Genomic DNA, 56,905 nt, shown 5'->3' on the forward strand with positions numbered 1-56,905 from the left:
CGCAGCGACCAGGAATGGGTCCAACACTCACTCCTGCTCACTGAATAGGAACGGTCTGAGAGGCTGGAGGCATGCGCGAAGTTCAAGCCCGTGCGGGCACGGGACAGGTCATCGTCATCGGGGCGGGTATCGCGGGCCTGGCCGCCGCGCACCGGCTGCTGGAGCACGGGGCGCGGGTGACCGTGCTGGAGGCCTCCGACCGGGTCGGCGGCAAGCTGCTGCCCGGGGAGATCGCGGGCGCGCGCGTGGACCTCGGCGCCGAGTCGATGCTGGCCCGCCGCCCCGAGGCGGTGGCGCTCGCGCGCGAGGTGGGCCTCACCGACCGCCTCCAGCCCCCGGCCACCGCCACGGCCTTGATCTGGACCCGGGGCGCACTGCGCCCGATGCCCAAGGGACATGTGATGGGCGTCCCCGGCACCGCCGCCGCCCTGTCCGGCCTGCTGTCCGACGAGGGCCTGGCCCGCATCGAGCGCGACGCCGAGCTGCCCCGCACCGAGGTCGGCGACGACGTGGCGGTCGGGGAGTACGTGGCGGAGCGCCTGGGCCGCGAGGTCGTCGACCGCCTGGTGGAGCCCCTGCTGGGCGGCGTGTACGCGGGCGACGCCTACCGCATCTCGATGCGCTCGGCCGTCCCCCAGCTCTTCCAGGCCGCCCGCGCCCACACCTCCCTGACGGAGGGGGTCCGCGAGATCCAGGCGAAGGCGGCCGCCGACCGGCAGACCGGCCCGGTGTTCATGGGCCTTCAGGGCGGTGTGGGCACCCTGCCCCTCGCGGTGGCCGAGTCGGTCCGGGCCCGCGGGGGCGAGATCCTGACGGGGACGCCGGTGACGGAGCTGCGCCGCACCCCGGCGGACGGCGGGTGGCGGGTCGTCTCCGGTGTGCACGTGTGGCACGCGGACGCGGTGGTCGTCGCCGTCCCCGCCCCGGCCGCCGCCGCCCTGCTGCGCGCCGACAGCCCCGGGGCCGCCGCCGAGCTCGGCGCCGTCGAGTACGCCTCCATGGCCCTGATCACCCTCGCCTACCGCCGTGCCGAGGCGGCCCTGCCCGAGGGCAGCGGCTTCCTGGTGCCGCCGGTCGACGGGCGCACCATCAAGGCCTCCACCTTCGCCTCGCGGAAATGGGGCTGGATCGCCGAGGAGAACCCCGGCCTGCTCGTCCTGCGCACCTCCGTCGGGCGGTACGGCGAGACGGAGATCCTCGACCGCGACGACACCGACCTCGTGGAGGTCTCCCGGCGCGACCTGAAGGCGGCGACCGGACTGGACGCCACACCCGTCGCCACCCGCGTCACCCGCTGGGACGACGGCCTGCCTCAGTACCCGGTCGGGCACCACGCGCGCGTGGCCCGCGTCCGCGAGCACCTCGCCGGACTGCCCGGGCTCGCCGTGTGCGGCGCCCCGTACGACGGCGTCGGCATCCCGGCCTGCATCGCGAGCGCGTATGCCGCCGTCGACCAGATCCAGGGGGACCTGCGGGGTGTGGAGGAGCTCACCGCCCACCCGGTGCAGAGCCTGCACGGCGGAGCAGGAGAATGAGGACATGAGCAACGACGCCTCCACCCCCGAGACCGGCAGGATCCCGAACAAGGGCAAGCTGGCCAAGGACCTCAACGAGGTCATCCGCTACACGCTCTGGTCCGTCTTCAAGCTGAAGGACGTCCTCCCCGAGGACCGCGCCGGGTACGCCGACGAGGTCCAGGAGCTGTTCGACCAGCTCGCCGCGAAGGACGTGACGGTCCGCGGCACGTACGACGTCTCGGGCCTGCGCGCCGACGCCGACCTCATGATCTGGTGGCACGCGGAGACCAGCGACGCGCTGCAGGAGGCGTACAACCTCTTCCGCCGCACGAAGCTGGGCCGGGCGCTCACACCGGTGTGGTCGAACATGGCGCTGCACCGCCCCGCCGAGTTCAACCGCTCGCACATCCCGGCGTTCCTCGCCGACGAGACGCCCCGGAACTACGTGAGCGTATACCCCTTCGTGCGCTCCTACGACTGGTACCTGCTGCCCGACGAGGACCGCCGCCGCATGCTCGCCGACCACGGCAAGATGGCCCGCGGCTACCCGGACGTGCGCGCCAACACCGTCGCCTCGTTCTCCCTCGGCGACTACGAGTGGCTCCTCGCCTTCGAGGCCGACGAGCTCTACCGCATCGTCGACCTCATGCGTCACCTGCGCGCCTCCGAGGCCCGTATGCACGTCCGCGAGGAGGTCCCGTTCTTCACGGGCCGCCGCAAGGACGTGGCCGAACTGGTCGCCGGTCTGGCCTGATCAGCGCAGCCGTCGCTCGGCCCCGGGCTTCTCCGGGGCCGTCGACCGCGGCTCGGGCTCGGCGTGCGGTGCGCACTGCGCGCGCCGCCCCGGCAGCCGGCCCTCCAGCAGATACGCCTCCAGGTGGCCGTTGACGCAGGCGTTCGGACCGCCCGCCAGGCCGTGCGCGCCCGCGTTCCGCTCCGTCACCAGGACCGAGCCCGCGAGCCGGCGCCGGAGTTCCAGGGCCCCGTCGTACGGAGTGGCCGCGTCCCGCTCGGCGGCCAGGATCAGCGTCGGCGGCAGCTCGCCCGGCGCGGTGCCGACGTCGAGCGGCCGTTGCCGCGGCCCCCGCCAGTAGGCGCACGGCAGGTTCGTCCACACGTTGTCCCAGGTCTCGAACGGCGCCACCCGCGCGAGCCGGGTGTTGTCCCGGTCCCACACCCGCCAGTCCGTCGGCCAGGGGGCGTCGTTGCACTCGACGGCCAGGTACACCGCGCGGGTGTTCTCCGCCTCGGCGGCCGCTTCCGGATACCGGCTCGCCTGCTCCACCAGCGGCTTGGGATCGCCCTTGAGGTACGCCGAGAGCGCGTGCGCGAGGAGCGGCCACTGGTCGTCGTAGTACCCGGCCTGCAGGAACGCCTCCTGCAACTGCCCCGGCCCGACCTTCCCGCCGGCCGGCTCGGCCGCCAGCCGCGCGTTCGCCCGCGCGTAGCCTCGCTGCACCTCCCGTGCGGTCCTGCCCAGCCCGTACACGCCGTGGTGCCGGGCGATCCAGCTCCGGAAGTCGCGCCAGCGGCCTTCGAACGCCGCTGACTGGGCGAGGTTGTTGCGGTACCAGATCTCCGCCGGGTCGGGATCGACCACCGAGTCGAACACCATCCGCCGTACGTGCGAGGGGAACAGCGTCGCGTACACGGCCCCGAAGTAGGTGCCGTACGACGAGCCCAGGAACGTCAGCCGCGTCTCGCCGAGCGCGGCGCGCAGCACGTCGAGGTCGCGGGCGTTGTTCAGCGAGTGGTAGTGCCGCAGTGCGCTGCCGGCCCGCTCGGCGCAGCCGTGCGCGTATGCCTTCGCCTCCGCGACGCGCTCCCTCTTGAATGCCGCAGAGGGGTACGTCTGCGCCTGGGTGGGCGCCTTGAAGAACTGCCCGGGGTCCTGGCAGGACAGCGGCGCGGAACGGCCGACGCCGCGCGGGGCGTAGCCGACGAGGTCGTAGGCGGCCGCGATGCGCTTCCACTCGGGGAGCATTCCGACGACCGGGAAGTACAGGCCGGTGGCCCCGGGCCCGCCGGGGTTGTAGACCAGGGCGCCCTGCCGGGGGACCTTGCGCTTGCTGTTGTTCGGGTCCTTCTGGGTGGCCCGGGTCCGGCTGACGGCGAGCCGGATCTGCCGGCCGTTCGGCCGGGCGTAGTCCAGTGGGACGGTCACCGTGCCGCACCGCATGCCGCCCGGCAGGTCCTGCGCGTCGGCGCACGGGCCGAACCGGACACCGGACGCCTTCGCGCGCGCGGCGGCCACCGCGGTGCCGTACGGCTCGGGCGCGGCGGACCGGCCCTCGATGTCCGGGGCCGCGGTCAGGGCGCTCAACAGCAAGGACCCCGCTGCCGAGTAGAGGAGGGCGGCGGCTCTCATCGGATATCCCTTCGGTGCACGGTGGCGACAAAAGGGATGTTTGGTGCGGAGGTTGTGGAAGGCAAGCACCGTCCGCCGGTGTCGGCGTCAATGCTCCCGTGCGCCCCCGGCCCGTCCGCCGTGTGCCTCGCGGTGCGCGAAAGCGGCGCGCAGATCGGGTTCGCCTATCGCGCTCACTCCGCGTACGGCCACGGAGGTGAGGTACGTACGGTCGTCGGCGGTGCCGTCCGCATTCCGGGTCAGCGCGCCGAGCAGCCGCTGACCGGCCGGGGAGGCCCAGCGCGAGTACGGGTGGATCTCGACGCGCGCGACGGCGAGGCAGCTCAGGGTCAGGGTGAGCGGCAGGGCGAACCACAGGGCGATCAGATGGCGCGGCATGTCCGGCGGGGCGGGCGCCAGCAGTGCGGCGGCGCCGAGCCCGAGCACGGCGAGTGCCGCCACGCGCACCTGCCGGACCCCCGCCGCGACCGTGGTCCGGGCGCTGTCGGGCACCGCGAGGCCCGCGCGCACCAGCCCGTCGGCGATCCCGCGCACCGCGTCCGCCGTGGCGGCGGTGGCCCGCACCGGGGCGAGCCGGGACTGGCCCTCGGGGCCGATGGCCCCTATCACCGACCGCTCCATCGCGTCCCGGCCGCGCGGATCGACGACGGTCGCCCAGCCCGTGTGGGCCAGCAGCAGGCGCCGCTGACGCGCCATGGCGACGAGGGTCACGTCGGCGACCCGCCGGGGCCCGCCGGAGAGGAACGCGGCCTCGTACAGCGTGAGTTCATGGACCTGGCCGGTGTCCGTGTCGCCGGCCGCGGCGCGCACCGCGGCCAGGCACAGCCGTGTGCACGCCGTGCCCGCCACGGCCCAGGCCGTCAGCAGGAAAAGAACCCAGAGCATATGTTGTTTGTATGTGACACGGTCCCGAAAGCACCATGCCTCATCCACAATCCGGACGGAGTGTTGTCGGTATGTGACGTTCCGCTTCACTGTCCCGGCGGTGGGCGGAAGGCGGGCGGCGGGAGCGTCTGCGACGGGGCCGGGGTCGGGGCGGAGGCCGGGGGAGTGCTGCCGGCGGCCATGTCGCGGGCCACGGCGTCGTAGTCGACGTCGCCCGTCGCCTCCAGGGCCTTGATGTGGTCGAGGACGGTCATGGTGGCGTCGTCGGCGAGGTCGCGCACCAGGGAGTTGCGGGTGCTCGCGCGGACCTGGGCGGCGACCGGGAACAACTGGCCCTGCGCCAGCCGCAGCACGGTGGCGAACCGCCGGTCGTACTCCGCGCCCCGTGCCTCGTCCAGGGTGGCCAGCCACTGCCTCTGCTGGTCGTCGGGCGTGTCCGGCAGGGTGACGTTCAGCTGGGCGGCGGCGCCGCGGACCCGCTCGTCCAGGAACCGGTGCCCCTCGACCAGATGACGGCCTGCCTCCCGCACGTCCGGGGTGGTCCCCTTGGTCCGCGCCTGCCGCCCCGCGGACGGCTCCCACAGCCCGGCCAGCCGGGCCTTGACGAGGAACTCCTGGTCGAGTGAGGACAGCGGGCCGTAGCTCGTCCGCAACGTCTGCGCGCTCAGCGCGTCCGGCGCCGTCCCCGGCCGGTCGTACGGCCAGAGCGAGAAGACCAGCGCGGCGAGCGTCGCCGCGAGGCACATGACGATGAGCCCTGTGCCGCTGACGATGCCTCGGCCCTTGACGGGGGGTCGGGGTCGCATGGTGGTGCCTCCTGGTACGGCACCGCACGCTAGTGCGCTTCGGGTGCGGAATCGCCATGATACGGCGGGGTCTACGTCAACTGCCGTACACGGGCAAATGGTTGCATCGGGGCAGGACAGGGCGATCGGACGAGCCGCGTCCGGGTGCCTATAGATACAAACAGGCCTATATCGGCCCGCGGATTCCGGCGGACACGACCCCGGTGTTAGTCCCGGCACACTCGGGCGCGCAGCCGCGGGGCCGGGCGACTAGCCCACCCGGGTCCTCTGGGCCGCCCGGACGCCGTCGCGGCGGTGTGCCCCGTGGCCGCCGACCTCCCGATGGGCCATGTTGCTGACCGTCGAGCCGATCGGGCTCCGGCCGGACGCGAAGGAGGCCCCGCGGTGGGTGAGCTGTACATCGACGGCGAGTGGACACAGGCCACGGCCGGTGGACGGCGGGAGGTGGTCAACCCCTACGACGCCTCCGTCGTCACCACCGTCGACGAGGCCGACGCCGCCGACGTGGACCGCGCCGTACGCGCCGCCCGGCGTGCCTTCGCCGAGGAGGACTGGGCGAACGCCCCCACCCGCCGCCGCGCCGACCTGCTGCTGCGCGTCCACGACCTGCTGCTGCGCGACCAGGAGGAGATCGCCCGCACTGAGACCCTCGACACCGGCAAGACGCTGGCCGAGGCCCGCATCGACGTGGAGGACGTGGCCAACGCCTTCCGCTACTTCGCCGAACTCGCGGGCAAGGACGGCGGCCGGGTCGTCGACGTCGGCCCCGACGTCCTCAGCCGCGTCGTCTACCAGCCGATCGGCGTGTGCGCGCTCATCGCCCCCTGGAACTACCCGCTGCTCCAGGCCTCCTGGAAGGTGGCTCCGGCGCTGGCCGCCGGAAACACCTTCGTCCTCAAGCCCAGCGAGATCACACCGCTCACCACCATCGCCATGGTCCGGCTCATCGAGGAGGCCGGCGCCCCGCCCGGCGTCGCCAACCTGGTGCTGGGTTCCGGGGCGACCGTCGGCGCGGCCCTGACCAGCCACCCCGACGTGGACATGGTGTCCTTCACCGGCGGCCTCAACACCGGACGGTCCATCATGTCCAGCGCCGCCGAGGGGCCGCGGAACATCGCCCTGGAACTGGGCGGCAAGAACCCCAACATCGTCTTCGCGGACGCCGACTTCGACGCAGCCGTCGACTACGCGCTGGACGCCGCCTTCCTGCACTCCGGGCAGGTCTGCTCGGCCGGTTCGCGCCTGCTCGTCCAGGACTCCCTGCACGACAGATTCGTCGACGCCTACGCCGACCGCGCCCGGGCGATCCGGCTCGGCAACGGCCTGGAGGAGGGCACCGAGAGCGGCCCGCTCAGCTCCGCCGAGCACCGTGAGAAGGTCGAGGGCTACATCGCCATCGGCAAGGAGGAGGGCGCCCGGCTGGTCACCGGCGGCGTCCGCCCCGACGACCCCGCCCTGAGCCGTGGCTTCTTCCTGCTGCCGACGATCTTCGCCGACTGCGACCGGTCCATGCGCATCGTCCAGGAGGAGATCTTCGGCCCGGTCGTCACCGTCGAGCGCTTCCGCACCGAGGACGAGGCGGTGGAACTCGCCAACGACACCCGCTACGGCCTGGCAGGTGGCGTGTGGACCTCCGACGTGAGCCGCGCCCAGCGCGTCGCGCAGCGGCTGCGGCACGGCACCGTGTGGATCAACGACTTCCACCCCTATGTGCCGCAGGCCGAGTGGGGCGGCTTCGGCCGCTCCGGCGTCGGTCGCGAGCTGGGCCCCACCGGGCTGCGCGAGTACCAGGAGGCCAAGCACATCTACCAGAACCTCGCCCCCGCCCCCTCCGGCTGGTTCAAGGGCTGACCCTCCGGCAGCAACCGCCCGCCCGTGGCGCACCGAACGACAAAGAAAGCAGGGCACCGCATGGCCCCCACACCCGCGCACGGCGCCGAGTCCGCCTACGACTACGTCATCGTCGGCGGCGGCACCGCCGGCTGCGTGCTCGCCGCCCGGCTGAGCGAGGACCCCGACTGCCGCGTCTGCGTCATCGAGGGCGGCCCCAGCGATGTCGGCGACGAGCGCATCCTGCGCCTGCGCAACTGGATCAACCTGCTCGGCTCGGAGTTCGACTACGGCTACACCACCGTCGAACAGCCCCGCGGCAACTCGCACATCCTGCACTCACGGGCCCGTGTGCTCGGCGGCTGCTCCTCCCACAACACGCTGATCAGCTTCCTGCCGCTGCCGCAGGACCTCGACGACTGGGTGGCCCGCGGCTGCCCCGGCTGGGACCCGGCGACGATCCTCCCCTACCGGGACCGGCTGCGCACCCACATCGTCCCGGTGGCCGAGGGCGACCGCAATCCCATCGCCAAGGACTTCGTCACCGCGGCCACCCGCGCCCTCGGCGTCCCCGTCGTAGACGACTTCAACGCCGAACCCTTCGCCGAAGGCACCGGCTTCTTCTCGCTGGCCTACGAGCCGGAGGGCAATCTGCGCTCCTCCGCCTCCGTGGCCTATGTGCACCCGGTCATGGACCGGCCCAACCTCACGCTCCTCCTGGAGACCTGGGCACACCGGCTGCTCACCGACGAGTCGGGACGGCTGACCCGGGTCGCCGTCCGCAGCGCCGACGGGGAGCCCGCCACCGTGCGCGCCGAACGCGAACTCCTGCTGTGCGCCGGAGCCGTCGACACCCCGCGTCTGCTGATGCTCTCCGGCATCGGCCCGGCCGACGACCTGCGCAAGCTGGGCATCGACGTACGGGCCGACCTGCCCGGCGTCGGCGAGAACCTGCTGGACCACCCCGAGTCCGTGATCGTCTGGGAGACCGACGGCCCGCTGCCGCCCAACTCCGCGATGGACTCCGACGCCGGCCTGTTCCTGCGCCGCGACAAGGGCCAGCCGCGCCCCGACCTGATGTTCCACTTCTACCAGGTGCCGTTCACCGTCAACACCGAACGCCTGGGCTACCCGGCGCCGCAGCACGGGGTGTGCATGACGCCGAACGTGCCGCGTGCCCGGTCCACCGGCCGCATGTGGCTGCGCAGCGCCGACCCCGCCGAGCATCCCGCCCTGGACTTCCGGTACTTCACCGACCCGGAGGGGCACGACGAGCGCACCATCGTGGACGGTCTGAAGATCGCCCGCGAGGTCGCCGCCACCGCCCCGCTGCGCGACTGGCTCGTCCGCGAGGTCGCCCCCGGCCCGGACGTCGTCTCCGACGCCGACCTGTCGGAGTACGGCCGCCGCGTGGCACACACCGTCTACCACCCCGCGGGCACCTGCCGCATGGGCGCCCCGGACGATCCGCTGGCCGTCTGCGACCCCGAGCTGAGACTGCTCGGCGTCGAGGGCGTGCGGATCATCGACGCGTCGATCTTCCCGACCATGCCCACGATCAACCCCATGGTGACCGTCCTGCTCACCGCCGAACGCGCCGCCGACCTGATCAGCGGCCGCACCCCGGCCGCGGAACGGAGGGCCGGACAGTGAGCGCCGCACAGCCTCCCGCACCGGCCGCCGGCACCCCCGGAGGGGAGCCCGGCTCGGAGTTCCGCAAGGACATGAGCCCCTGGGCCAACTTCGCCCTCGGCTTCACCTACCTCTCCCCGGTGGTGGGCACCTACACCCTCTTCGGCATCGCGATCGCCGACGGCGGACCGCCGATGATCTGGGCGTTCCTGATCGCTGGCTGCGGCCAGTTCCTCGTCGCGCTGATCTTCGGCGAGATCGTCGCCCAGTACCCGATCGCGGGCGGTGTCTACCCCTGGGCCCGGCGGCTGTGGGGCAAGCGCTGGGCATGGATGACCGGCTGGGTGTACATGTGGGCGCTGCTGGTGACCATCACCTCCGTCGCCTACGGCGCCGGCCCCTACATCGCCATCCTCTTCGGCTTCAGAGCCACCGTGCACACCACCGTGCTGTGCACCGCCGTGCTCATCGTCGTCGCCATCCTCATCAACTACATGGGCACCAAGGCACTGTCGACGGCGGCGCTCATCGGTTTCGCCGGCGAACTCATCGGCGCCCTCGTCGTCGGCGTCTACCTGCTGGCCACCCACCGCCACCACGGCCTCGGCGTCATCTTCGACACCTACGGCGTCGAGGGAGACGGCTCCTACCTGCCGGCGTTCCTGGCAGCCGGCATCATCGGCCTCTACCAGTACTACGGCTTCGAGGCGTGCGGCGACACCGCCGAGGAGGTCGCCCACCCGGGCCGGGTCATCCCCCGCGCGATGCGACGCACCATCTACATCGGCGGCTCGGCGGCCACGTTCACCTGCATGTCGCTGCTGCTGTCGGTCACGGACTTCAACGCGATCATCTCGGGAGAGCAGGCCGACCCGGTGGTGGACGTGCTGTTCGACGCGATGGGCGAGACCGGGGCGCGGATGGTGATGGCCGTGGTCCTGATCTCCTTCCTGTCCTGCACGATCAGCCTCCAGGCCGCGGCCGGGCGGCTCATCTACTCCTACGCCCGTGACGAGATGATCGTCGGGCACCGGCTGCTGCGGCAGTTCGTCCACGCCCGTGCGGTGCCGAGCTGGGCGCTGTTCGTGTCCGCGGCGGTGCCGCTGATCATCGCCTTCGCCTCACTGCTCTCCGAGGATGCCCTCACCAACATCGTCTCGTTCGCGATCCTCGGCATCTACGGCTCGTTCCAGATGGTGGTCCTCGCCGCGCTGCGCGCCCGGCTCAAGGGCTGGCGCCCGGCGGGCGAGTTCACCCTGGGCCGCTGGGGCCTCACGGTGAACATCGCGGCGCTGGTCTACGGCATCCTCGCCATCATCAACATCTGCTGGGCCCGCTCCCCGGAGAAGTCCTGGTGGGAGAACTGGATCGTCCTGCTGTGCGGCGGCGTGGTGCTGGGGACGGGCCTGCTCTACATGTTCACGACGCACCACTACGGCCGGGGCGACGCTCCGGCAGGCGACGCGGTACCGGAGAAGCAGCTCTAGGGGTTCCTTTCTTGGAGTGGGGCTCCCTCAACGCCGCAGCAGGACCCTGCGGGTGGCGCGAGCGAGTCGCTGGGCCGGGCGCCGGGAGCGCGGAGCCGGGCCCGACCGCTCCAGCCACCACTCCCGCAGTTCCCGCCGCGCCTGCGCGTCCCCGGGCCGCCCGGCGGACAGCAGGTGCTCGGCGAAGGTGAGGGCGTCGCGTCGGTAGCCGTCGGTCATCGGGTGGGTCTGGGCGTACCCGAGGAAGGCGGTGCGGTAGTCCTCCCCGAGGATCACCGGCAGCTCGGGCGCGACCTTCCCCACGACATCCGCCCGCTTGGCGGCGAGCGCCCGCGCCTGTACGCCGACCCGTACCCGGTCGAACCCCTCGGGCACGGGCGTCCCCGCGACCAGCGCGGACAACAGCGCGGCCTGCGCGAGCCCCACCCGCTCCCGTGCACCGGGGTGGGGCAGGTCGAAGGCGCCCCGTGTCGCCCCGACCGCCCCGGTCTCTCGGCCCCGCTTCCCGGCGCTGCCACCGCCGAGCAGCTCGCCTTGTGCGCCCGCGGCCCCATCGCCCCACCGCCCGGCCCTGGCGCCCTCGAGCTGCTCGGCTTCGGCGCCCGCATGCGGCTCGCCGCCGGCGTCCCGGGCCGCTTGGGCCCGCTGCCCGGCGTTGCCACCCGCGAGTGGTTCGCCCTGGGCGTTCCGGGTCTCGCTGCCCCGTCGCCGGGCGTCGGCCCCCGGCGGCGGCTCGGCTTCGGTGCCCCCGGCCCCCTCCCGTCGCGCAGCCACGTCACCCGCCGTGCGGAGTTCCGTCTTCACGCGCTCGACGGCACCCGTCTCCAACGCCCGCCGGATCGCGCCCAGCTCCCGCTCCAGTTCCGCCGGTTCCGGGAAGTTCTCGTCACGTTCCAGGAGGACGCCCGGTGGGCAGACGCGGGAGGCGAGGTCGGTCAGGATGTCGAGGACCGGCCGGGGGACGGGGTGGGCGTGGCTGTCGTGCCAGACGCCGTCGCGTTCGAAGCCGCCCGCGACATGGACGTAGGCGATGGCCTCGAGGGGCAGCTCGGCGAGGGCCTTGGCGGGGTCCTCGCCGCGGTTGACGTGGTTGGTGTGCAGGTTGGCCACGTCGATGAGGAGACGGACCCCCGTACGGTCGGCCAGCTCGTACAGGAACTGGCCCTCCGTCATCTCCTCGCCCGGCCAGGAGATCAGCGCGGCGATGTTCTCGACGGCCAGCGGCACCGGCAGTGACTCCTGCGCGATGCGGACGTTCTCGCAGAGGACGTCGAGGGCGTCCCGGGTCCGGGGAACGGGCAGCAGATGGCCCGCCTCCAGGCGCGGGGACGCCGTCAGCGCACCGCCCGCCCGGACGAACGCGATGTGCTCGGTGACCAGCGGCGAGCCGAGCGCCTCCACCCGCTCGGCCAGCGCGGCCAGCCGGTCCTCGTCGGGCCGGTCCGCGCCCCCGAGGCCCAGCGAGACGCCGTGCGGCACCACGGTGATGCCGCGTTCGCGCAGCCGCAGCAGCGATTCGGGCAGATGCCCGGGGCAGACGTTCTCGGCCACCGCCTCGACCCAGTCGATCCCCGGCATGCGCTCCACGGCGTCCGCGATCTCCGGCCGCCATCCGATGCCCGTCCCCAGTCGCTCCATTCGTCCCCCTCCTCCGCACGGCCCGATCCTCGAACGTGAGGGGGGTATGGCCCAGCCGCCCGGCCCCGAACCCTGCCAGGGACGCCTTCAGAGGAACATTTGAGGTTCACCGACGGAGGCACCGGGCTCGCGCCACCCCCTGATACGTCGTAGACCGGAACTGTGCCCGAAGGCAGCGAGCAGCCACAGCGCCCCGCGCGGAAGAGGGAGCCGGAGTCCGGGGCGGCCGGTGTCCGCCGGCTGCGGATCGGAGCAGGAGCCCTGCTCCTGGCCGTCGGCACGGCCTATTTCCTGCTGCCGCTCGAAGGGCTCGGCGCCGACCGCCCTTGGCTGGGCTGGCCGCTGTTCGCACTGTGCCTGACGCTCGTCGCCGCGCTGCTGCTGCGTCATGTGCGCGACGTGGTGCTGGAGAAGCCGCAGGCCCGGTCGGGCCTCATGATCTCGCTGCTCATGTGCCTGGCCGTGCTGGTCTTCTCGTCCGGCTACTACGCCCTCGCCCAGCAGCCGGGCCAGTTCGTCGGTCTGAGCACCCGCGTCGACGCGCTGTACTTCACCGTCGTCACGCTCGCGACCGTCGGCTACGGCGACATCACGCCGAGCGGACAGGAGGCCCGGATGGTGACCGTCCTGCAGATCCTGTACACGTTCGTCTTCCTCACCGCGGCGGCCACCGCGCTGACCCGTCGGCTGCACACGGTGGTCGCCGACCGGGACCGGCGTCCGCCGCCGAACTGACCCGGCCGGTGCCTACGCCGTGCTGGAGGAGCGGTAGTTGAACACCGACCACAGGACGAACAGACCGGTCACGATCATGATGATCGACCAGAACGGCTGGTACGGCAGCCAGATGAAGTTCGCGATCAGCGCCAGCCCGACCACGCAGGCGCCGGCGACCCGAGCCCAGGTGGCGCCGGTGAACAGGCCGAGCCCGGCCAGCACCACGAGCACCCCGACGACCAGGTGGATCCAGCCCCAGGCGGTCAGGTCGAACGCGAAGACGTACTCGCCGAAGCTCGTGTACACCTCGTCGTTCGCGATCGCCGCGATGCCCTGGAGCACCGCGAACAGGCCGTAGACGACCATCAGGGTGCCGCCGAGGGTGAGACCCCCGGCCGCCAAGGAATCGCCGCTGCCGGAGCCGCCGGGCGTCCGGTCGGAGGCTGGCGGGGTGGGGGGAGGGTGCGCTGCGCTGGTCATGGCTGCCTCCTGGGTCGGGCCGACTCGTAACCCCACTGGAGCACCCGCCCGCGACCGGCGCGCCCGCGGCTGCGCCGAACGGGTGGACGTCCCGCGGCACCGTGAGGGACGTCAGGGACTCGGGCGAAGGGTCCGGCGGACCGCGTCCCGGAGCCAGCGGTGCGCTCCGTCGGCGGCGTGGCGGGGGTGCCAGGCGATGCCGATGATCAGGGGCGGCAGCGGCATGGGGATGTCGAGCAGGCCGAGTCCGAGCGCGGCGGCGGCCTCGGTCAGGGGTGACGGCGGGGCGCCGGGCAGCGCGGCGGGGACGAGGCAGACGGCGTCGCCGCGGGCGGCGAGGTGCAGCGCGGCCAGGTGGCTGGGGAGCACGGCGGTGACCCGCCGGCGGAGGTTCCGCTCGGCCAGGGCGGTGTCCAGGGGCCCGGTGAACCGGCCGCGGCGGCTGACCACCACGTGCTCGGCGGCGGCGAGCCGGTCCGGGGTCAGGGCCTCCCGGGTGAGGGGATGACCGTCCCGGACCGCAGCCACCATCCGCAGCGTGACCAGTTCCTCGACCTGGGTCTCGGGATCGACGTGGTCGATCGATCCGATCTCCAGGTCGATCCGGCCGTCGCGGAGGGCCGGCCCGGCCTCCAGTTCCTCGGCGCGCAGCCGCAACGAGACGCCCGGTGCCTCCTCCCGGGCCAGGTCCAGCAGCCCGGGGGCCAGCGCCGCGGCCACCAGGTCGGAGGCCTGGAGGGTGAAGGTGCCGCGCAGGGCGGCGGGGTCGGCCTCGGAGCCGGGCCCGAGCAGTGCCCCGAGGCGGTGCACCACCGCGGCGGCCTCGTCACGCAGCGCCTGGGCCCGGGGGGTGGGGACCATGGCCTGCCCCGCCCGGACCAGCAGGGGGTCCTGGAGGACACGGCGGAGACGGGCGAGGGTGCGGCTCATGGCCGCGGGGGAGGTGTGCAGGCGTTCGGCGGCGCGGGTGACGCTCTGCTCGTCGAGCAGGGCGTGCAGGGCCACGGCGAGGTTCGCGTCGATGACCGGATCCGTGCTGTTCACCAGAGTAATTCCATTCCAGGCAATGATCCCTTGCTGAAGTTCCCATTGTGGCAACGGTGTTGGCCTCCGGAGGATGAGGAACGTCAGCCGCTCGACGACCCACCGAAGGAGCCACGATGTCCACCGAGGAAACCACTGTGCCCGTGACGGCTTTCATGCTCGTCAAGACCACACCCGAATGGCTCGCCATGACCCCCCAGGAGCGCGTGAACGCCCTCGCCACCGAGGTCGTCCCCGTCGTCAAGGCCAGGACCACAGGCGTCCGGTCACGCTTCTACGACACGGAGTTCTACTCCGCGCGCGTCACCGACGTCTGGGTCTGGGAGGCGGACGACCACCACGCCTACCAGCTCCTCGTCGACGCCCTGCGGGAGACGCCCTTCTGGGACCGCTGGTTCGAGGTCGTCGACCTTCTCGTCGGCACCGAGAACGGCTACGCGCGCACCTACGGCGTCGACGCCGTGACCACCATCACGACCTGACGCGCGCCGCTCTACGGCCGTCCCTCGCCCGCGAGGGCACGGATCCGGTCGACCCCCTCCACCGCGAAGGTGGCGCCGGGGGCGATCTCCGTGAACCCCGCGTCCCGGACCACCGGCAGCCCGCTGTCCGTCAGTTCCGGCCAGCGGGCCGGGGCGGCCGTCCGTACGGCGAGCGGGAAGCCCGCGTCATGCCAGGCGGCCCGCTCCTCGTCGGTCAGTTCCCACCAGGCCAGCTGGGCGGCGTGGCCCGCCTGGGCCATCGCCTTGCCTGCCGTCATGCCGAGGTGCGGGTTCACCCACAGCACGGGGGCGGCCGGGTCCGCGTCCACCGGCGGCTCCGGGTCGTCCAGGTCGGTGCCGGAGACCTGGAGCCGGGCCAGGTCCTTGGGCCAGCCGTCCAGCGGGACGGGCGGGAAGACCCGCACCTGGGCCGACTCGCCGGTGACCGTGATGCCGGGCAGCGCCTCGGCCCGCCGCCACTCGGCCCCGCGCGCCCGCCGCACCACCTTGCGGATCCGGGCGTCCTGCCAGTCCCGCATGGCCCGCGCCCACTCACCGTCACCGGCCGACCGCTCGTCGCCCAGAATCGTCAGCACGGCCAGCGCGGCCGTCTGGAGCGCGTCCGTACGCGCCGGCGGGTCCGCCCGCTCGATCCGCACGACCAACGGCAGCACGAACTGCGGCGCCGTGTCCCGCGCAGAGGGCTCGGACCGGAAGGGGCTGTCGCTCACGGGCGTCGGGTGTTCGCTCACACGGCCCAGTGTGCCAGCCGCAAGATCGTGCGGGTCACCCCGAACAGGCCGTGCGCTGTGCCTCCTGCCACTCGCAGACCGGGCAGAGTGTGATGCCCTTGTACGACTCCGGGTACTCCGTGGGCTCGCGGCACAGCACGCACTCGGCGTACGGCGGGCCCTCGGCGAGGGGTGGCCTGGCCGGGGCGATCAAGCAGTAGTCGTCCTCGCTCATACCTCCAGCGTAGGCCGGTCAGGGCCGCTCGCCCACGGCCCCGAGCAGGTCGGACACCTTCACGAACCGGAAGCCTCTGCGGCGCAGCTCGGGCACGATCGTGCGTACCGCTCGTTCGGTCGCCGGGGCGGCGCTGCGGGTGCAGTGCAGGACCACCACCGAGCCGGGCCGCACCCCGTCCAGCACCTGCCGGGCGATCACGTCCGGGTCCGTTTCGAACGCGTCACCGCCGACCACGTCCCACTGCACGGCGGTCACCCCGGTCGGGGTCAGGGCCTTCAGGGCCCGGCGGTCGTAACAGCCACCGGGGAAGCGGAAGTACGGCAGCGGATCCCGTACGCCGGCCCTGCGGAACGCGGCGTACGCCCGCTCCACGTCCGACCGCTTCCGCTCCTCGGGCACGGTCGGCAGGCCGTGGCAGTCCGCTGTGTAGGCGTAGTGGCTGTAGGAGTGGTTGGCGACCTCGAAGAGCGGGTCCCGGCCGATGGAGCGGGCCTGGTCCGGGTACTCCTCGGCCCACCGCCCGGTCATGAACACGGTGGCCCGCACCTTCAGCGCGCGCAGCGTCGAGATCAGCCGGGGATGGTCGAACCGCTCGCCCGCCGCCGCCCGCGCCCCCTGCCCGGCGGTCATGTCGGCGTCGAAGGTCAGCGCGACGGTCCGGCCGCGGGTGCGGGAACCGTGCTCGAAGACGGGGGTGAGGCCGGCCGGACCGGGGGCGAGGGTGGGGTGCCTCGGCGGTGGTGCGGGCACCGGCGTGGTGACCGCTCGCGGGGGCTGGGTGGTACCGCAGGCGGCGAGGGCCGTGCTCAGGGCGCACACGGCGGTGACACGGCGGAGAAGGGCGATCACCGTATGAAGATATGAGCGGAATCGTGCCCTTATGCGTGACGACCGCGGGTGTCACCCGGCCGTCAGATGTCCCGTTGCTCCAGCGGCTTGGTCGCCGGGCCCTGGATCACCTTGCCGTCCGTGTCGAAGCGGGAGCCGTGGCAGGGGCACTCCCAGGCACGCTCGGCGCCGTTGAAGGCGACCAGACAGCCCAGGTGGGTGCAGCGGGCGGAGACGGCGTGCAGGCTGCCGTCGTCGTCCCGGTAGACCGCGAGGCGGTGGCCGTCGGCGCGGACCACGGCGCCCTCGCCCGGCGGCAGTGCCTCCACGGGCGGCACGGGCCGCAGCCGGTCCCCCACGAAGTGCCCGGCGACCTTGGCCTGCGTCTTGAGGAACGACGGCGCCTCGCGCACGGCCGGACGCAGCCGCCGCGGGTCGTACAGCCCGCTCCACGCGCACTCCTCGCCCATGATCCGCGCGGTGAGGAGGCGGCCCGCCATCATGCCGCCGCTCATGCCCCAGCCGCCGAAGCCGGTGGCCACGTACGCGTGCCGCGCACCCGGGTGCAGCGGGCCGACCATCGGCACGGTGTCCGTGGGGTCGATGTCCTGAGTGGCCCAGCGGTGGGTGACGTCCAGGTCCGGGAAGTGGTCCCTGGCCCAGGCGGTGAGGTGTTCGAAGCGGGCCCGCGGGTCGCCGGTGCCCGGTGTGAAGTGCTCGCCGGTGACGATGAGCAGCCGCCGGTCGCCCTCGTGCGGTGCCGTGCGCACCGAGCGGATGCCCTCGTCGGGCGTGATGAACATGCCGTCCGGGTCCCGGTCCGCGGGGATCGTTCCGGCCACGACAAGCTCGCGGCGCGGCGACAGCCGGGCGAACAGCAGCGCCCGGTCGAAGATCGGGTAGTGCGTCGCGACGACGACGTCCCGGGCCCTGACCGTCGCCCCGGTCGTGGTCGACAGCCGGCACGGCTCGCCCTCGTCCAGGCCGAGGACGGCGGTGTCCTCGTAGATGCGTCCGCCGTGTTCGGCCAGGTCGGAGGCGAGGGCCAGCAGGTACCTGCGCGGGTGGAACTGGGCCTGCCCGGTGACCCGGACCGCGCCCGCCACCGGGAAGGGCAGCCCGGTCTCCGTCACGAACGAGGCGGGCAGCCCGGCCTCGGCGGCCGCCCGCGCCTCGGCGCGCAGTTCGTCCACCCGGCCCGCGTCGCACGCGTAGGTGTAGGCGCTCCGGCTCTCCCATTCGCAGTCGATGCCTAGTTCCTCGACGATCCCGGCCGCGCGCTCGATCGCCTCGGACTGGGAACGGGCGTACAGCCGCGCGCCCTCGGGGCCGCGGGTGCGCCGCAGCTTGTCGTAGACCAGCGTGTGCAGGGCGGTGACCTTGGCGGTGGTGTGGCCGGTGACCCCGGCCGCGACCCGCCCGGCCTCCAGCACTGCCACGCTCCGTCCGGCCCGCGCCAGCTCCCACGCCGTGCACAGTCCGGCGATCCCGGCGCCGATCACCGCCACGTCGACGTCCACGTCCTCGGCCAGAGCCGGATAGCGGCCGTCCGGTGCCGTCTGAAGCCAGTACGAGCTGCTGACCTGCTCCTTCGCGCTCATGGGTCGCCGAGTACCCCGGAGGGCCCGCTTCAGCGGGCCGGCGTGTCGCTTTACAGGACGGACCGACGGAGCTAACGTACAACCAAATGGTTGTAGATGAGTTGAGTGACGAGAAGGTGGACCGGCTGTTCCACGCCCTGGCCGACACCACGCGCCGGGACATACTGCGCCGCTGCGTGCGCGGGGAGCTGTCGGTGTCGCGGCTGGCCGAGTCGTACCCGATGAGCTTCGCGGCCGTGCAGAAGCACGTCGCCGTGCTGGAGCGGGCGGGTCTCGTCACCAAGCAGCGCAGCGGACGGGAGCAGCTCGTGTGCACGGACCCCGAAGCGGTGGGCCGCGCACGCCAGGCCCTCGACGAACTCGAGTCGGCATGGCGCGGGCGGGTGGACCGGATGGCCCGGCTGCTCGCCGAGGACCCCGGAACCGAAGAAAACGAAGAGAACGACGCAACGGAAGGACCCGAGAGATGAGTGTCACCAGTGTCGACAAGGACCTCGACCACCTCACCCTCACCCTGGTCGCCGACTTCGCCGCCCCCGTCGAGCGCGTGTGGCGGCTGTGGGCCGACCCCCGGCAGCTGGAGCGCTGGTGGGGACCGCCGACCTACCCGGCAACGGTGGAACAGCACGACCTGACCCCCGGCGGAGAGGTCACGTACTTCATGACCGGACCGGAGGGCGACCGGCACCACGGCTGGTGGCGGATCTCCTCGGTCACCCCGCCGACGGCCCTGGAGTTCACCGACGGCTTCGCCGACGACGACGGAAAGCCCAAGGACGACATGCCGACCATCTCCGTGCGGGTGACCCTCGCCGAGCGCGGCGGCGGCACCCGGATGGAGATGCGCTCCCTCTTCGACACCCGTGAGCAGATGGAGCAGCTGGTCACCATGGGCATGGAGGAGGGCCTGAAGGAGGCCGTCGGCCAGATCGACGCCCTGCTGCTGGCCGCCTGACCGGCCGGATCAGGACTGCCGAAGCAGCAGCTTCCGGAGTTCCGCCACGTCGAGGTCCGGCTCCGGATACCGCGGATCCAGCTCCTCCAGATGTTCCAGGAGCAGGGTGCTGACCGCCCAGTTGCGGTACCACTTGCGGTCGGCCGGGACCAGGTACCAGGGCGCGTACGAGGTGCCGCAGCGCTCCATGGCGATCTCGTAGGCCTCCTGGTACGCGGGCCACAGGGAGCGGTCGTCGATGTCGGAGGCGGCGAACTTCCAGCGCTTCTCCGGCTCGTCGAGGCGTTTGAGCAGCCGGCGGCGCTGCTCCTCGTAGGAGAGGTGCAGGAAGCACTTGACCAGGGTCACGCCGTCGTCCGCGAGGGACTTCTCGAAGCGGTTGATCTGCTCGTAGCGCCGGTTGATCTCGGGGGCGGACGCCAGGGCGCGGACACGGGCGATCAGGACGTCTTCGAAGTGCGAGCGGTCGAAGATGCCCAGTTCGCCGGGGAGCGGGAGCGCCTTCTCCACGCGCCACAGGAAGGAGTGGGCGCGCTCCTCGGCCGTGGGCGCCTTGAACGGTGTGATGCGGCATCCGGACGGGTTGAGCAGCCCGATCACATGCTTGACCGTGCCGCCCTTGCCGCTGGTGTCCATGCCCTGGAGGACCAGCAGGACGCGGCGCCGGTCGCCCGCGGTGCTCGCCGCCCACAGCCGCTCCTGGAGGACGGCGAGGCGCTCGCCGATCCGGGCGGTGGCGGCCTTGCCGGCCGTCTTGCCGTCCGGGCCGCCGGGGGTGGCGGCGGCGTTGTGGCGCGACAGATCGACCGGCTCACCGCCGGGGAGGCGCAGCCGCTCCCGCAGCGAGGTGCCGCCCGTCTTCTTGTCCTTCTTCGCCACCGGGCCCCCTTACGGTTCTGTCACCCGATCGTCCGCCGGGGCGCCGGGTTCCGCACCCGGTGCCCCGCCCGGAGCGGGCCGCGGCTACCGGCGCCAGGGGCCCGTCACCGCGAACGTGGTGCCGGGTGTGTAGCAGTTGACGTACATCGTGTCGCCGTCGGGGGAGAAGGTCACTCCGGCGAACTCACCCCACTCGGGCTCCTCGGGGGTCCCGATGTTCTGGCGACCGCGGGCCATCGCGTACACCTCGCCGCGCCGGGTCACGCCGTAGACGTGTTGCGCGCCGTTGCCGTCCTCGCAGACCATGAGGCCGCCGCTGGGCGCCAGGCAGATGTTGTCCGGCGACTCTCCCGGCAGCTGGATGTCGGTGTCCGGGCCGAAGACGATCACCAGGGTCAGCCGGCGGCGCTCGGGGTCGTAGCGCCAGACCTGCCCGAAGTGGTCGGCCGTCGAACCGTCCGAGCGGCGGGCGAACGACGACACGAAGTACACCGAACGGCCGCCCCAGTAGCAGCCCTCCAGCTTCTGCGCGTGCGTGATGCCACCTCGGCCGAAGTCCTGGAAACGGATCGCCGTCTGTGCGGCCTGAGGGTCCGGTACGTCCACCCATTCGATGCCGTCGAACTCGGCACCGATGTCCTGGATCGCGGACAGGTCGGGCACACCGGGCACCCGCATGGCCTGGAGCCGGCCACCCGCGCGCAGCGAACCCCGGCCGCCCAGCGGCTTCTCCGGCAGGAACCGGTAGAAGAGACCGAAGGGCTTCTCGAAGGCGTCCTCCGTCTCGTACACGACACCCCGCCGGGGGTCGACGGCGATCGCCTCGTGCTGGAAGCGGCCCATCGCGGTCAGCGGTACGGCTCCGGTGCGGCGCGGGTCGACCGGGTCGACCTCGAAGATGAAGCCGTGGTCCTTGGTGTAGCCGTTGGTGCCGGCCTTGTCCTCGGTCTCCTCACAGGTCAGCCAGGTGCCCCACGGGGTGGGGCCGCCCGCGCAGTTCACCGCCGTGCCGGCGATCGCGACGCGTTCCGACACGACGTTGTTGCGGGCGTCCAGTGTCAGGGCCGTACAGCCGCCCTTCCCGGCCGGGTCGTAGGTGAGGCCCTCGATCGTGGGGACCGGGACCCTGCCGTCGGCGCGGTTCTCGTGATTGCGGACCAGATGGACCCGGCCGCCTTTGCCCGCGAAGGCCGACATTCCGTCGTGGTTGGAGGGGACCTTGCCCTCACCCGAACGGAGCCGGTCCCCCTCGCGGGAGAGGACCCGGTAGCGAAAGCCCTCCGGGAGGTCGAGCAGGCCCTTCGGGTCGGGGACGAGCGGGCCGTAGCCGTGGTGGCCGAGGCCCTGTGCGGCGGCGGTGCCGGTGAAGAGTTCGGACAGGGCACCGGAGAATCCGATCCCGATGCCCAGGGCGCCCGTTCCGGCGAGCACCTGACGTCGCGTGGCGATACGACCGTTTTCGGTCATGGCGGAACCTTCCTGCTGGCGGACAGGAACTGTGATCCCGCTGTGTCTATCACCTGGTGCGGGCGGCGTGAACCACGCGCGTAGCGCGGGTCACTGCTCCACCGCCCGTCGCAGCTCTTCCATGGCCTGTTCGGTCTTGTCGAGGGGGTGCTCCGCAGTGTCGAGGGAGGCCTGTGTCTGTTCGGGTGTCTGTGTCTGCTCGGGGGTCTGTGCCTGCGTCTGGGTCTGCCGGCCCTCCTCGTGGCCCCGTTCCAGGAACCGCAGCAGTTCCACCGGGATGGGGAGCACCAGCGTGGAGTTCTTCTCCGCCGCCACGGCCATCACGGTCTGGAGCAGCCGGAGCTGGAGCGCGGACGGCGTGTCGGACATCTGGCGCGCGGCCTGGGCCAGCTTCTTGGAGGCCTGGTACTCGGCGTCCGCGTTGATCAGACGGGCCCGCCGCTCCCGGTCGGCCTCGGCCTGGCGGGCCATGGAGCGCTTCATCGTGTCCGGCAGGGACACGTCCTTGATCTCCACCCGGTCGATGGTCACGCCCCACTCCACGGCCGGGCTGTCGATCATCAGCTCCAGGCCCTGGTTGAGCTTCTCCCGGTTGGACAGCAGATCGTCCAGCTCGCTCTTGCCGATGATCGAGCGCAGGGAGGTCTGCGCCATCTGGGAGACGGCGAAGCGGTAGTCCTCGACGTTGACGATCGCGGCGGCCGGGTCCACGACCTTGAAGTACACCACCGCGTCGACCCGCACGGTGACGTTGTCGCGGGTGATGCCCTCCTGGGCGGGGATGGGCATCGTCACGATCTGCAGATTGACTTTGCGCATCCGGTCCACCGCGGGAATGATCATGGTGAACCCGGGCCGGCGCACGTCCCCGTGCACGCGCCCGAGCCGGAAGACGAGCCCGCGCTCGTACTGCTTGACGACCCGCGCCGCCGAGGCCAGATAGACCAGACCGGCGGCTCCGGCGGCCACTACCGCCGCGACCAGCTCTTGGATCATGACGACCTCCCCGTTCAGAGGTCCCGTTTCGGCTACTTCTGCAACGATATGCCGGGATCGAGGTCCGGGGCCATGCCCCAGCGGCACGGGGAACCGCACGACCCGTCTCCACCGCTCCGCGGCGGACACGCGAACGGCCCGGGGCGCGCTGGGGGGCGCGTCCCGGGCCGGGGGCGTCGGTGGTGCGGCGGGCCGCTAGGCCACCGTCACCTTCTCGCCCTCTTTCGACTGCTCGGACTCCAGCTCGGGCTCCGTGACCTTCACCGGCTCCGTGCCCGACGCGCTGTGGCGCTCGGCCCAGCTCTCCAGGGCCGTGCGGCAGGCGTGGTCGAGGTGGTGCAGACCCGAGAGGTCCAGCTCGACCGGGCGGTCCTGCGGCAGGCTCTCCAGGTTGTCCAGGATCTTCGGCAGCCGCAGGAACGTCGCGTTGCCCGACAGGTACGCCTGGATGGGGCCGGCGCCCTTGTCGATGACCTCGAGCTTGATGTGCGAGGCCTCCCAGGCGGTCTTGACGACCGACAGGGCCAGACCGATCAGGACGCCCTCGAACATGTTCACCGCGACGATCGACACGGCGGTGGCGACCAGGATGACCGCCTCACCCCGGTGCTCGCGCCACAGCGGCACGATCTTGCGGAACGGGATGAGCTTGAAGCCCGCGTGGACCAGGATGCCGGCGAGTGCGGGCAGCGGGATCAGGGCCAGCGTGGCCGGCAGGAGCGCGGCGAAGAGGAGCAGCCACACGCCGTGCATCACCCGGGAGGCCTTGGTCTTGGCGCCCGCGCTGACGTTGGCCGAGCTGCGGACGATGACCGCGGTCATCGGCAGCGCGCCGAGCACGCCGCAGAGCGTGTTGCCCGCGCCCTGCGCCATGAGCTCCTTGTCGTACTGGGTGCGCGGTCCGTCGTGCAGCCGGTCCACCGCGGCGGCGCTGAAGAGGCTCTCGGCGGAGGCGATCAGGGTGAAGGCGATGATCGTGCCGATGATGCCGACTCCCACGCCGCCGAAGGTGTCGAGGCCGGGCGGCTGGATGGAGTCCAGCAGGCCCTTCACCTCGACGGTGGCGACCGGCAGGTTGAACGCGGCCGTGGCCGCGATCGCCAGGATCACCGCGGCGAGCGCGCCCGGAACGGCCTGCGCCTGCTTCGGCAGCTTCTTCCACAGCACCATCACCGCGATGGTGGCCGCGCCGAGTGCGAGCGAGGTGAGCGCCTTGGTGCTGCCCAGCGCGTCGGCGGCGGCTCCGGGCAGACCCAGGATCTTGTCGATGCCGGAGGCGGGCGCCTTCAGTCCGGCCGTCGCATACAGCTGACCGGCGATGAGCACCAGACCGATTCCGGCCAGCATGCCCTCGACGACCGAGACGGATATCGCGCGGAACCAGCGGCCGAACTTCAGCGCGCCCATGATGAGCTGCAGCAGACCGGTGGCCAGCACGATCACACCGAGCGCGGGCAGCCCGTAGGTGTCGACGGCCTCGAAGACCAGCACGGTCAGACCGGCGGCGGGCCCGGACACCTGGAGGCTGCTGCCCGGCAGGAATCCGGTGACGAGGCCGCCCACGATGCCGGTGATCAGGCCGAGTTCGGCCGGGACACCGGAGGCGACGGCCACGCCCACGCACAGCGGGAGCGCGACCAGGAACACGACGAGTGAGGCGGTGAAGTCCTGCCTCAGGTAGGGGAACTTGGTCATGGCGCCCCTCACAGCTTCTCGAAGGAGTCGGTGTCCGCGCGGTGGTCCCGCACGGCGCCGGTGTGCACTTCGTAGAACCAGGCGTGCAGCCGGAGCCGGCCGTCCGTCAGACGGCTCTCCACGCACGGGTAGGAGCGCAGCCGCTCCACCTGGGTCAGGACGTGGTTCTGCACGGCTTCGGTGACCGTCTTGTCGGTCGGGTCCGCGCACTTGGGCTCGTCGCAGGCGTGCGCGAGCCAGTCCCGCACGGCGGGTACGCCGGTGAGGTCGTCGCCCCGCACCACCGCGCCGACGGCGCCGCAGTGCGAGTGGCCGCAGACCACGATCTCCTTGACGCCGAGGACTTCCACGGCGTACTCGATCGTGGCCGCCTCGGAGGTGGGGTGTCCGAAGGCGTAGGGGGGAACTACGTTGCCCGCGGTGCGCAGCTCGAAGAGCTCGCCGGGCCGGGCGCCCGTGATCAGGGCCGGTACGACCCTGGAGTCGGAGCAGGTGATGAACAGGACGTCGGGGGACTGGCCCTCGGCGAGGCGGGCGAACTCCTCAGGGCGCTGTCCGTGCGTGCGGGCGTTGTCGATGAGGGGTTGCATGAGTGTGGTGATTCCTCCTGGCGCGCGGTGGGGAGCGCGTCGGACGGGCATGACAGAGGTGGGGGAAGGAACGACTCTGTTCCTCAGCAGCGGAAGACCTGAAGCGCTGCCGGTGTGTGCGACGTCGAGGATCTCGACGCGCGATGATGTGCGGCGCCGGCTCTGACCTGGTCCGGTGCTGCCGGCTGGATGTGCCGCAGCAGGGTCCGCTCCGGCGCACAGGGCGCGGAGTCGGCGTGGAACCGGTCGCGGGTCCGCAGGGGACCGGTCGGGTCCCCGTGGTGCCCGGCGCGGCAGGTGGCGATCTCGTCGCGCAGCGCCTTCCCGGAGAACTTGATTCCGGGGCGCGAGGACTGGCCGGAGGGTTCAGTTCCGGGCTGGGCCTTGGCCTCGGCTTTACGGGGTGTGTGCGCGGATGCGAAGGACGCCGTCGGTGCGAAGAACTGAAGGGCGAGCAGGACGGCGGCGAGGATCGAAACCACGGTCCGTGCCGTCGTACCTCGGTACATGCGCCCCCCTTCAGGTGATTGACACGTCTAGCGCTGACCAACACTTGGTCAATGACTGGTCAAGAAACACGTTAACCCTGCAAAGTCATTTGCAGGGTTAACTTAACGTTTCAAGCTGAAGAGAGCCTGAAAACCGTGGGTGGGTTGGCTTGAACCACCCCTTGGCCTCACGGCAGTTGGCGCAGTATTGGGGTTGTGGTTACCGGGAGTTCGCCAGCTTGCCCGCGTCGCGGGCCAGGGCGGTGAGCCGGGAGATGGCCCGGAAGTACTTCTTGCGGTAGCCGCCGTTCAGCATCTCCTCGCTGAAGAGCTGGTCGAAGGGCAGACCCGAGGCCATCACGGGCACCTCGCGGTCGTAGAGCCGGTCCGCCAGGACGACCAGCCTGAGGGCCGTCGACTGGTCGGGAACCGGCCGCACACCGGTGAGGCACACGGCCCCGATTCCGTCGGTCAGAGCGCCGTACCGGCTGGGGTGGACCCGGGCGAGGTGCTCCAGGAGGGGCGAGAACGCGTCGAGGGAGGCGCCCTCGATGGCGTGCGCCGTCCGGGTCACCTCTTCGTCGGAGTACGGCGGCGGCGCCTCGGGCAGACCGCGGTGGCGGTAGTCCTCGCCGTCGATGCGCAGCGCCCGGAAGTGGGCCGACAGGCCCTGGATCTCCCGCAGGAAGTCGGCCGAGGCGAACCGGCCCTCACCGAGCTTGCCGGGCAGCGTGTTGGAGGTGGCGGCGAGCGCCACGCCCGCGTCGACGAGCTTGCCGAGGAGGGTGGAGACCAGGACGGTGTCGCCCGGGTCGTCGAGCTCGAACTCGTCGATGCACAGCAGGCGGTGGCCGGACAGGGTCTGGACGGTCTTCTGGAACCCGAGCGCGCCGACCAGATTGGTCAGCTCCACGAAGGTGCCGAACGCCTTGAGCTCGGGCTCTGCCGGGGTGGCGTGCCACAGGGAGGCCAGCAGGTGGGTCTTGCCCACGCCGTAGCCACCGTCGAGGTAGACGCCGCGCGGGCCGGCCGGGGCCTTCTTCGGCGCCTTGCCGAAACCGAACAGCCGCCGCTTGCCGGAACCGCCCGCTCCCCGGCCGAGGCCTGCCGCGAAGCCCTCCAGGACCTCGACGGCCTCGGTCTGGCTGGGCTGGTTCGGGTCCGGGATGTACGTGCTGAAGCGCACCGAGTCGAACCGCGGCGGCGGCACCATCTCGGCGACCAGCCGATCCGCGGGGACGTGCGGCTCACGGGCGCACAGGGACAGCGGGGCCGCTTCGGCTATCGGGCCGGTACCGGAGGGAGCGGGGGAGGAGGACACGGTTCACCATGCTACGGCGCGTGGAACACTGCACGGCATGCGACGTCTGTTCCCTGTGACCGATGAAACAGCAGCTCCGGCCCCGGGTGGGGCGTCCGGTGAGGAAGGGGCCGGGCGGGAGTGGGGGCTGGCCGAGCTGGCGGCCGCTTACGCCTATCCCGAGCCGGGGGCCGGGGGGCCGCTGCCGTGGCTGCGCGCCAATATGGTGTCCACGCTGGACGGGGCCGCCCAGCACGACGGCCGTTCGCAGCCCATCTCCAGCGCGACCGACATGCGGATCTTCGGCACGCTGCGGGCGCTGGCGGACGTGGTGGTCGTGGGCGCGGAAACGGTGCGCCAGGAGGGCTACCGGCCGGCACGCGCGCGTGCCGAGTTCGCGGCGGCGCGGGAGGCGGCCGGACAGGCCCCCGCCCCCGCGATCGCGGTCGTCACCGCCAGCCTCGACCTGGATTTCTCGCTCCCGCTGTTCACCTCGCCCCTGGTGCCCACCCTGGTCCTCACCGGAGCCGCCGCCGCCCCGGACCGCGTCGCCACCGCCGAGAAGGCGGGCGCGCGGGTGGTGACCGCCGGGGACGGCATCGGCGTGGACCCCGCCCGGGTCGTCCAGACCCTCGCCGGCCTGGGCCACACCCGGCTGCTGACCGAGGGCGGACCGCGGCTGCTGGGCCAGCTGGTGGCGGCCGGCGCGCTCGACGAGCTCTGTCTGACCGTCTCCCCGATGCTCAGCGCCGGCGACGCGCAGCGCATCGCCGGGGGACCCGCCGTCACCGTCCCGCGGCGCTTCTCGCTGCTGTCGATGCTGGAGGAGGACGGCTTCCTGTTCACCAGGTACGGACGGTCCTGACGTACTGAACCGCGCGGCGCGGGGTAGCGGCACGGAGGTACAGGTGTCGGCGATCAGTGAGCCGGACCGGTCGGTACGTTCGGAATATGCCGTTCTGTTTGGATTCCGGAGGGCACACTGGATCCGGCAGCTCCCGTGCGACCACGGGGCAGGATGGTTTCAGCAAGGATCAGAAGGGGCGCCTGGTGTTCACAAGCGTATTGATGATCGAGAAGGCCCTGACGTCCGCTGACGTGGAGTTCGTCACCACCTTGCACGGGGAGGAGCAGGTCTCCTTCCAGGTGCTGCTCCAGCCGCGCGGCGAGCAGGCCGATCGTCTGCTGCGGGCCATCGACGACGTCGCGCTCGGCGAACTCGACGACGCCGTCCGCGAGGGCGAGACGCCGGAGGGCGAGGAGGCGCTGAGCGTCGGGCAGCGGGCGCTGGAGGTGTCCCTCGCGGCGCTGCGGACGTCCGGGAGCGAGGCGCGGGGACGGTTGATCGAGGACCATCCGCTGGACGCGCTGAAGTCCTTGGTCGAGGAGGTCGGCGCCGACGAGGTCATCGTGCTGACCGACCCCCACTACGTGGAGGAGTTCTTCCACCGGGACTGGGCGTCACGGGCCCGGCACAAGGTGGGGGTGCCGGTGCTGAAGCTGTTCTCGCACAGCAAGGCGTAGTGCCGGGCTGATGCGGTGGCGCTTCTGAAATAGGCTGTGGGCGCTCACCGTCCCAGAACGCCCTTGGAGATATGCATGGCACCCGGCCTTCCCACCGCCATGGACCGACCGCACTTCATCGGGATCGGTGGGGCCGGGATGTCGGGTATCGCGAAGATCCTCGCCCAGCGCGGGGCCGTCGTGGCGGGCAGTGACGCGAAGGAGTCGGCGACGGCCGAGGCGCTGCGGGCGCTGGGTGTGACGGTGCACATCGGGCACGCCGCGGAGCACCTGGCCGACGACGCGAGCTGTGTGGTCGTGTCGTCCGCGATCCGGCAGGACAACCCCGAGCTGGCCCGCGCGGCAGCGCTCGGCATCCCCGTCGTGCACCGCTCCGACGCGCTCGCCGCCCTGATGGAGGGCCTGCGGCCGATCGCGGTCGCCGGTACGCACGGCAAGACGACCACGACCTCGATGCTCGCGGTGTCGCTGAGCGAGCTGGGCCTGACGCCGTCGTACGCCATCGGCGGGGACCTGGACGCGCCCGGCTCCAACGCGCTGCACGGCGACGGCGAGATCTTCGTCGCCGAGGCGGACGAGTCGGACCGCAGCTTCCACAAGTACGCGCCCGAGGTCGCGATCGTCCTCAACGTCGAGCTGGACCACCACGCCAACTACGCCTCGATGGACGAGATCTACGAGTCGTTCGAGACGTTCGTGGACCGGATCACCGAGAGCGGCACGCTGGTGATCGCGGCCGACCACGAGGGCGCCCGGGAGCTGACCCGCCGGGTCGCGGGACGCGGCGTGCGGGTGGTGACGTACGGCGAGTCCGAGGACGCCGGCGTGCGCATCCTGTCGGTCGTGCCGCAGGGCCTGAAGAGCGAGGTCACCGCCGTTCTGGAGGGACAGGAGCTGACCTTCACGGTCTCCGTCCCCGGCCGGCACTACGCGCACAACGCGGTGGCCGCGCTCGCGGCGGGCGTGGCGCTCGGCGTCCCCGCCGAGGAGCTGGCCCGGGCGCTGGGCGCGTACACGGGCGTCAAGCGGCGGCTCCAGCTCAAGGGCGAGGCCGCGGGCGTACAGGTCATCGACTCCTACGCGCACCACCCCACCGAGATGACCGCCGACCTGGAGGCCATGCGCGCGGCGGCGGGCGACTCCCGGATCCTGGTCGTCTTCCAGCCGCACCTCTTCTCGCGCACGCAGGAGCTGGGCAAGGAGATGGGCCAGTCCCTGGCCCTCGCGGACGCCTCGGTCGTGCTGGACATCTACCCGGCCCGCGAGGACCCGATCCCCGGCGTGACCAGCGAGCTGATCATCGAGGCGGCCCGGGCGGCGGGCGCGGACGTGACGCCGGTGCACGACAAGGCGGACGTCCCCTCGGTCGTCGCGGGAATGGCGAAGCCCGGCGATCTCGTTCTCACCATGGGAGCGGGCGACGTCACCGACCTCGGCCCGCGCATCCTGGACCGTCTGTCGAACTGAGGGGCTGGAGGCTCATGCCGTACGACGTCGAGAAGCCGGACGAGCAGTGGCGCGCGGAGCTGAGCCCTGGCGAGTACGCGGTGCTGCGCCAGGCGGCCACGGAGCCCGCCTTCACCGGTGAGTACACCGACACCAAGACCCGGGGGGTCTACTCCTGCCGTGCCTGCGGTGCGGAGCTGTTCACCTCGGACACGAAATTCGAGTCCCACTGCGGCTGGCCGTCCTTCTTCGATCCGAGGGACACCGACGCGGTGGAACTGATCGAGGACCGGACCCACGGCATGGTGCGTACCGAGGTGCGCTGTGCGCGCTGCGGCTCGCACCTCGGGCATGTGTTCGCGGGCGAGGGCTATCCCACGCCCACGGACCAGCGGTACTGCATCAACAGCATCGCGCTGCGCCTGACCGCCGCTGAGGACTGAGACAGCCCTCAGCGGATCCGGCACTCCTTCTGTGTCAGCCGCTTCGTCTTCCCTGCGGTGCGGCTGCACACCACCCGGGTCTCGGAGGTGCCGTCGTCCGTGCGGCGGACCTCTTTGAGGACGATGCTGTGGCCGGCGCGGTCGCCGTACAGCGGGGCACGGGTGAAGTCGATGGTGCCGGTGGCCATGCCCTCGATCTTGACGTTGCGCAGGTTCACCCAGGTCGAGGCGCGGCTCTGGGGCCGGTCGTCCCGGGTGGCCGCCCAGTAGAGGGCCCAGGTCGCGTCGTGTGCCAGGGCGGTCTGACCGCTGGCCAGGGCGGGACTGTCGTAGCGCAGGTTCCGGCCCCGCAGCCCCGGCAGGTGCGCGGCCGCGTCCAGGTAGAAGGTCGTCCGGCTGGCGGCCGTGTGCAGTTCGGCCAGGGCCGCGTGGTACAGCGTGACCTTCGGTGCGACGGACTGTCCGCCGGCGGTGAAGTCGGCCTTGGACAGGTCGTCGCCGGTGAGGATGGCCAGGGGTCTTCCGGCGCAGCCCGGCTCGGTGCCCAGCTGGGTCATCAGGGGGTCGATGTCCTCCACCCGGCCGGCGAAGTAGATCACCGATGGGACCTGTCCGCCCCGGCAGATCTCCTGGGCGTGCGAGCGGAGTTCCGGCTTGCCGCCGCTGAGGGTGTAGCGGCGCTGATCGAGCGGGGTGAAGCCCTGTCGGCGCAGCATGTCCTGGCCGTAGCGTGCCTGTTCGTCGGTGTAGAGGTCGTCGGTCTTCGCCGTGTCGCGGGCGAGGACGAGGGAGTACTGCCGACGGTCCGGTGTGCGCAACTGGGCGGCGATCAGGCCGAGTTGCTCGGTCTGCCACTGGTCCGTGGCGGCCAGGCTGAACCAGTTGGCGAACTCGCGGGGCAGATAGGTGGCGGAGTTCGTGCCGGAGACGATCGGCAGTCCGGCCTCCATCAGCGTGCGGGTCGTCGCCCTGCTCGACTTCAGGTCGCGGCCGGTGCCCACGACCCCCACCACGGTCGGGTCCTGGGCGGCGTACGCGGCGATCTCCTCGGCCATCTCCTCCTGGTGGCCCAGGTCCACGCCGCCGTTGGCGAGCAGGACCCGCAGTTTCACACTGGAGTTCTTGTTGATGACGGCCTGTGCCAGATACACGCCCGCCAGTTCCTCGGCGCCCTTCACGGGCGAGGAGCCGTCCGAGGAATCGGCGCTCAGCGGCCCGGCGTAGACGACGGTGACGTACTTGCCGGGGTGGCGGGCGAGGACGTTCGCGTTCTGCTTGGCGATGCGGTCCTCCAGTTCGTCCACCGTCCAGGGCGTCGCGTCGTCGGCTGTCAGCGCCTTGGGCTCGTCGGCGGGGTCGGGCGCGGGCAGCCAGTCGGCGAAGCGGACGCCGTCCGTCGCTATGCCGATGCATTCCGTGCCGCCGCCGGGTGTCTCCTCGCGCCGGGTGTCCCGGTTGGCGGTCAGCACCGACGCCGAGCAGTACCGGTCGTGCAGGGCGTCGGCCCGCATGACGGTCCCGGCGGTCAGCAGGGCGATCACCAGGACCAGGGTGTGCAGGGCCCACACCAGCCGGGCGGACGTGGGCCGGGTGGAGGCCCGGAGATGCCGGGTGCGTTCCTCGACGGGGCCGAGCTGGTCGTGCGGCAGCGGGACCTTCATCACCCACGGCAGGACGGACCGTTCCCGGCTGGGCGACTGCTCGGCGCGCAGGTTGTGCGCCCACTGCCGGTGCCAGGCGCGCAGCCGCTCGCCGAACCTGGGCGGTACCGCGGCCGGGTCGGGCGGCGCAGGGACAACGCCGCGCTCCAGGCGCGGCACGTCGTGGGTGTGCACCGCGGCGACCACCACCAGCGGGTCGAGCTCACTGCGCCGGCTGCGGACGTCGCTGATGGCCCGGATCAGATCGATGCCGCCGTTGCGGTCGTCCGCGTGGGGCAGGAACAGCATCGGCGGGCGCGGCCGTTTGAAGCCGCGCAGGTCCCAGCTCCAGCGGCGGTGGTTGTCCCGCAGGTCCTCGCGCAGCGCGAGCACGCACAGCTGGAGGTGGAAGTCGCCGCCCGCCGTGAGCGCCTCGGCCACGTCGTACGCCCGGGCCGCGATCGCCTTCCAGGACCGCACCGGCCGCAGCAGCGAGACCTCGGTGGGATCCTCGTGGTCCGCCGCCCTGAGGAACGTCGTCGTCATGAACCAGCGGCTCTCCCGGCGCAGCCACAGGAAGATCGGCGCCCGCCCAGGCAGCACGTAGTTGAGGACGGTCAGCAGTAGCAGGAAGACGAGACCGGCGCCCACCGCCACGTACCACTCGCTGCGGGCCATGAGCGCGGCGAGCACGGTCACGAGGCTCGCCGGGAGGATGTGCGCCATGTCGAAGAGCGGCAGACCCGACCGCCAGCGCGCGGTGTTCTTCGGCCGCCAGCGCTGCTGGGCCAGCTGGTTCAGCAGCCGTTGCCGCTGGTCCTGGCCGGCCTCGGGGCTGCCCGGCTCGGGCGCCGGCCAGGTGTCGCCGAGCGCCGCGACCGCGTCGTCGATGGCATGCACCAGCCGCAGCCGCGGGAACGCGTAGCGCCGGTAGACCGCCTTCGGGCCGCCCCACTTCTTCGGTTCGCTCAGGGCCCGCACCATGGCCGCGGCCCGGCGCACCTCCGTGGGGCCCTCGTAGACGTCCTGCGCCACCGCGCAGCGCGTGCCGTGTGCCTCCTGGCCCGCGTACAGCTGCCGGACCAGCCCGGTCACCGCGTCGTCGTCCGAGCTCTCCTGGGCGTGCACGACGAACACCGGCATGGGCGGCTCGGCGCTCGTGCGGAAGTCCTGGATGAGGATTTCGAGCTGATCCTGGAGGTGGAGCCCGGCGCCACGCTCCGGCATGCCGTCATGTCCCCCGGGGCAGTCCGGCGGCGTGCGATCAGCGTTCACCATGGGCAATCCCCCGTTCGCCTTCGGTGACCTACGAGGCTAGCCGGTGTGGATGGGGTGCGAGTGGGTGACGGACGAACTTCAGGATCGTTTCTGCCTGGTCCGTGGCGGCACCCGGGCTGAATGAGTGATCCATCGACCTGTTGACTAATGGCTGATCGAGCCAGAAGATGTGCGGAGTGACCTCCTCCGCGCATCAGCCCGCACGTCCCGGCCGCCTCCCCGCCGACCTTCTCGTCGGCCTCCCCGTCGATCTCGACGAGGCCGCACACCGCTGTCTCGTCGCGGGGTTCGACGGGACGGCGGGGGTTCCGGACGAGCTGAAGCGGCTCGTCGACCGGGGGCTCGGCGGGGTCATCCTGTTCACCCGGAACGTGCGCGACGCGGAACAGGTGCGGCGGCTCACCGCGGAGCTGCGGGCCCTGCGGCCGGACCTGCTCGTGGGGATCGACAACGAGGGCGGCGGGATCGGTCACCTGGTGGGCGCGGGCGCTCCCGAGGTGCCCGGATCGTACGCGCTCGGAGTGGCCGACGACCCCGGGCTGACCGGCCGCTGCGCCGACGCCCTGGCCGGGCATCTGGCCTCCCTCGGCATCACGGTCTCCTACGCCCCGGTCGCCGACCTCCAGCACCATCCGCGCAACCCGATCGTGCGCACCCGGTCCTTCGGCGCCGAACCCGCCCTGGCCGCCCGGCATCTGCGGGCCTGGATCACCGCCACCGAGCGGCGGGGCGTCGCCTCCTGCGCCAAGCACTTCCCCGGGCACGGCGGCACCGAGACCGACAGCCACCACGGGACGGCCGTCGACCCGCGGTCGTACGACGAACTGCGGGCCGACTTCGAGCCGTTCCGCGCCGCCGTCGAAGCGGGCGTGCCGATGATCATGAGCGCCCATGTCGTCTACCCGGCGCTGGACCCCGAGCGGCCCGCCACCCTGAGCCGCCGCATCCTGGGCGATCTGCTCCGCCACGAGCTGGACTTCGACGGCGTCCTGGTCAGCGACGCCCTGGAGATGAAGGCCATCGCCGACCGCTACGGCGAGGCCGCCGGGGCGCGGATCGCCCTCGCCGCGGGCGCCGACCAGGTCATCGTGGCCGTGCCCGACCTGGAGGTCACCCTGGCCTGCCGGGACGCGGTGCTCAGCGCGTTGCGCTCCGGTGTGCTGCCCGAGGAGCGGGTGCGGGAGGCCGCCGGGCGGGTGCGGCGCCTCGCCGTGCGGTACACCGCTCCGGCCGCCGGGACCGTCGCCGGCTGGGACGCGGGAGCCGGTCTCGAGGCCGCCCGCCGGGCCGTCCGCAGCCGGCCGGTGCCGTCGGGCGTGCGGGGCGCCCATGTCGTCGACCTGTTCCCGCCGCCGCATCCCGCGCTCAACTGGGGCGGCGAGGACCTGCTGACGGAGGTGCGGGCCGTCGACCCCACGGCCACGGGGACCGCGGTCAGCGGAGAGCCGGCGGATCCGGCCCCCTTCGTGGAGGAGATCCTGCGCGCCTGCGGTGACACGCCGCTGGTCATCGCCACCTGTGACGCCGGGCTCCACACCTGGCAGGAACGGCTGCGCGCCGCCCTGCTGTCGCAGCGGCCCGACGCCGTACGGATCGACACCGGGCTGCCGGAGGGCGGCGCGCTCTGCTCCTACGGGCGGGGGCGGGTGAATCTGCGGGCCGTCGCGGAGGCGCTGACGGGTACCTGAGAGTTCACGGCACCCGTACGACCTCCTTGATGCCGCGCGCAGCGAGGTACGCGGCGTCCTCCGCCCGCTCCGCCAGGACCACGGCCGGGTGGACGCCCTCCGTGCGCAGGGCCATCCACGCGTCGAAGAACGCGCCTCCCGGGCCGGAGACGGAGCGGGTGGACGGCGTGCAGTCCAGGACCAGGGCCGTGTCGCGGGGCCGGGCGGGGTGGTGCCCCGCGCGTACCTCGGCGACGGTCTCGGCCAGGGCCGTGGCGATGGGCTTGGCGTCGCCCCGCGCGTCGAACAGGCCCAGGGTGTATTCCAGTTCAGGGTAGTCGGCCAGGGACCGGTCCACGTCGTGGGAGCACCACCAGGTCACACCCCACAGTCCCTCGCAGCCGGCCGCGTTCCGTACGGTCGCCCGCGCGAAGTCCGGGGCGTCGGCCGCCGGGATGTGGGGTTCCGGGGCGCCCGTCTCCTGGACCCAGACCGGGCGGGCCGGATCCTCGGCGTAGGCCTTGGCGAGTTCCGTGCCGTACTCGGCGAGGTGCAGCACCTGAGGTGAGCGGGGGCCGTAGCGGCGGGCGCAGTCGCCGGAGAACACCCAGGGGTGGACGGTGGTGACATCGCCCTTGCGGGCCGAGGCCTCGGGGGTGAAGGGGTGGTCGTCGCCGTACCAGGCCGCGTCGTAGGCGGAGTGGGTCGCGAGCCGGCCCGGGGGCAGATGCTCGCGGGTGGCGGACAGCAGGGTGTCGAGGTAGCGGTCCACCTCGTCCGGGGTCACCGGGTTGTGCTCGACCAGGTTGTTGAGCTCGTTGCCCAGCTGGAGGCCGATGAGGTTCGGGCGGCCGGCGAGGGAGCGGCCGAGGGTCCGCATCAGCTCCGCCTGGGCGGCGACGGCCTCCGGGTCGGTGAAGACATTGCGGTGGTGCCAGCTCCGCGTCCACTCCGGATAGAAGTCGAAGCTGGACAGATGGCCCTGCACCCCGTCCACCAGGACGTCGAGACCGGCCTCGGCGGCCAGGTCGACCAGGTGCGCGAGCTGGTCCACGGCGGCGGGGCGGATGAGTGTGCGGTTGGGCTGGAGGAGCGGCCACAGGTGGAAGACCCGGACGTGGTCGAGGCCGAGTGCGGCGATCTGGTCCAGGTCCTCGCGGGCGTTCGCCGGGTCGAAGTCGTGCCAGGCGTGGAACCAGCCGCGGCGGGGCGTGTAGTTGACGCCGAAGCGGAGCGTGGGGATGGGATCCTCCTCGGGTCGAGCACCCAGATCCCTTGCTCTGGGTGAATGCATCAATCACCATAGTCGGCGATGGGTAATGAATTGAACCAGGAGCGTCAAGGCGGCTCGCCTTTGGTGGTCGGCCTCGACGCGGGCGGCACGCGGACCCGGGCGGTCCTGGCGGCCGCCGTGGACGGACGTCCGCTGGGCGAGGGTTCCGCCGGGCCGGGCAACGCCCTGACCGTTCCGGTGCCGCAGCTCACCGAGCATCTCGCCGAGGCCGTCGGACAGGCCGTGCCCGAGTCCCTCCGCGCCCGGGTCGTGGCCGTGGCCGGCGGTTTCGCGGGAGCGACGGACGCCGCCGCCGACGAACCGGGGCGGCGCAACGCCCTGGCCGCCCTCACCGCCGCCTTGCGCCGACTGGGCATCGACGCCGGTCCGCCCGTCATGGGCAGCGACATCGAGGCGGCCTTCGCCTCCGCCCCGGGCGCCCCGGCCGACGGCCTCGCCCTGGTGGCCGGTACGGGCGCGGTCGCCATGCGCATCACCGGCCGCCGTGGCATCGCCACCGTGGACGGCGACGGCTGGCTCCTCGGCGACGACGGCAGCGGCTTCTGGATCGGCCGCGCGGCGGTGAGGGCCGCGCTGCGGATGGCCGACGGGAGGGGAGCGCCGACCGTGCTGGCGGAGACGGTGGGGCGAGAACTCGGGGTGCCGGGCGAGGCGCTGCCCGGCGGAGCGGCCGGGGGTGTCGCCGGCGGTGTGGTGCGGAGACTGTCTCCCGATGTGGTCCAGGGCGTCGCGGAGAGGGCGTCGCGTGACGCGGCGGTGCCGCCGCCCGCGAGCGGGCCGACCGCAGTGGCCGGGGCCGGTTCCCCGGCCGGCCGGCGCCCCCTCCCGCCCCACGACGACACCCCCTGGTCCCGCCCCCACCGCGAGGCCTACCGCAGACACGTGCTCCCCGCTGTCATGGCCGAGCCGCCCATCCGCCTCGCGCGACTCGCGCCGCTGGTCGTCGAGGCGGCCGAGGACACCGTCGCCCTGGCCATCCTGGACGAGGCGGCCGACCAACTAGCCGACGCTATAAGGGCGTTGGACCCACAGTCAGGAGAGCGGGTCGTGGCCACCGGAGGCCTGCTCGGGCCCGACGGGCCGCTCACCTCGCGCCTGGAAGCCCGCCTCCACACCCTCGGCCTGACCCTCGACTGGGTCCCCGACGGCCGCCTGGGCGCCGTGGCCCTGGCCCGGCTCGCCCACCAGGGCCGCACATGACCGCCACCCGGCAGGACACGCCCCTCTACCGCGACACCACCGCCCCGGTCGACGACCGCGTCCACGACCTGCTCTCGCGCATGACCCTGCGCGAGAAGGCCGGACAGCTCAACCAGCGGATGTACGGCTGGGACGCCTACCGCCGCACCCCCGACGGCGGCTTCGAACTCACCGACGCCCTCCGGGCCGAGACCGAGCGCTTCGCCGGACTCGGGGCCCTGTACGGGCTGCTGCGCGCCGACGCCTGGTCGGGCGTCGACCACACCACCGGGTCCGGCGCCGAGGACGGTGCCGAACTGGCCCGCCTCGTCCAGCGGCATGTTGTCGAACACAGCAGGCTCGGCATCCCGGCCCTGTTCGTCGAGGAGGTGCCGCACGGCCACATGGCCCTCGACGGGACGGTCCTGCCCGTCAACCTGACCGTCGGTGCCGGCTGGGACCCCGGGCTGTACGAGCGGGCCGCCGCCCACGCCGCCGCCGAACTGCGTGCCCGGGGCGGCCATGTCGCCCTCGTCTCGGCCCTGGACATCGCCCGGGACCCGCGCTGGGGCCGGACCGAGGAGTGCTTCGGCGAGGATCCGTATCTGGCCGCCCGGCTCACCGAGGCGCTCGTACGCGGCATGCAGGGGGAGCAGGGGCCGGACGGGGCCTTCGCCCCGGACAAGGCTCCCGTCGTCCTCAAGCACTTCGCCGGGCAGGGCGCCACCGTCGGCGGCCGCAACTCCGCCGAGTCCGAACTCGGACCGAGGGAACTGCACGAGATCCACCTCCCCGCCGCCCACGCCGGTGTCCGGGCCGGAGCCGCCGCCGTCATGGCCGCCTACAACGAGGTCGACGGGATGCCCTGCTGCGGCAACCGCGCCCTGCTCACCGGACTGCTGCGCCACCGCTGGGGTTTCGACGGACTCGTCATGGCGGACGGACTGGCCGTGGACCGGCTGGCCCGCGTCACCGGCGACAAGGTCTCCGCCGGTGCCCTCGCCCTCGACGCCGGGGTCGACCTCAGCCTGTGGGACGAGGGCTTCACCCATCTGGCGGAGGCGGTCGAACGAGGGCTGGTGAGCGAGGAGGCCCTGGACCGGGCGGTCGCCCGGGTGCTGCGGCTCAAGTTCCGCCTGGGGCTCTTCGAACAGGCCTACGGCGCGGGCCCGTTCCCGGACCCCGCCGTCGGACGCGAGCTGAGCACCGCACTCGCCCGTGCCGCCGTCACCCTCCTCCACAACGACCAGGGTGTCCTGCCCCTGTCGACCGGCTCCCGTATCGCCCTCCTGGGGCCGCACGCCGGCACCGTCGCCCACCAGTCGGGCGACTACACCGCTCCGCAACGCCCCGGTACGGGCACCAGCGTTCTCGACGCGCTCCGGCGAACCGGCGTCGACGTGCGCCACGCCAAGGGCTGTGCCCTCACCGGGGACGACCTTTCCGGCATCCCCGGGGCGATCGCCGAGGCCGCCGCGTCCGATGTGGCCGTGCTCGTGCTGGGCGGCAGCAGCGCCCGTACGCCCGGCACGGAGTTCGACGCCAACGGCGCCGCGCGCACCGTCGTGTCCGAGATGACCTGCGGAGAGGGCGTCGACCTGGCCGGGCTCCGGCTCGGCGCGGCCCAGCACGCCCTGCTCGACGCCGTGACGGCGACCGGTACGCCCACCGTCGTCGTCCTGATCCAGGGCCGCCCGCACGCCGTCCCCGAGGCCGCCGAACGGGCCGCCGCGCTGCTCACCGCCTGGTACCCGGGCCCCTGGGGCGGCGAGGCGATCGCGGACGTCCTGCTCGGACGGGCCGAGCCCGTCGGCCGGCTGCCCGTCTCCGTACCGCGCTCGGCGGGTCAACTGCCCGTCTACTACAACCACAAGGACACCGAGTACGGCGGCTACGCCGACGACAGCGCCGAGCCGCTCTTCGGTTTCGGGCACGGGCTGTCGTACACGAGCTTCGCCTACGGGCCACCCCGGCTCGCGGGGCGGGCGGTGGAGGTCGAGATCACCAACACGGGGGAGCGGCACGGGCGTTCTGTCGCCCAGATGTATCTGCGCCGACTCATCGCGCCCGTCTGGCCGCGTACGCTCGAGCTCCGTGGTTTCCAGGCCGTCGATCTGGCGCCCGGGGAGCGCCGTACCGTCGTGTTTCCCCTCGGGGCCGAGCAGCTCGCCCAGGTGGGGCCGGAGATGGAGACGGCGGTCCTGCCCGGCACGGTCGAGATCCGCGTCGCGGAGTCGGCGCGCCGGGCCCTGACCGCCGTACCGGTCGAGCTCCGGGTGGATCAGAGCTTCACGGCACCGGACGAGACGCCCTTGTAGAACCACCGCTGGGTGATGACGAACAGCACCAGGACCGGGATCACGGAGATCACCGAACCGGCCATCACCATCCGCTGGTCGTAGCCGAACGACGAGCTCTGCAGCCGGGCGAGACCCAGCGTCAGCGTGAAGTGCTCCTCCGAGCGCAGCACGATCAGCGGCCACAGGAAGTCGTCCCAGGCGCTGATGAAGGTGTTGATGGTGACGACGAGGATCGCGCCGTAGGCGGAGGGCAGATACAGATACCGGAAGCGTTTCCACTCGCCCGCCCCGTCCAGCATCGCCGCGTCCTCGATCTCGCGCGGCACGGCGAGGAACGCGGCCCGCATGATGAGGACGTTGATCGCGGCGACGAAGCCGGGCAGCCAGACACCGGCCAGATGGTCGACCAGGCCCATGTCCCGGATGCTGAGGAACAGCGACACCATGATCGACTCGAAGGGGAACATCATGGACGCCATCAGCACCACCCAGACCAGCTTGCGGCCCTTCCAGCCCGGCTTGGAGAGCATGTAGCCGGCCAGGGTGGAGAAGACGAGCTGGCTCGTGACGGACAGCGCGACGATCACCAGGCTGTTCCCGATGTACGTCCACACCGGGACCTGGTCGAAGATCTCCCGGTAGGCCCGCAGGGTCGGGTGGTGGGGGATCAGCGAGGCACCGGCGCCGAAGACGTCCTCGCCCGCGCCCTTGAGGGACGACAGCAACTGCCACAGCAGCGGGCCGACCGTGATGAAGAGGACGAACACCAGCAGCAGATAGCGGACGACCAGTTCGCGCGGCCGGCCGTAGTCCCGCCAGCGGGGCATCGGGCGTCGGCGTTTGTCGACGGCGGTCGTCATGCCTCGTCCTCCTTCGTCAGACGCTGGGCGAGCAGCGTGAGGCCCAGGGTCAGGGCGAACAGGGCGACGCTGACGGCGGCGCCGTAGCCGGCGTTGCCGGTGAGCGGGTCGAGGCCGACGTCGCGGATGTAGAAGGGCAGCGTGCGGTCGGCGCCGCCGGGGCCGCCGGTGGAACCGCCCAGCATGTAGATCTCGGTGAAGACCCGAAGGGAGCCGATGCCGGTCAGGGTGCCGACCAGCATCATCGAGGTGCGGACGCCGGGCACGGTGACGTGCCAGAAACGGCGTACCGCGCCCGCGCCGTCCACGGCCGCCGCCTCGTGCAGTTCCTTGGGCACGTTCCCGAGGGCCGCCAGGTAGAAGATCATGTACCAGCCGAGGCCCTTCCACAGCGTCAGGCCCATCGCCGACAGCAGGATCAGCCACGAGTCCGACAGGAACGGGATGGCGTCCCGGATGAGGTGGGCCTTCTGCAGCCAGGTGTTGACCAGCCCCTGGTCGCTCAGCAGCCACTGCCAGCTCAGGCCCACGACCACGCTGGAGGCGAGCACCGGCGTGTAGAAGGCGGAGCGGAAGAAGCCGATGCCCGGCAGGTTCTTCTCCACGAGGATCGCGAGCAGCAGCGGCAGCAGCACCATCAGCGGGACGACGAACAGCGCGTACAGCAGGCTGTTGCGGGTGGCCAGCCAGAAGTCCGGATCGCCCAGCATCCGGCGGTAGTTGTCCAGCCCGACGAGGTTGTACGCCCCGCCGAGCGGCTTGGCGTCGGTGAAGGAGACGAGGACCGTGTTGAGGAACGGGAAGACCCCGAACACGGTCGCGCCGATGATCGCCGGGGTCATCCACAGCCAGGGCAGCCACCAGCGGCGGTGGAGCGCCGCGCCCCCCGCGTCGGCGCTCGGGCCGGGCGTCACGAAGCGGAGGGCGCGGCGCAGGCGCCCCGGCGGCCGGGCAGGGGAGGCGCCGTCGGGGCGTCGGGCGCCCGACCCCGGGGGAGCGGAGACGGGCGCCTGGTGGACGGTCGGTTGCGTCATCCTCAGCTGCCCTGCTCGATCAGCTGGTTCGCCTTGGACTGTGCCTCCTTCAGAGCGTCCTCGGCGCTCTTCTTGCCCTGCATGGCCAGCTGGATCTGGGCCGTGATGGCGTTCAGCTCACCGGGCGTCAGGGCGATCTCGTCGGCCGTGGCGGTCTTGCGGTCACTGGCGACGATCTTGCGGGCCTCGGCGAAGGGGTCGTCGCCCTTGACCGACTGGAAGAACGGGTCGTTCAGGGAGGCCGTGGTGGAGGGGAAGATGACGACGTTCGGGTCCTTGGCCCAGCCGAGCTGGTTCTCGGCGTTCGTCAGGAACCGCGCGAAGGCCAGCGCGGTCGAGGCGTTCTTGCTGGTGGTCGCGACTCCGACGTACTGCGGGGCGCCGACGGTGTGGCCGAGGGCGTCGAGCATGAAGGGGGCGACGCCGGTCTTCTTGTAGACGCTCGGGTTGTTCTGCTGGATGAACCGCAGGAAGTTGGGGTTGGTGGGGCCGTAGACGAGCTTGCCCTGGCCGTAGACGTTGGCCGGGTCCTGCGTGGAGGACAGGGAGTCCCGGGGCATGCCGCCGGCCTTGTAGAGCTTGGTCATGGCCTCGACCCACTGTGCGGTCTTCGGGTCGTCGGCGAAGGTGAACTTCTTGCCGTCGGCCGAGAGGACCTCGATGCCCATCTGCTGCCAGTCGGCCGGGATGCGCAGCTGCGGGTTGGCGAGGAACGCGTAGTACTTGCCGCCGGAGGCCTTGGCCACCTTCTCCGCGTCGTCGAACAGGCCGAGCACGGTCGTCGGAGGTTTGGCCGGGTCCAGGCCCGCCTTCTTCATCAGGTCGGTGTTGAAGGTCTGCACGATGCCGCCCGAGTACCAGGGCAGCACGCTGTGCACCTTCTTGCCGTCCGCTCCGGCGTACATGCTGGACTTCCACAGCGCGGGGGCGAACGGCTTGCCCGCGTCCGGCGCCTTGTCGTCCAGGTTCAGCAGGTAGCCGTTCTTCGTCAGTGCCACCGCCGTGTTGACGTTGATGTTCACCACGTCCGGCAGTGTGCAGCCCTGTGCGTCGGCGACCAGGCGCTGGGTGAAGGTGGCGTCGCCCGGGTCGTCGATCCAGTTGACGTCGGTGCCGGGGTGGGCCTTCTCGAAGGCGTCGATGACGCCGTTGAAGTACTTCCCGAAGTCCTTCTTCAGGTTGGTGGTCTGGAACGTGATCTTTCCCTTGACCTCGCCGGAGAGCTTGCCGGAACCTACGTTGCCCTTGTCGACCTTGCAGCCGCCGGCGGTGGCGTCACCGCCGTCCGAACCACCGCCGGACAGGCCGCAGCCGGCGGCCGTCAGGGTCAGGACGACCAGACAGGTCAGGGATCCGGTGAGTCTTCTTGCGCGCATTGCTGCCCTCCTGGGACCAGTCGTCGCTGGATCGAGTCGCTGGATCAAATCACCAAGTCGGACTTCGATTGATGAAAATGTGGACCAGAATTCATCGGAGGTCAATGGTTTTGCTCAGTGGTGGTGTTCGTGATCCTGGTGCGTGGGATCGCCGGGGTGTTCGTAGCCCTCGGCGTACTCGACGTCCGCGCGGGCCTCGTCGAGCCAGGTGAAGAAGGCGCGGTGGGCTGCGGCTTGGCGTAGTTCGCGTTCGATGCGGTGGCTTACGCGGCTGTAGGGATGGATGTCCGTGGGCGCTGGTTCGTCGTAGGGGTCGACGCCGCGTCTCAGGGCCTCGGGGGTGAGGAAGCGGTCTCGGTTGCGGGTGTAGTAGTCCTGCACGGCCGTTTCCGGGATGTCCTGCTCGCGTTCCAGGTCGGCCAGGAGGGCTCGGGCGGTGGGGGAGTGAGCCAGGGCTGCGGCGACGATGCTGCCGAGGTCGGCGATGTCCGTTTCGGAAATGGTCAGCATCGCGGCCGGGGAGATGTCCGCTGGGGGTGCGAGGCCGCGTTCTGCACAGGCGTGGCGTGCGAGTTCGTGGATGAGGACGACCTGCGTTGCCCAGCGCCGTTGTTGGCGGTGTCGTCTTGCGGGTGCGGCGCCGTCGTGGCTTGTCGCGCAGTTCCCCGCGCCCCTGGGGACACTGGTGCTCAGGAACGCTTCCACGCGCTGCTTCGGGACCGATACGTCGTGGACGGTCGCTGCGTAGTCCTCCCTCATGGCGTCACCACCAGTTCCACCGCCTTCGTGTACGCCACGCAGCCGTGCCAGGCCGTCTTCGCAAGCAGCCAGTACGAACCCGGTGGGATCGCCGTGCCGTCCACCTCGATCACGGACTCGGCCTGTTCTCCGCCGGGCACCGTGAAGCCCTGGCAGCCCGGGGTGACCCCCGGCCACGTGCCCCAGGAGGAGACGGCCCAGATCGTGCCGTTGACGGGGCCCTGGGTGGGGTTCCGCAGGGTCACGGGGACCCTGGCCCGTTCTCCTCGGCGGACGGTCACCCGCTCGACTCCCAGACGCGCCACCAGAGTCGGGCCCGTGTGGCCGTCCGGGACGTCCAGGGCCGCCACGTCCTCGTACGTCTGGCCGCCGTACGACAGCCGGGCGGCGAGCCAGTGGCGGCCGGGGGCGGGGTCCGGGGGTGGGGTCACCGTGATGTCCGTGAGGGTGAAGCCGCCGGGGGCGAGGGTGTAGGGGAGTTCGGCGGGCTCGGTGGTCCAGCCGGGTGGGGTCTCGAAGGTCACCGTGCCCGACACCGGGGCGTCGGTGAGTTCCGAGGAGACCCGGACGGTCGCGGTGACCGGGCCGTCGGCGGTGAGGGTGGTGGGGGAGAGGTAGACCGCGACGGGCATGTTGCCGCGTGGGGCGGGGCCGGAGTTGTGCAGCCAGTAGCGGGTGGCGATCGGCTGGGCGGGCTCGTGGGCGTCGATGCCCGGCCCGGAGGCGAGGTCCGGCGCGTGGGCCGGGGTGGCCAGGATCGTGGCGACCTCGAAGCCGGTCAGGTCGGCCTCGAGAACGCCGTCCGCGTCCAGGGTGAGGGGCTCCCCGGGTGTCTCCAGGACGTCGGCGCGGGCGCCCGCCGACCAGGGGACCGGTCCGGTCAGCCGGGCCCGCACCGGGCGTCCGTCGACCTCGTGCACACGGACGACGACGCCCTGCCCCGGGGCCACGGACGCCGCGCTGCCCCGGGCCAGCGGGGAGCCGGCCGGTTTGAGCGCGTCGAGCAGTACCTCGCCGTCGGACTCCAGGCCCAGCAAGGTGCCCTCCCTCGGGAGGGCGCCCGAGGAGCGACGGAGCCGTGCCGTCAACGGCCGGTTGTAGGCGTGCCCGGCCTGGGGCAGGCGCAGTTCGCGCCAGTCGCCCGGGCCCGCGACGACGGCGTACTCGAAGGTGTGCGACCAGCGCTGGAGCTGGAAGCCCGAGCCGTCGGGGGCGGTCCGGCGGGGTGGGTCCACCCAGATCCCGGACGGCCAGCCGGTGCAGGAGCGCATCAGGGACATGTACAGGTCGCCGGAGGAGGTCACCACGCAGCCGGGCGTGCCACGGTTGAGGACGGCGAAGCCGCGCCCGTCCCAGGCGTCACCGGGCGACAGGGCCTCCCCGCCACCGGCGGCGGTGGCCGTCACCGTGAAGTCGTCCAGGTCGGCGACGAGCGCGTCGACCGCCTTGGCGTCGTCCTCCGTGCGGGCGCCCGCCACCACGAGCAGCGGCAGGCGCTCCAGGTCGCGCAGGTCGGCCCCGGGGATCCACTCCTCGCGCAGCGAGGCGCGCGGCGCGACCCAGACGGCGGCCACGCCCCGGTCGGCGAGCTGGCGCCTCAGTTCCCGCCCGGCCGCCGTGCCCCAGCCGAGCGCCTCGGCGACCACGGTGTTGCGGTCGGGGCCGCCGACGGCGATCCGGATGTCGGGGAGGTTGGAGTCGACCTCCAGGTCGCCGTAGCGGGGCCCGCCCGCGATGGTCGAGGTCGCCGTGACCCCGGCCCGGACCAGGGCCGCCGCGAGCGGGGCCCCGAGGTCTCCGGCCACGTCCCAGTCGGCGTAGACGAGTTCGGCGACGCCGATCGAGCGGTGCCCGAGGAGGGTGCCGGACTCGTCGTGCACCGCGACCCGTGCGGTGGAGCCGAGGCCGAACCAGGTGTTCGCCGGGTTGTCGAGCGTCCACGGGAACCGCTCGCTGTCCACCTCCACGAACCCGAACCCGCGCCCGATCACCGCGTCCGCCACCTCGTGCACCGGCAGCCCGCCCCGTACGTCCGACGGCCAGCGCACCCGGATCAGCCGGTCGGCGCCGTCGTAGCCGTCGAGGGTCGTGCTGACGTCGAGCCGGTCGACGCCCTGCCAGAGCGTCAGGCGCTGGGTGTAGCGGAAGAGGCCGAGGTCGGCGGTGACGGTGAGCCGGGAACCGGCGGGTGAGTGCTCGGCGCGCACCTCGGCGGTCACGTCCCGGCTGCGGGCGGCGGTCGTGCCGGTCGGGGTGAGGTGCCAGGGGCCCTCACCGAAGCGCGGGTGCCTCGGGTACTCCTCCTGGACGACGATCTCGTTGCCTATGTCCCCGGGCCGCAGCAGTTCCCGGCCACCCTCGGCCCGTGCGCGCAGACCGCTGACGCCACCGCCGCGTGCCGGGTCGACGGTCACCTCGTAGAACTCGTTGCGGATGGTGAGGCCTTCGGCGGGTTCCCAGCCGGGAGCCGTCCCCTCGGCGAGCGGGAGCGCCCTGAGGCCCATGCCGGGTACCTCCGGGACGACGACATGGAGACGGCCGTCCTCGCGGACCGCGGGGAGGCCCCGGGGGACGAGGCCCGGGTCGTCGACCGTCAGCACGTCCCGCCGCGCCCAGGTCGCGGAGTTGAACACGACCAGGTCGGGGCCGTCGCCGGGGGCGACCCGGTCGGCCAGGGCCTGGGTGGCGTCGGCGTGCACGCTCCCCGCCAGGTCGTGCAGTTCCCGCCAGCCGGTCATCAGGTCGATGTACACCTGGTCCGACTCCGAGCCGGTGATGGCGTCGTGGTGGGCGCCGTAGACGAGCTGCCGCCAGGCCTTGTCCAGGGCCGCGTCCGGATAAGGGTGCCCGGTGACGAGCGAGGCGAGCGTCGCCCAGGCCTCGGCGTCGGCGAGGAGAGACTCGCCGTGGCGCTGGGCCTGCTTGGTGTCGATGTAGGAGACGTCCTTGCCCGTGTAGACCGGGTTCATGTCGCGGGTCTGCGGGGAGGCCTTGCGGCCCTCCGCCTCCAGTTCCGCGCGGACGGCGGCGAAGAAGCCCCGGGGGATCGCGCTGATGAAGCGCGGCCACACGTACCGGGCGTTCCAGTCGCGGTGGATGTCCATGACCCAGCGGCACGGCGGCGCGTAGTCCCCGCCCACCGGGAGCAGCACGTTGCGGGTGAGCGCGACCTGCTTGAGCCGCTGGAAGAGCTGGTACGCGGCGGCGTTCGCCGCCGGCAGGGTGGGCGCGTTGTCGATCGCCCAGCCGGCGCCGTAGTGGTTGACCATGTAGGCGGTCAGCAGGCCGCGCCCCGACGGGGCGATCCAGTCGAACTCGGCCGGGAACTGCATCCGGCCCGGGTCCCTCGGCTCCTCGCCGAACACCGACAGCGTCGGCCCCCACTGGTGGAACGGCCCGCGCGCCCACGAACTGGAGCTGACCCCCGCGTCCGCCATCAGCCCGGGGAACTGCGGGTCGTGCCCGAAGGCGTCCAGCTGCCAGGCCGTCTCGGGCGAGGCCCCGATGATCCCGCGCTGGAAGCCGTCGCCGTACAGGGCGTTGCGCACGGTCGGCTCGGCGCCGGTGAGGTTGGTGTTGGGCTCGTTGTAGGTGCCGCCCATGATCTCGACGCGGCCGGTGCGGATCAGCTGCCGCAGGAAGGCCCGCTCCTCAGGGAAGGAGTCCCAGTAGGGCTTGAGATAGTCGACCTCGGCGAGCACGAAGGTGTACGCCGGATCGCGACGGGCGAGGTCGCAGTGTGCCCTGACCAGGCTCATGCCGGACTGGCCGCGCGAGTCGAAGGTGCGGGCGGGCAGTCCGCTCGTCGCCGGGTCGTCGGCGACGTCCCAGGTCTCGGTGTAGGCGCCCTGGGTGTTCCACCAGACGGGGTCGTAGTGGAAGTGGCTGACCATGAACATGGTCCAGCCGGGTTCGGCCGCCGTGAACGCGCCGGTGCGGGTGGTGACTTCGGTCCCGTCCGTGGCGGTGACGGTGATCTCGCGGCGGTCACCGGGGACCAGGTCCTCGCCGGTCACGGGTATCTCGGCGCGTACGGTGCCGTCCTCGCCGACGGTGGTCTCCGTGCCGCCGCTGAGGCCCAGGCCCTCGACGCTGAGCCGGACGGTACGGCCCGGGGCGTGGCTCAGCTCGACGGCCACCACTTGGCGCGGTTGTTCGGTGGTCCCGGTGAAGAGCTCGGTGGACTCGACAGAGGTGACGCGCATGGGGCTCCTACGAGTGCTCTGGGGGGAGCCCCATCCTGCATGGCAGGAATGATTCAAACAACCATCTTCACGTCAACTTGGTGGTTCATCCATGCACCCTTGGTCATGCTCGCCGGCGCCGCGCACACCCGCTGGCCATGCTCACCTGGCCCGCCGGGACTTCACCGCGTGCTGCCCGGCGATGTGGTCGGTCAGCGCCAGCGAGGCGCTCGCGCGCTGGTAGGAGAGCTGGGCGACCCGGACGTACAGGCAGTCGATGAGCACCAGCGCGCTGTGCCGGGCGCCGATGCTGCCGGTGCGGAAACTGGTCTCCGATGAGGAGGAGACGAGCCGGACGTCGGCGGCCCGGGCGAGCGGCGAGCGGGTGTCGGCCGTGATGGCGATGGTGGTGGCACCGCGCTCCTTGGCCAGTTCGAACGGCTCGATGGTCTCGCGCGTCGCCCCGGAGTGGGAGATGCCGATCGCCACGTCGGCGGGCGTGAGCAGGGCGGCGGAGGTGGTCGCGGCGTGCACCTCGGTCCAGCCGCGCACCGCGCAGCCGATCCGGAACAGCCGGGTCTCGGTCTCCTGGGCCACGGCCCCGCTGCCGCCGACGCCGTAGACGTCGATGCGCCGGGCCCGGGCGGTGGCCTGCGCCGCGCGCTCGACCGCGTCGAGGTCGATCCGCTCGATGGTCTGCTGCACCGCCCGCAGATCCGCGCTGCCGACGACCTGTACGACCCGCTCCAGGCTGTCGTCCGGCGAGATGTCCGGGCCGATCTCGGCGGTCCCCCAGTCGGAGACCTCGCCCCGGCCGCGCTCCTGGGCCAGTTCGATCAGCAGGTGCTGGTAGGAGTCCAGTCCGATGGCGCGGCAGAAGCGGGTCACCGTGGCCTGGGAGGTGCCGGTGCGGCGGCCCAGTTCGGCGGCCGAGCAGTGGGTGACGGCGGCCGGATCCTCCAGGATCAGCTCGCCGACCTTCCGTAGAGAGCCCGCCAGCCGGGGCAGCTCGGTACGGATCAGTGTGGTGACGTCCGTGGGAGGCATGGGGAGAAGGTATCAGCCACCCTTCCCTGCATGACTTGAATACCAGGACCCGATATGGTTTATGGATTCATCGATGGAGAAGTATAGGGTGGTTCAATCCATCAGTGGGGAGTGTGGTCGCGTGTCTGTCGAGTCTGTGAGTGCCCAGGGGTTCGCGCGGGAGAGCCTCACCGTCCTCCAGCACGTCATCGAGTCCGCCCGCGACGACGTGGCCGCCGCCGCCGGCCTGGTCGCCGAGTGTGTGCGCGCGGACGGGGTCGTCCACGCCTTCGGCACGGGCCACTCGCAGGCCCTCGTCCTCGAACTCGCCGGCCGCGCCGGCGGACTGGTCCCCACCAACCGGCTGAGCATCGCCGACCTCGTCCTCTACGGTGGCGAGAACCCGTCCGTCCTCGACGACCCGCTCCTCGAACGGCAGCCCGGGGTGGCCCGGCGGATCTACGACCTCGCCGCCCCGAACCCCCAGGACCTGTTCGTCGTCATCTCCAACTCCGGCGTCAACAACGTCATCGTGGAGATGGCCCTGCACGCCAAGGAGCACGGTCACCGCGTCCTGGCCCTCACCTCCCTCTCCCACACCCGGGCCGTCCCCGCCGCCCATCCCAGCGGGCGGAAGCTGGCCGACATCGCGGACGTCGTCCTCGACAACGCGGCCCCGCGCGGCGACTCCCTGCTCGAACTGCCCGGCGGCGGTTCGGTCTGCGCCCTGTCCACGCTCACCGGCGTGATGCTCGTCCAGATGACCGTCGCCGAAGCGGCCGGACGCCTCCTCGCCGCCGGCGAGCGCCCCCCGGTCTATGTCTCGGCCAATGTGCCCGGGGGCTTCGAGGGCAACCTGGAGCTGGAGAAGAAGTACGCGGGCCGGATCCGCCGCACCGCGAGCTGAACCGCACGGCAGGAGACGGCCGGGGTCCCCCACCATCGGGGCCCCGGCCGTTCGCGTCCCACTACCGCCGGCCCGTGTGTCAATGGGGCGTCGGGGATCGGCTACGTCCGAGGCATTGACGCCGACCGCCTGTGCTCCCACACTGGCCTGACTACGTAGTCAAGCAAGCTCTTTCTATCCGGATGCCGCGACTGACTACGTAGTCCATGCCTGTGCCGCCCCCCTGGGAGCCCTCATGACGACGACCGGAGCCGAAGGCGGCCGTCGCCGTCGTGGCCCCGGCATGACCGAGGTCGCGCGGGCCGCCGGAGTGTCGCAGAAGACCGTCTCTCGGGTCGTCAACGGCGAGCCGCATGTCAGCCCCGAAGTGCGCGACCGCGTCCTGAGGGTCATCCGCGAACTGGACTACCGTCCCAACACCGCGGCCCGCGCCCTGCTCCTCGGCCGCTACCGGCGGATCGGCGTGGTCTCGCTGGGCAGTTCGCTCTACGGCCCGTCGACCCTGCTCATCGCCCTGGAACGGGCGATGCAGCGCGCCGGGTACTCCGTCGCCCTGGCCAGCACCCTGGAGGGGCAGACGGTCTCGGTCGCCGTGGACGCGCTGCTGGAACAGGGCGTGGACGGGATCGTGCTGTCCGAGCCCATCGACGACGGCACGCCGCTCAGGCTCAGCGCCGATGTGCCGGTGGTCAGCGTCGGCGAGGGCGTGGAACTCGCCCAGGGCGCCTGCGCCGTGGTCGGCGGCGACGGCATCGCGGCCGCCCGGATCGCCACCGAGCATCTGCTGTCCCTGGGCCACCGCACCGTCTGGCACCTGCCCGGCCCGCAGGACTGGTGGGCCGCCCGTGACCGTATGCGCGGCTGGCGCGAGGCCCTCGCCGCCGCCGGCGCGCCCGAACCGCCCCTGCCGTCACCCGGCGACTGGAGCCCGGCCTCCGGGTACGCCGCCGGACGGCAGCTCGCCGGACTCTCCGATGTGACCGCCGTGTTCGCCGCCAACGACGACATGGCCATCGGCGCCCTGCGCGCGTTCGCCGACGCGGGCCGCGCCGTCCCCGGCGACGTGAGCGTCGTCGGCTACGACGACATCCCCGCCGCCGCCTATCTCTCCCCGCCGCTGACCACCGTCCGGCAGAACTTCGCCGCCGTCGCCGACCGCGCCGTCGACGTACTGATCGCCCTGATCGAGGGCCGCCCGACACCGGCCGAACCCGCCGACCAGGCGGTCGAGTTGACGGTACGGGCCTCCACCGGCACCCCGGTACGGGACCTGGGCCCCGCGCAACCCCCCTCGTAGCCGCACCACGTGAGGAGTCACGTGTGTACACCCCGCCATCCCCTGCCCCTACGACCCGCCGCGCCCTGCTGCGCGGAGCCCTCGGCCTCGGTACGGCCGCCGCGCTCTCCGCCTGCGGACAGGGCGATACGACGCCCCGTACCTCCGGCGACGTCACCCTCTCCCTGTGGACCCACGACCCGGGCTACGAGGCGTTCTTCGTGAAGGGCGTCCCGGAGGCCGACCGGGCCACCGACTTCCGCTACCACCTGAAGGTCACCCGCTCCGGGCCCCCGGACATCGTCACCAAGCTGCTCGCCCAGGCCGTCGCCGGACGCGGCACACCCGACATGGTGGGCTTCGAGATCGGCAGCTTCCCGCGCATGCTGCGCGGCGACATCGCCGAGCGGCTGCTGCACGACTTCACGCCCGACATCGAGGCCGTGCCCGGGCTCAAGGACGATCTGCTGCCCGCCCGCACCGCCCCCTTCAGCAGGGACGGCCATGTCTACGCCTTCGACTCGGACACCCCGATGGTCGTGTACTTCCACCGCGAGGACCTTTTCGACGAGTACGGGCTGCTCCAAGGCGACCAGACCTGGGAGGAGTTCGCCGAGGCCGGCGCCCGGGTGTACCGGGATCACAAGGCCTCGATGTGCGTCGTCTCCACGGTGGGCAGCGACCCGGGACAGGTCGTGCAGTCCTTCCAGATGCTGCTCTACCAGCGCGGGGGCGAGTTCTTCGACGCCGACGGGAAGCTGCGGCTCGACTCGCCGGAGGCCGAGGAGGTGCTGCGGTTCCTCTGCGAGGGACTGCGCAGCGGGTTCGTCATCGACGTGGCCGACTACTACGGGGCCGCCATGCAGACCGCGCTGAAGCAGGGCCGGGTCATCGGGCTGCCCATGGCGATCTGGTACAAGAACTACGGCCTGCTGCCCAATGTGCCCGAGCAGAAGGGCAAGTGGCGGGTGCGGGCGCTGCCACGATTCGCGGGGGGTGGCGGAGTGACCGCCGCGCTCGGCGGTACCGGGTTCGGTGTCGTCAAGGACAAGGCCAACACCCGGGCCGCGACGGAGTTCCTCTTCAAGACGTGGCTGACCCACGAGGGCCAGGTGCGGCGGTTCACCGAGACCGGGTATCTGCCGACGCGGCGGTCCGTGTACGAGGATCCGCGGCTGGGGGCGTACCGGGACGAATTCTGCGGTGGGCAGCGGCTGTTCGGGCTCTATCGCTCGCTGTTGCGGGATGTGCCGGCGTTCCATCAGAGTCCGGACCAGTCGATTCTCTACGACGTTCTGGCGGGCAACCTGTTGCGCGCCTATCGCGGCAGCCTGACCCCACGGCAGGCCCTGAAGCAGACCGCTGCGGATTTTCGTGACCAGGCCGGGCGGTAGTTCGTCTGCGGCGCCGTTGTGGCTTGTCGCGCAGTTCCCCGCGCCCCTTTCGGGGCGCTGTTCAGGAGGTCCCTCATCATGACCACCGCCCTGGCCGGGCCGAGTCGATCCGCCCGTGAGCGCGTCGGTGAGACGAACACGGGGCGCCGCCCAAAGCGATCCTGGGCGCCCTACCTCTTCATCTCGCCCTTCTATCTCCTCTACGTCCTTTTCATGCTGGTCCCGGTCGGGGTCTCCATGTGGCTGAGTCTCACCGAGTGGGTGGGGCTCGGGACCCCGCGCTGGGTGGGGCTGCGCAACTACCGGCTGCTCGCCACCGACATCAGCTTCCACCGGGCCCTCGGGAACACCGCCGCCTTCGTGCTGGTCGCGGTCTGTGTCGTCGTGCCGCTCGCGCTGCTGATCGCCCAGGCGCTCAACGCCAAGGGGCTAAGGGCACGTGACCTGTGGCGGACCGCCTACTTCGTGCCGATCGTCGTCTCCCCGATCCTCGTCGCCCTGGTCTTCGGTCTGATCTTCGACCGGCAGTTCGGGCTCGCCAACGCGGTGCTGCGGGCGCTGTTCGGCACCGGCGGTGTCGACTGGCTCGGTGATCCCGGCATGGCCAAGGTGAGCATCGCCCTGGTCATGCTGTGGCGCTGGACCGGCTACCTCACCGTCTTCTTCCTCGCCGGGCTCCAGAACGTGCCCCGTGAGCTGTACGAGGCGGCCGCGATCGACGGGGCGGGGCGGCTGCGCACCTTCGCCACCGTCACCCTGCCGGCGCTGAAGCCGGTGACGGCGTTCGTCGTCGTCACCTCCTTCATCGGCGCGGCCCAGATCTTCGAGGAGCCGTATCTGCTGACCGGCGGCGGACCGGCCGAGTCGACCCTCTCGGTGACCATGTTCATCTACCGGGCCGCCTTCCAGCGCCAGCAGTTCGGCTACGCGGCGGCCGCCGCCGTCGTCCTCTTCGTCCTCGTCTTCGGCCTCAGCCGGCTCTTCAACCGTCTCCTCGGCATCGGGAGGGCCACCTCATGACACGCGCCCGACTGCCCCTCTACGCCTTCCTCGTCCTGCTGTTCCTGGGCTTCCTCGCCCCGCTGCTGTGGGCGCTGAGCGGCTCGTTCAAGCCGCGCGGCGAGATCTTCGGCTATCCGCCGAAGCTGGTCCCCGACCCGTTCACCCTGGACAACTACCGCACCTTGCTCACCGAGCAGCCCTTCGGCCGCTGGTTCCTGATGAGCACGGTGGTCGCCGTCGTCGCCACCACCGTGTCCGTCTTCGTCTGCGCGCTGGCCGGCTACGGCTTCGCCAAGTTCCGCTTCGCCGGGAAGCGGCTGCTGTTCAACGTCATGTTCAGTTCGCTGTCGATCCCGTTCGCCGTCGTCCTCGTGCCGCTGTTCGTGATCCTCGTGAAGACCGGGCTCGGCAGCCCGTGGTTCGCGCTGATCGTGCCGTGGGTGGCGCCCGCGTTCGGGATCTTCATGATGCAGCAGTACATCGTGCAGTCCGTTCCGGACTCGGTGCTGGAGGCCGCCCGCATCGACGGGGCGGGCGAGTTCGGCATCTTCCGGACCATCGTGCTGCCGCCCTCGCTGGGCGCCCTGGCCGTCTGGCAGTTCCTGCAGAGCTACAACAGCTTCCTGTGGCCGCTGGTGCTGGTCTCCGACAGCTCCCAGTACACCCTGCCGCTGGGCCTGCAGACCCTGTTCGTGTCGGAGCAACGGCAGTACGACCTCGTGCTCGCCGGAGCCGTCCTCGCCGTCCTGCCCGCCGTCGCCCTCTTCGTGCTGCTGCGCAAGCAGCTCCTCGAAGGCCTGTCCACCGGTGCCGTAAAGGGCTGACCGTCTTCCAACTCATCCGAAGGAGAAGCATGTTCGAGCTGCCCCGACGCGTCCTGTTCGGTGCCGCGTACTACCACGAGTACCAGCCGTACGAGCGCCTCAAGGACGACCTCGACCTGATGGCCGAGGCCCGCTTCACGGTGATCCGCGTCGGCGAGTCGGTGTGGTCCACCTGGGAGCCCGAGAACGGCCGCTTCGACCTCGACTGGCTCCAGCCGGTCCTGGACGGCGCGCACGAGCGGGGCATCTCGGTCATCCTCGGGACGCCGACGTACGCGGTTCCGCCGTGGCTGGCCCGGCAGTACCCGGAGATCGCGGGCGAGTCCCGCACCGGTGAGCGCCTCGGCTGGGGGGCCCGGCAGGAGGTCGACTTCACCCACCCCGCGTTCCGCTTCCACGCCGAGCGGATCATCCGCAAGGTCGTCGGCCGGTACGCCGGCCACCCGGCGGTCATCGGCTTCCAGGTGGACAACGAACCGGGACTGCACCTCTTCCACAACCACGGCGTCTTCCAGCGCTTCACCGACGAACTGCGCGAGCGCTACGGCGACGTGGAGACCCTCAACCGCGAATGGGGCCTGGTCTACTGGTCGCACCGGCTGTCCACCTGGGCCGATCTGTGGATGCCGGACGGCAACGCCCAGCCGCAGTACGACCTGGCCTGGCGGCGCTTCCAGGCCCGGCTCACCACCGAGTTCATCGCCTGGCAGGCCGAGATCGTCCGCGAGTACGCCCGCCCCGGCCAGTTCGTCACCACCTGCATCTCCTACGACCGCCAGGGCGTCGAGGACGACCGGCTCACCGAGCGCCTCGACGTCACCGCCGGCAACCCGTACTACACGATGCAGGACGCGCTGGCCCTGCCCGATGTGAACGGGGACGGGCAGCACTGGACGACCAACGGCACCTGGGCGCTGTACCGCAGCGCCGACCGCATGTACTCCTCCCGCCAGGAGCCCTACCTGGTCACCGAGACCAACGCGCAGGCCATCAGCGGGCCGTGGGACAACCGCCCCGCCTACGACGGCCAGTGGCGCCAGGCCGCCTGGGCGCTGATCTCCCGCGGCGCCTCGATGATCGAGTACTGGCACTGGCACACCCTGCACTTCGGCACCGAGACCTACTGGGGCGGCATCCTTCCGCACAACGGCAGGCCAGGCCGCGTCTACCGTGAACTGGCGGCACTGGGAGCGGAGTTGGAGAAGGCCGGTGAGCTCGTGTCGGCCCTCACCCCGGACGCCGACGTCGCCTTCCTGTACGACAGTCCCAGCAAGTGGGCGCTCAAGGGCCAGCCGCCGCTCGCCGATGCCGACGGAAACCCGGACGGGCGGTCGTACGAGACCATTTTCGACGCCTTCTACCGCGGCGCCTTCGACGCGGGACTCCAGGCACGTGTCCTGCATCCCGGGCAGCTCCCGGACGCCGACCTGCCGCCCCTGCTTGTCGTCCCCGCCTACTATGCCGCCGACGACTCGGTCCTCGACCGGCTCCGCGCCTACGCCGAGGCCGGCGGCCATCTCGTCCTCGGCCCGCGCACCGGCTACGGCGACACCGAGGCCAGGGCCCGCACCGACCTCCAGCCGGGCCGGCTGGCCGAGGCGGCCGGGGTGACGTACGACGAGTTCAGCAACCTGCGCGACCCGCTGCCCGTCACCGGAACGGAAGCCCTCCCCCTCCCGGCCGACGCGCACGCCCTGCACTGGGCGGACGGACTGCGACCGCAGGGCGCCGAGACGCTGGCGGCATACACGCATCCGCACTTCGGCCGCTGGCCCGCGATCACCACGCACCGCCACGGCACCGGCCGCGTCACCTACGTCGGCACCGTGCCCGACCCCGTCCTCGCCCGGGCCCTGTTCGACCGGTACGCCCCGGATGGTGCCTGGCGCCCCGCCCACCCGAGCGTCACGGCGGGCTCGGCGACCGCCCGGGACGGCCGCCGCGTGCGCTTCCTGCACAACTGGTCGTGGGACGAGGTGTCCGTGCCGGTGCCCGCGGCCGTGCGGGACGTGCTGTCGGAGACCGTGTACACCGACGCGGTGCCGCTCGGGCCGTGGGACGTGAAGGTGCTTCAGGACGAGACGCCGTAGCAACCGTCCTTTCCGGCCTGGGAGTTCCGGCCGCCTGTTCGCTGGGCATCGTGTCAGGGGCGTGGGCCGCGCCGCCCCGGAGGGGGAGCGGGCGGGCCCTGTCGGCCGGCGAAGGGATGGGAAGCCATGACGTCACCGCTGCCCCCGGGAGAGACGCTGCCACAGCCGTTGCTGAACCCGCCGGCGTCGGTCGCGGTGTTCCTGGTCGCCACGATCGAACCCGGCGGGGAGGCCGCCGTCCGGGAGGCGCTGGGCTCCCTCGCGGGCCTGGTGCGGTCCGTCGGCTTCCCCAGCCCCGACGGTGGTCTCGGCTGTGTCGCCGGGGTCGGATCCCGGGTCTGGGGACGGCTGTTCGACGGCCCGCGGCCCGCCGAACTGCACCCGTTCCGCGAACTGGCCGGGCCCCGGCACCACGCCCCGGCCACCCCGGGCGACCTGTTCTTCCACATCAAGGCCGCCCGCACCGACCTGTGCTTCGCCCTCGCCGCCGAGCTGGTACGGCGGCTGCGCGACGCGGTCACCGTGAGGGACGAGACGCAGGCCTTCGCCTACTTCGACTCACGCAACCTCCTCGGCTTCGTCGACGGCACCGAGAACCCCGTCGGCCGGCCCGCGGCCGACGCGGCACTGGTCGGCGAGGAGGATCCCGCCTTCCGCGGCGGCAGCTACGCGATGGTGCAGAAGTACCTGCACGACGTGGACGCGTGGGACGCCCTCGCCGTGGAGGCCCAGGAGAAGGTGATAGGAC

The 56,905-nt window shown here is 72.0% G+C and carries 48 protein-coding genes (1 of these 48 cut by a window edge); 23 read left to right on the top strand and 25 right to left on the bottom strand.

Going from position 1 to position 56,905, the window contains the following annotated elements; genetic code table 11:
• Window positions 1-71 precede the first annotated feature (71 nt).
• Window positions 72-1,535: a protoporphyrinogen oxidase gene (gene hemG / locus ACWIF2_RS09370; RefSeq protein WP_454359526.1), complete on the top strand. Its 1,464-nt coding sequence runs from the start codon at window positions 72-74 to the stop codon at window positions 1,533-1,535.
• Between the two features lie 4 nt (window positions 1,536-1,539).
• On the top strand, window positions 1,540-2,271 hold the full coding sequence (gene hemQ, locus ACWIF2_RS09375; protein ID WP_454359527.1) for a hydrogen peroxide-dependent heme synthase: 732 nt from the start codon (window positions 1,540-1,542) through the stop codon (window positions 2,269-2,271).
• Here the strand turns inward: hemQ and ACWIF2_RS09380 are convergent, their stop codons facing one another.
• The 3 genes from ACWIF2_RS09380 to ACWIF2_RS09390 form a co-directional block, all read right to left on the bottom strand.
• Entirely contained in the window at window positions 2,272-3,885 is a 1,614-nt protein-coding gene (locus ACWIF2_RS09380) for an alpha/beta hydrolase (protein WP_454359528.1), read from the bottom strand.
• Between the two features lie 87 nt (window positions 3,886-3,972).
• Window positions 3,973-4,770, bottom strand: a complete 798-nt coding sequence (locus ACWIF2_RS09385) for a TIGR04222 domain-containing membrane protein (protein WP_454359529.1) — start codon at window positions 4,768-4,770, stop codon at window positions 3,973-3,975.
• Between the two features lie 86 nt (window positions 4,771-4,856).
• The gene (locus tag ACWIF2_RS09390; protein WP_454359530.1) at window positions 4,857-5,576 is read right to left on the bottom strand and encodes a DUF4142 domain-containing protein; all 720 of its coding nucleotides are present in this window, start codon (window positions 5,574-5,576) and stop codon (window positions 4,857-4,859) included.
• A gap of 384 nt (window positions 5,577-5,960) precedes the next feature.
• On the opposite strand from ACWIF2_RS09390, the gene ACWIF2_RS09395 reads away from it, so the two are divergent.
• Genes ACWIF2_RS09395 through ACWIF2_RS09405 form a run of 3 tightly spaced genes read left to right on the top strand, consistent with a single transcriptional unit; the run spans window position 5,961 to window position 10,525 of the window.
• Window positions 5,961-7,427, top strand: a complete 1,467-nt coding sequence (locus ACWIF2_RS09395) for an aldehyde dehydrogenase family protein (RefSeq protein ID WP_454359531.1) — start codon at window positions 5,961-5,963, stop codon at window positions 7,425-7,427.
• A gap of 60 nt (window positions 7,428-7,487) precedes the next feature.
• Window positions 7,488-9,059: a GMC family oxidoreductase gene (locus ACWIF2_RS09400; RefSeq protein WP_454359532.1), complete on the top strand. Its 1,572-nt coding sequence runs from the start codon at window positions 7,488-7,490 to the stop codon at window positions 9,057-9,059.
• On the top strand, window positions 9,056-10,525 hold the full coding sequence (locus ACWIF2_RS09405) for an APC family permease (RefSeq protein WP_454359533.1): 1,470 nt from the start codon (window positions 9,056-9,058) through the stop codon (window positions 10,523-10,525). Before ACWIF2_RS09400 ends, ACWIF2_RS09405 begins: the two co-directional genes overlap by 4 nt.
• Window positions 10,526-10,552: 27 nt before the next feature.
• Here ACWIF2_RS09405 and ACWIF2_RS09410 read toward each other — a convergent pair whose 3' ends face one another.
• The gene (locus ACWIF2_RS09410; RefSeq protein ID WP_454359534.1) at window positions 10,553-12,163 is read right to left on the bottom strand and encodes a DUF692 domain-containing protein; all 1,611 of its coding nucleotides are present in this window, start codon (window positions 12,161-12,163) and stop codon (window positions 10,553-10,555) included.
• A gap of 240 nt (window positions 12,164-12,403) precedes the next feature.
• Here ACWIF2_RS09410 and ACWIF2_RS09415 point away from each other — a divergent pair, with 240 nt between their 5' ends.
• The gene (locus ACWIF2_RS09415) at window positions 12,404-12,898 is read left to right on the top strand and encodes a potassium channel family protein (RefSeq protein ID WP_454359594.1); all 495 of its coding nucleotides are present in this window, start codon (window positions 12,404-12,406) and stop codon (window positions 12,896-12,898) included.
• Between the two features lie 12 nt (window positions 12,899-12,910).
• Here the strand turns inward: ACWIF2_RS09415 and ACWIF2_RS09420 are convergent, their stop codons facing one another.
• Together ACWIF2_RS09420 and ACWIF2_RS09425 are read right to left on the bottom strand one after the other, a co-directional pair.
• Window positions 12,911-13,360, bottom strand: a complete 450-nt coding sequence (locus ACWIF2_RS09420) for a DUF7144 family membrane protein (RefSeq protein ID WP_454359535.1) — start codon at window positions 13,358-13,360, stop codon at window positions 12,911-12,913.
• A 111-nt stretch (window positions 13,361-13,471) separates the two neighbouring features.
• Entirely contained in the window at window positions 13,472-14,404 is a 933-nt protein-coding gene (locus ACWIF2_RS09425) for a LysR family transcriptional regulator (RefSeq protein ID WP_454359536.1), read from the bottom strand.
• Window positions 14,405-14,520: 116 nt separating this feature from the next.
• Between ACWIF2_RS09425 and ACWIF2_RS09430 the strand changes: the two genes are divergently transcribed.
• The gene (locus tag ACWIF2_RS09430) at window positions 14,521-14,886 is read left to right on the top strand and encodes a darcynin family protein (RefSeq protein ID WP_454359537.1); all 366 of its coding nucleotides are present in this window, start codon (window positions 14,521-14,523) and stop codon (window positions 14,884-14,886) included.
• Window positions 14,887-14,897: 11 nt separating this feature from the next.
• On the opposite strand, the gene ACWIF2_RS09435 is transcribed toward ACWIF2_RS09430, so the two are convergent.
• The 4 genes from ACWIF2_RS09435 to ACWIF2_RS09450 all read right to left on the bottom strand — a co-directional run bounded on the left by ACWIF2_RS09435 (window position 14,898) and on the right by ACWIF2_RS09450 (window position 18,284).
• Complete coding sequence (locus ACWIF2_RS09435) at window positions 14,898-15,638, bottom strand: peptidyl-tRNA hydrolase (RefSeq protein ID WP_454359538.1); 741 nt, start codon at window positions 15,636-15,638, stop codon at window positions 14,898-14,900.
• A gap of 34 nt (window positions 15,639-15,672) precedes the next feature.
• Window positions 15,673-15,852 carry a hypothetical protein gene (locus tag ACWIF2_RS09440; RefSeq protein ID WP_454359539.1) on the bottom strand — a complete coding sequence of 60 codons (180 nt, stop codon included), beginning with the start codon at window positions 15,850-15,852 and terminating at the stop codon, window positions 15,673-15,675.
• 18 nt (window positions 15,853-15,870) lie between these two features.
• The gene (locus tag ACWIF2_RS09445; RefSeq protein WP_454359540.1) at window positions 15,871-16,704 is read right to left on the bottom strand and encodes a polysaccharide deacetylase family protein; all 834 of its coding nucleotides are present in this window, start codon (window positions 16,702-16,704) and stop codon (window positions 15,871-15,873) included.
• A gap of 62 nt (window positions 16,705-16,766) precedes the next feature.
• Complete coding sequence (locus ACWIF2_RS09450) at window positions 16,767-18,284, bottom strand: FAD-dependent oxidoreductase (protein ID WP_454359541.1); 1,518 nt, start codon at window positions 18,282-18,284, stop codon at window positions 16,767-16,769.
• A gap of 86 nt (window positions 18,285-18,370) precedes the next feature.
• Between ACWIF2_RS09450 and ACWIF2_RS09455 the strand changes: the two genes are divergently transcribed.
• Together ACWIF2_RS09455 and ACWIF2_RS09460 are read left to right on the top strand one after the other, a co-directional pair.
• Window positions 18,371-18,754, top strand: a complete 384-nt coding sequence (locus ACWIF2_RS09455) for an ArsR/SmtB family transcription factor (protein ID WP_454359542.1) — start codon at window positions 18,371-18,373, stop codon at window positions 18,752-18,754.
• The gene (locus tag ACWIF2_RS09460) at window positions 18,751-19,239 is read left to right on the top strand and encodes an SRPBCC family protein (protein ID WP_454359543.1); all 489 of its coding nucleotides are present in this window, start codon (window positions 18,751-18,753) and stop codon (window positions 19,237-19,239) included. The genes ACWIF2_RS09455 and ACWIF2_RS09460 overlap by 4 nt, the downstream gene beginning before the upstream one ends.
• A gap of 9 nt (window positions 19,240-19,248) precedes the next feature.
• Here the strand turns inward: ACWIF2_RS09460 and ACWIF2_RS09465 are convergent, their stop codons facing one another.
• The 7 genes from ACWIF2_RS09465 to zapE form a co-directional block, all read right to left on the bottom strand.
• Window positions 19,249-20,118, bottom strand: coding sequence for a PPK2 family polyphosphate kinase (locus tag ACWIF2_RS09465; protein ID WP_454359544.1), 870 nt, complete (start codon window positions 20,116-20,118; stop codon window positions 19,249-19,251).
• A gap of 84 nt (window positions 20,119-20,202) precedes the next feature.
• Entirely contained in the window at window positions 20,203-21,585 is a 1,383-nt protein-coding gene (locus tag ACWIF2_RS09470) for a PhoX family protein (protein WP_454359545.1), read from the bottom strand.
• 90 nt (window positions 21,586-21,675) lie between these two features.
• Window positions 21,676-22,581 carry a slipin family protein gene (locus tag ACWIF2_RS09475; protein ID WP_454359546.1) on the bottom strand — a complete coding sequence of 302 codons (906 nt, stop codon included), beginning with the start codon at window positions 22,579-22,581 and terminating at the stop codon, window positions 21,676-21,678.
• Between the two features lie 195 nt (window positions 22,582-22,776).
• Entirely contained in the window at window positions 22,777-24,276 is a 1,500-nt protein-coding gene (locus ACWIF2_RS09480; RefSeq protein ID WP_454359547.1) for a SulP family inorganic anion transporter, read from the bottom strand.
• 8 nt (window positions 24,277-24,284) lie between these two features.
• The gene (locus ACWIF2_RS09485) at window positions 24,285-24,866 is read right to left on the bottom strand and encodes a carbonic anhydrase (protein ID WP_454359548.1); all 582 of its coding nucleotides are present in this window, start codon (window positions 24,864-24,866) and stop codon (window positions 24,285-24,287) included.
• A gap of 83 nt (window positions 24,867-24,949) precedes the next feature.
• On the bottom strand, window positions 24,950-25,375 hold the full coding sequence (locus ACWIF2_RS09490) for a hypothetical protein (protein WP_454359549.1): 426 nt from the start codon (window positions 25,373-25,375) through the stop codon (window positions 24,950-24,952).
• Window positions 25,376-25,574: 199 nt separating this feature from the next.
• Complete coding sequence (gene zapE, locus ACWIF2_RS09495; RefSeq protein ID WP_454359550.1) at window positions 25,575-26,675, bottom strand: cell division protein ZapE; 1,101 nt, start codon at window positions 26,673-26,675, stop codon at window positions 25,575-25,577.
• Window positions 26,676-26,712: 37 nt separating this feature from the next.
• Here zapE and ACWIF2_RS09500 point away from each other — a divergent pair, with 37 nt between their 5' ends.
• The 4 genes from ACWIF2_RS09500 (at window position 26,713) to msrB (ending at window position 30,067) form a co-directional block, all read left to right on the top strand.
• Complete coding sequence (locus tag ACWIF2_RS09500; protein WP_454359551.1) at window positions 26,713-27,519, top strand: pyrimidine reductase family protein; 807 nt, start codon at window positions 26,713-26,715, stop codon at window positions 27,517-27,519.
• A 185-nt stretch (window positions 27,520-27,704) separates the two neighbouring features.
• On the top strand, window positions 27,705-28,178 hold the full coding sequence (locus tag ACWIF2_RS09505) for an indole-3-glycerol phosphate synthase (protein ID WP_454359552.1): 474 nt from the start codon (window positions 27,705-27,707) through the stop codon (window positions 28,176-28,178).
• Between the two features lie 75 nt (window positions 28,179-28,253).
• The gene (murC, locus tag ACWIF2_RS09510; protein WP_454359553.1) at window positions 28,254-29,645 is read left to right on the top strand and encodes a UDP-N-acetylmuramate--L-alanine ligase; all 1,392 of its coding nucleotides are present in this window, start codon (window positions 28,254-28,256) and stop codon (window positions 29,643-29,645) included.
• A 14-nt stretch (window positions 29,646-29,659) separates the two neighbouring features.
• A complete protein-coding gene (gene msrB / locus ACWIF2_RS09515) occupies window positions 29,660-30,067 on the top strand; it encodes a peptide-methionine (R)-S-oxide reductase MsrB (RefSeq protein WP_454359554.1) in 408 nt (135 codons plus the stop codon).
• Window positions 30,068-30,075: 8 nt separating this feature from the next.
• On the opposite strand, the gene ACWIF2_RS09520 is transcribed toward msrB, so the two are convergent.
• Window positions 30,076-32,934, bottom strand: coding sequence for an ABC transporter substrate-binding protein (locus ACWIF2_RS09520; protein ID WP_454359555.1), 2,859 nt, complete (start codon window positions 32,932-32,934; stop codon window positions 30,076-30,078).
• Between the two features lie 227 nt (window positions 32,935-33,161).
• Here ACWIF2_RS09520 and ACWIF2_RS09525 point away from each other — a divergent pair, with 227 nt between their 5' ends.
• Window positions 33,162-34,673: a glycoside hydrolase family 3 N-terminal domain-containing protein gene (locus ACWIF2_RS09525; protein WP_454359556.1), complete on the top strand. Its 1,512-nt coding sequence runs from the start codon at window positions 33,162-33,164 to the stop codon at window positions 34,671-34,673.
• A 4-nt stretch (window positions 34,674-34,677) separates the two neighbouring features.
• On the opposite strand, the gene ACWIF2_RS09530 is transcribed toward ACWIF2_RS09525, so the two are convergent.
• Complete coding sequence (locus tag ACWIF2_RS09530; protein WP_454359557.1) at window positions 34,678-35,946, bottom strand: glycoside hydrolase 5 family protein; 1,269 nt, start codon at window positions 35,944-35,946, stop codon at window positions 34,678-34,680.
• Window positions 35,947-35,964: 18 nt separating this feature from the next.
• On the opposite strand from ACWIF2_RS09530, the gene ACWIF2_RS09535 reads away from it, so the two are divergent.
• Together ACWIF2_RS09535 and ACWIF2_RS09540 are read left to right on the top strand one after the other, a co-directional pair.
• Window positions 35,965-37,146 carry an N-acetylglucosamine kinase gene (locus ACWIF2_RS09535; protein ID WP_454359558.1) on the top strand — a complete coding sequence of 394 codons (1,182 nt, stop codon included), beginning with the start codon at window positions 35,965-35,967 and terminating at the stop codon, window positions 37,144-37,146.
• Window positions 37,143-39,443 carry a glycoside hydrolase family 3 N-terminal domain-containing protein gene (locus ACWIF2_RS09540; protein ID WP_454359559.1) on the top strand — a complete coding sequence of 767 codons (2,301 nt, stop codon included), beginning with the start codon at window positions 37,143-37,145 and terminating at the stop codon, window positions 39,441-39,443. The genes ACWIF2_RS09535 and ACWIF2_RS09540 overlap by 4 nt, the downstream gene beginning before the upstream one ends.
• On the opposite strand, the gene ACWIF2_RS09545 is transcribed toward ACWIF2_RS09540, so the two are convergent.
• The 6 genes from ACWIF2_RS09545 to ACWIF2_RS09570 all read right to left on the bottom strand — a co-directional run bounded on the left by ACWIF2_RS09545 (window position 39,407) and on the right by ACWIF2_RS09570 (window position 48,685).
• Complete coding sequence (locus tag ACWIF2_RS09545) at window positions 39,407-40,285, bottom strand: carbohydrate ABC transporter permease (RefSeq protein WP_454359560.1); 879 nt, start codon at window positions 40,283-40,285, stop codon at window positions 39,407-39,409. The genes ACWIF2_RS09540 and ACWIF2_RS09545 overlap by 37 nt on opposite strands.
• Window positions 40,282-41,319 carry a carbohydrate ABC transporter permease gene (locus tag ACWIF2_RS09550; RefSeq protein ID WP_454359561.1) on the bottom strand — a complete coding sequence of 346 codons (1,038 nt, stop codon included), beginning with the start codon at window positions 41,317-41,319 and terminating at the stop codon, window positions 40,282-40,284. The genes ACWIF2_RS09545 and ACWIF2_RS09550 overlap by 4 nt, the downstream gene beginning before the upstream one ends.
• Before the next feature lie 2 nt (window positions 41,320-41,321).
• Window positions 41,322-42,695, bottom strand: coding sequence for an extracellular solute-binding protein (locus ACWIF2_RS09555; protein WP_454359562.1), 1,374 nt, complete (start codon window positions 42,693-42,695; stop codon window positions 41,322-41,324).
• Window positions 42,696-42,809: 114 nt separating this feature from the next.
• A complete protein-coding gene (locus tag ACWIF2_RS09560; RefSeq protein WP_454359563.1) occupies window positions 42,810-43,205 on the bottom strand; it encodes a hypothetical protein in 396 nt (131 codons plus the stop codon).
• Between the two features lie 245 nt (window positions 43,206-43,450).
• Window positions 43,451-47,659, bottom strand: coding sequence for a glycoside hydrolase family 38 N-terminal domain-containing protein (locus ACWIF2_RS09565; RefSeq protein ID WP_454359564.1), 4,209 nt, complete (start codon window positions 47,657-47,659; stop codon window positions 43,451-43,453).
• A 141-nt stretch (window positions 47,660-47,800) separates the two neighbouring features.
• Complete coding sequence (locus ACWIF2_RS09570; protein ID WP_399021490.1) at window positions 47,801-48,685, bottom strand: MurR/RpiR family transcriptional regulator; 885 nt, start codon at window positions 48,683-48,685, stop codon at window positions 47,801-47,803.
• Between the two features lie 121 nt (window positions 48,686-48,806).
• Here ACWIF2_RS09570 and ACWIF2_RS09575 point away from each other — a divergent pair, with 121 nt between their 5' ends.
• From ACWIF2_RS09575 to ACWIF2_RS09605, 7 genes are all read left to right on the top strand, one after another.
• Window positions 48,807-49,571: a sugar isomerase domain-containing protein gene (locus ACWIF2_RS09575; RefSeq protein WP_454359565.1), complete on the top strand. Its 765-nt coding sequence runs from the start codon at window positions 48,807-48,809 to the stop codon at window positions 49,569-49,571.
• A gap of 235 nt (window positions 49,572-49,806) precedes the next feature.
• Window positions 49,807-50,868, top strand: coding sequence for a LacI family DNA-binding transcriptional regulator (locus tag ACWIF2_RS09580; protein WP_454359566.1), 1,062 nt, complete (start codon window positions 49,807-49,809; stop codon window positions 50,866-50,868).
• Window positions 50,869-50,891: 23 nt separating this feature from the next.
• The gene (locus ACWIF2_RS09585) at window positions 50,892-52,241 is read left to right on the top strand and encodes an ABC transporter substrate-binding protein (RefSeq protein ID WP_454359567.1); all 1,350 of its coding nucleotides are present in this window, start codon (window positions 50,892-50,894) and stop codon (window positions 52,239-52,241) included.
• 78 nt (window positions 52,242-52,319) lie between these two features.
• Window positions 52,320-53,261, top strand: coding sequence for a carbohydrate ABC transporter permease (locus tag ACWIF2_RS09590; RefSeq protein WP_454359568.1), 942 nt, complete (start codon window positions 52,320-52,322; stop codon window positions 53,259-53,261).
• On the top strand, window positions 53,258-54,067 hold the full coding sequence (locus ACWIF2_RS09595) for a carbohydrate ABC transporter permease (protein ID WP_454359569.1): 810 nt from the start codon (window positions 53,258-53,260) through the stop codon (window positions 54,065-54,067). Before ACWIF2_RS09590 ends, ACWIF2_RS09595 begins: the two co-directional genes overlap by 4 nt.
• A gap of 29 nt (window positions 54,068-54,096) precedes the next feature.
• Entirely contained in the window at window positions 54,097-56,157 is a 2,061-nt protein-coding gene (locus tag ACWIF2_RS09600; RefSeq protein ID WP_454359570.1) for a beta-galactosidase, read from the top strand.
• Window positions 56,158-56,283: 126 nt separating this feature from the next.
• Window positions 56,284-56,905, top strand: partial view of a Dyp-type peroxidase gene (locus ACWIF2_RS09605; protein WP_454359571.1) — the 5' portion only. The gene runs 317 nt beyond the window's last position; 622 of the gene's 939 nt are visible here — the first part of the coding sequence; it begins with the start codon at window positions 56,284-56,286; its stop codon lies beyond the right edge, outside the window.

The sequence above is a fragment of the Streptomyces sp. NPDC055506 genome, assembly GCF_053643595.1.

Coding starts and splice junctions, on each gene's coding strand:
- ACWIF2_RS09565 (WP_454359564.1), bottom strand. CDS start 47,659: ATGCGCGTCACCTCTGTCGAGTCCACCGAGCTCTTCACCGGGACCACC.
- ACWIF2_RS09460 (WP_454359543.1), top strand. CDS start 18,751: ATGAGTGTCACCAGTGTCGACAAGGACCTCGACCACCTCACCCTCACC.
- ACWIF2_RS09535 (WP_454359558.1), top strand. CDS start 35,965: ATGGGTAATGAATTGAACCAGGAGCGTCAAGGCGGCTCGCCTTTGGTG.
- ACWIF2_RS09570 (WP_399021490.1), bottom strand. CDS start 48,685: ATGCCTCCCACGGACGTCACCACACTGATCCGTACCGAGCTGCCCCGG.
- ACWIF2_RS09470 (WP_454359545.1), bottom strand. CDS start 21,585: ATGACCGAAAACGGTCGTATCGCCACGCGACGTCAGGTGCTCGCCGGA.
- ACWIF2_RS09400 (WP_454359532.1), top strand. CDS start 7,488: ATGGCCCCCACACCCGCGCACGGCGCCGAGTCCGCCTACGACTACGTC.
- ACWIF2_RS09410 (WP_454359534.1), bottom strand. CDS start 12,163: ATGGAGCGACTGGGGACGGGCATCGGATGGCGGCCGGAGATCGCGGAC.
- ACWIF2_RS09540 (WP_454359559.1), top strand. CDS start 37,143: ATGACCGCCACCCGGCAGGACACGCCCCTCTACCGCGACACCACCGCC.
- msrB (WP_454359554.1), top strand. CDS start 29,660: ATGCCGTACGACGTCGAGAAGCCGGACGAGCAGTGGCGCGCGGAGCTG.
- ACWIF2_RS09385 (WP_454359529.1), bottom strand. CDS start 4,770: ATGCTCTGGGTTCTTTTCCTGCTGACGGCCTGGGCCGTGGCGGGCACG.
- ACWIF2_RS09475 (WP_454359546.1), bottom strand. CDS start 22,581: ATGATCCAAGAGCTGGTCGCGGCGGTAGTGGCCGCCGGAGCCGCCGGT.
- ACWIF2_RS09500 (WP_454359551.1), top strand. CDS start 26,713: ATGCGACGTCTGTTCCCTGTGACCGATGAAACAGCAGCTCCGGCCCCG.
- ACWIF2_RS09490 (WP_454359549.1), bottom strand. CDS start 25,375: ATGTACCGAGGTACGACGGCACGGACCGTGGTTTCGATCCTCGCCGCC.
- ACWIF2_RS09420 (WP_454359535.1), bottom strand. CDS start 13,360: ATGACCAGCGCAGCGCACCCTCCCCCCACCCCGCCAGCCTCCGACCGG.
- ACWIF2_RS09545 (WP_454359560.1), bottom strand. CDS start 40,285: ATGACGACCGCCGTCGACAAACGCCGACGCCCGATGCCCCGCTGGCGG.
- ACWIF2_RS09530 (WP_454359557.1), bottom strand. CDS start 35,946: ATGCATTCACCCAGAGCAAGGGATCTGGGTGCTCGACCCGAGGAGGAT.
- ACWIF2_RS09390 (WP_454359530.1), bottom strand. CDS start 5,576: ATGCGACCCCGACCCCCCGTCAAGGGCCGAGGCATCGTCAGCGGCACA.
- ACWIF2_RS09480 (WP_454359547.1), bottom strand. CDS start 24,276: ATGACCAAGTTCCCCTACCTGAGGCAGGACTTCACCGCCTCACTCGTC.
- ACWIF2_RS09485 (WP_454359548.1), bottom strand. CDS start 24,866: ATGCAACCCCTCATCGACAACGCCCGCACGCACGGACAGCGCCCTGAG.
- ACWIF2_RS09595 (WP_454359569.1), top strand. CDS start 53,258: ATGACACGCGCCCGACTGCCCCTCTACGCCTTCCTCGTCCTGCTGTTC.
- ACWIF2_RS09440 (WP_454359539.1), bottom strand. CDS start 15,852: ATGAGCGAGGACGACTACTGCTTGATCGCCCCGGCCAGGCCACCCCTC.
- ACWIF2_RS09550 (WP_454359561.1), bottom strand. CDS start 41,319: ATGACGCAACCGACCGTCCACCAGGCGCCCGTCTCCGCTCCCCCGGGG.
- ACWIF2_RS09600 (WP_454359570.1), top strand. CDS start 54,097: ATGTTCGAGCTGCCCCGACGCGTCCTGTTCGGTGCCGCGTACTACCAC.
- ACWIF2_RS09580 (WP_454359566.1), top strand. CDS start 49,807: ATGACGACGACCGGAGCCGAAGGCGGCCGTCGCCGTCGTGGCCCCGGC.
- murC (WP_454359553.1), top strand. CDS start 28,254: ATGGCACCCGGCCTTCCCACCGCCATGGACCGACCGCACTTCATCGGG.
- ACWIF2_RS09590 (WP_454359568.1), top strand. CDS start 52,320: ATGACCACCGCCCTGGCCGGGCCGAGTCGATCCGCCCGTGAGCGCGTC.
- ACWIF2_RS09560 (WP_454359563.1), bottom strand. CDS start 43,205: ATGCTGACCATTTCCGAAACGGACATCGCCGACCTCGGCAGCATCGTC.
- ACWIF2_RS09520 (WP_454359555.1), bottom strand. CDS start 32,934: ATGCCGGAGCGTGGCGCCGGGCTCCACCTCCAGGATCAGCTCGAAATC.
- hemG (WP_454359526.1), top strand. CDS start 72: ATGCGCGAAGTTCAAGCCCGTGCGGGCACGGGACAGGTCATCGTCATC.
- hemQ (WP_454359527.1), top strand. CDS start 1,540: ATGAGCAACGACGCCTCCACCCCCGAGACCGGCAGGATCCCGAACAAG.
- ACWIF2_RS09450 (WP_454359541.1), bottom strand. CDS start 18,284: ATGAGCGCGAAGGAGCAGGTCAGCAGCTCGTACTGGCTTCAGACGGCA.
- ACWIF2_RS09380 (WP_454359528.1), bottom strand. CDS start 3,885: ATGAGAGCCGCCGCCCTCCTCTACTCGGCAGCGGGGTCCTTGCTGTTG.
- ACWIF2_RS09455 (WP_454359542.1), top strand. CDS start 18,371: ATGGTTGTAGATGAGTTGAGTGACGAGAAGGTGGACCGGCTGTTCCAC.
- ACWIF2_RS09430 (WP_454359537.1), top strand. CDS start 14,521: ATGTCCACCGAGGAAACCACTGTGCCCGTGACGGCTTTCATGCTCGTC.
- ACWIF2_RS09555 (WP_454359562.1), bottom strand. CDS start 42,695: ATGCGCGCAAGAAGACTCACCGGATCCCTGACCTGTCTGGTCGTCCTG.